This is a genomic window from Pectobacterium cacticida (assembly GCF_036885195.1).
Lineage (GTDB): Bacteria > Pseudomonadota > Gammaproteobacteria > Enterobacterales > Enterobacteriaceae > Pectobacterium > Pectobacterium cacticida.
In genome coordinates this window covers 2,768,233-2,825,903 of record NZ_CP133656.1, presented here as the reverse complement: position 1 = coordinate 2,825,903, position 57,671 = coordinate 2,768,233, and the positions used below count along the sequence as shown (strand labels likewise).

The 57,671-nt window shown below is 51.8% G+C and carries 48 protein-coding genes (2 of these 48 only partly in view); 16 read left to right on the top strand and 32 right to left on the bottom strand.

Translation table 11 applies throughout. From position 1 onward, the window contains the following. The 9 genes from RFN81_RS13045 to RFN81_RS13005 form a co-directional block, all read left to right on the top strand. A protein-coding gene (locus tag RFN81_RS13045) for a bifunctional tRNA (adenosine(37)-C2)-methyltransferase TrmG/ribosomal RNA large subunit methyltransferase RlmN (RefSeq protein ID WP_264496243.1) crosses the window boundary here: on the top strand, nucleotides 1–247 show its 3' end. The gene continues 935 nt to the left of window position 1, outside the view; the window shows 247 of its 1,182 coding nt (coding positions 936–1,182); its start codon lies off the left edge, out of view; its stop codon occupies nucleotides 245–247. A gap of 164 nt (nucleotides 248–411) precedes the next feature. Further along, nucleotides 412–1,170, top strand: coding sequence for a type IV pilus biogenesis/stability protein PilW (gene pilW, locus RFN81_RS13040; RefSeq protein WP_264496242.1), 759 nt, complete (start codon nucleotides 412–414; stop codon nucleotides 1,168–1,170). Next, nucleotides 1,160–2,179: a cytoskeleton protein RodZ gene (gene rodZ, locus RFN81_RS13035; RefSeq protein ID WP_264496241.1), complete on the top strand. Its 1,020-nt coding sequence runs from the start codon at nucleotides 1,160–1,162 to the stop codon at nucleotides 2,177–2,179. Before pilW ends, rodZ begins: the two co-directional genes overlap by 11 nt. Nucleotides 2,180–2,219: 40 nt before the next feature. Further along, nucleotides 2,220–3,341: a flavodoxin-dependent (E)-4-hydroxy-3-methylbut-2-enyl-diphosphate synthase gene (gene ispG, locus RFN81_RS13030; protein ID WP_264496240.1), complete on the top strand. Its 1,122-nt coding sequence runs from the start codon at nucleotides 2,220–2,222 to the stop codon at nucleotides 3,339–3,341. Between the two features lie 144 nt (nucleotides 3,342–3,485). Next, nucleotides 3,486–4,760 (top strand): histidine--tRNA ligase, encoded by a 1,275-nt coding sequence (gene hisS / locus RFN81_RS13025; RefSeq protein WP_264496239.1) that lies wholly within the window; start codon nucleotides 3,486–3,488, stop codon nucleotides 4,758–4,760. Nucleotides 4,761–4,773: 13 nt separating this feature from the next. Further along, nucleotides 4,774–5,394 (top strand): YfgM family protein, encoded by a 621-nt coding sequence (locus tag RFN81_RS13020; protein ID WP_264496238.1) that lies wholly within the window; start codon nucleotides 4,774–4,776, stop codon nucleotides 5,392–5,394. 10 nt (nucleotides 5,395–5,404) lie between these two features. Then, nucleotides 5,405–6,586, top strand: coding sequence for an outer membrane protein assembly factor BamB (gene bamB, locus RFN81_RS13015; protein WP_264496237.1), 1,182 nt, complete (start codon nucleotides 5,405–5,407; stop codon nucleotides 6,584–6,586). 144 nt (nucleotides 6,587–6,730) lie between these two features. After that, nucleotides 6,731–8,218: a ribosome biogenesis GTPase Der gene (gene der / locus RFN81_RS13010; protein ID WP_264496236.1), complete on the top strand. Its 1,488-nt coding sequence runs from the start codon at nucleotides 6,731–6,733 to the stop codon at nucleotides 8,216–8,218. 72 nt (nucleotides 8,219–8,290) lie between these two features. After that, on the top strand, nucleotides 8,291–9,250 hold the full coding sequence (locus RFN81_RS13005) for an AEC family transporter (protein ID WP_264496235.1): 960 nt from the start codon (nucleotides 8,291–8,293) through the stop codon (nucleotides 9,248–9,250). Here the strand turns inward: RFN81_RS13005 and xseA are convergent. Next, complete coding sequence (gene xseA / locus RFN81_RS13000; protein WP_264496234.1) at nucleotides 9,220–10,593, bottom strand: exodeoxyribonuclease VII large subunit; 1,374 nt, start codon at nucleotides 10,591–10,593, stop codon at nucleotides 9,220–9,222. The two genes, RFN81_RS13005 and xseA, sit on opposite strands and share 31 nt — an antisense overlap. A 171-nt stretch (nucleotides 10,594–10,764) precedes the next feature. On the opposite strand from xseA, the gene guaB reads away from it, so the two are divergent. Further along, nucleotides 10,765–12,231, top strand: coding sequence for an IMP dehydrogenase (gene guaB / locus RFN81_RS12995; protein ID WP_264496233.1), 1,467 nt, complete (start codon nucleotides 10,765–10,767; stop codon nucleotides 12,229–12,231). Nucleotides 12,232–12,338: 107 nt separating this feature from the next. Beyond that, nucleotides 12,339–13,916, top strand: coding sequence for a glutamine-hydrolyzing GMP synthase (gene guaA, locus RFN81_RS12990; RefSeq protein ID WP_264496232.1), 1,578 nt, complete (start codon nucleotides 12,339–12,341; stop codon nucleotides 13,914–13,916). A 158-nt stretch (nucleotides 13,917–14,074) separates the two neighbouring features. Here guaA and uxuR read toward each other — a convergent pair whose 3' ends face one another. From uxuR to uxuA, 3 genes are all read right to left on the bottom strand, one after another. Beyond that, a complete protein-coding gene (gene uxuR / locus RFN81_RS12985; protein ID WP_264496231.1) occupies nucleotides 14,075–14,836 on the bottom strand; it encodes a Uxu operon transcriptional regulator in 762 nt (253 codons plus the stop codon). A gap of 120 nt (nucleotides 14,837–14,956) precedes the next feature. Further along, a complete protein-coding gene (locus tag RFN81_RS12980) occupies nucleotides 14,957–16,429 on the bottom strand; it encodes a fructuronate reductase (RefSeq protein WP_264498970.1) in 1,473 nt (490 codons plus the stop codon). Between the two features lie 81 nt (nucleotides 16,430–16,510). After that, nucleotides 16,511–17,695, bottom strand: coding sequence for a mannonate dehydratase (gene uxuA, locus RFN81_RS12975; protein WP_264496230.1), 1,185 nt, complete (start codon nucleotides 17,693–17,695; stop codon nucleotides 16,511–16,513). 283 nt (nucleotides 17,696–17,978) lie between these two features. Here uxuA and RFN81_RS12970 point away from each other — a divergent pair, with 283 nt between their 5' ends. Together RFN81_RS12970 and RFN81_RS12965 are read left to right on the top strand one after the other, a co-directional pair. Next, nucleotides 17,979–19,043, top strand: coding sequence for a putative urea ABC transporter substrate-binding protein (locus tag RFN81_RS12970; protein WP_319800180.1), 1,065 nt, complete (start codon nucleotides 17,979–17,981; stop codon nucleotides 19,041–19,043). 2 nt (nucleotides 19,044–19,045) lie between these two features. Further along, complete coding sequence (locus RFN81_RS12965) at nucleotides 19,046–19,753, top strand: cysteine hydrolase family protein (RefSeq protein WP_264496228.1); 708 nt, start codon at nucleotides 19,046–19,048, stop codon at nucleotides 19,751–19,753. 19 nt (nucleotides 19,754–19,772) lie between these two features. On the opposite strand, the gene RFN81_RS12960 is transcribed toward RFN81_RS12965, so the two are convergent. Together RFN81_RS12960 and RFN81_RS12955 are read right to left on the bottom strand one after the other, a co-directional pair. Next, nucleotides 19,773–20,699 (bottom strand): LysR family transcriptional regulator, encoded by a 927-nt coding sequence (locus RFN81_RS12960; protein ID WP_264496227.1) that lies wholly within the window; start codon nucleotides 20,697–20,699, stop codon nucleotides 19,773–19,775. Nucleotides 20,700–21,074: 375 nt separating this feature from the next. Next, nucleotides 21,075–22,139, bottom strand: a complete 1,065-nt coding sequence (locus tag RFN81_RS12955; RefSeq protein ID WP_264496226.1) for a glycosyltransferase family 52 protein — start codon at nucleotides 22,137–22,139, stop codon at nucleotides 21,075–21,077. Nucleotides 22,140–22,665: 526 nt separating this feature from the next. Between RFN81_RS12955 and RFN81_RS12950 the strand changes: the two genes are divergently transcribed. Continuing rightward, nucleotides 22,666–23,442, top strand: a complete 777-nt coding sequence (locus RFN81_RS12950) for a DUF3750 domain-containing protein (RefSeq protein ID WP_264496225.1) — start codon at nucleotides 22,666–22,668, stop codon at nucleotides 23,440–23,442. 414 nt (nucleotides 23,443–23,856) lie between these two features. Here RFN81_RS12950 and RFN81_RS12945 read toward each other — a convergent pair whose 3' ends face one another. The 14 genes from RFN81_RS12945 to thiM all read right to left on the bottom strand — a co-directional run bounded on the left by RFN81_RS12945 (nucleotide 23,857) and on the right by thiM (nucleotide 37,819). Continuing rightward, the gene (locus tag RFN81_RS12945; RefSeq protein WP_264498969.1) at nucleotides 23,857–25,239 is read right to left on the bottom strand and encodes an EAL domain-containing protein; all 1,383 of its coding nucleotides are present in this window, start codon (nucleotides 25,237–25,239) and stop codon (nucleotides 23,857–23,859) included. Nucleotides 25,240–25,321: 82 nt separating this feature from the next. Continuing rightward, complete coding sequence (locus tag RFN81_RS12940; RefSeq protein WP_264496224.1) at nucleotides 25,322–26,227, bottom strand: fimbrial protein; 906 nt, start codon at nucleotides 26,225–26,227, stop codon at nucleotides 25,322–25,324. A 17-nt stretch (nucleotides 26,228–26,244) separates the two neighbouring features. Next, nucleotides 26,245–26,748, bottom strand: a complete 504-nt coding sequence (locus RFN81_RS12935) for a fimbrial protein (RefSeq protein ID WP_264496223.1) — start codon at nucleotides 26,746–26,748, stop codon at nucleotides 26,245–26,247. 12 nt (nucleotides 26,749–26,760) lie between these two features. Next, nucleotides 26,761–27,288 carry a fimbrial protein gene (locus tag RFN81_RS12930; RefSeq protein ID WP_264498968.1) on the bottom strand — a complete coding sequence of 176 codons (528 nt, stop codon included), beginning with the start codon at nucleotides 27,286–27,288 and terminating at the stop codon, nucleotides 26,761–26,763. A gap of 10 nt (nucleotides 27,289–27,298) precedes the next feature. Continuing rightward, the gene (locus RFN81_RS12925; protein WP_264496222.1) at nucleotides 27,299–29,926 is read right to left on the bottom strand and encodes a fimbrial biogenesis usher protein; all 2,628 of its coding nucleotides are present in this window, start codon (nucleotides 29,924–29,926) and stop codon (nucleotides 27,299–27,301) included. A 76-nt stretch (nucleotides 29,927–30,002) separates the two neighbouring features. Then, nucleotides 30,003–30,728 (bottom strand): fimbria/pilus periplasmic chaperone, encoded by a 726-nt coding sequence (locus tag RFN81_RS12920; protein WP_264496221.1) that lies wholly within the window; start codon nucleotides 30,726–30,728, stop codon nucleotides 30,003–30,005. 22 nt (nucleotides 30,729–30,750) lie between these two features. Next, nucleotides 30,751–31,290: a fimbrial protein gene (locus RFN81_RS12915; protein WP_264496220.1), complete on the bottom strand. Its 540-nt coding sequence runs from the start codon at nucleotides 31,288–31,290 to the stop codon at nucleotides 30,751–30,753. Between the two features lie 71 nt (nucleotides 31,291–31,361). After that, complete coding sequence (gene fimA / locus RFN81_RS12910; protein ID WP_264496219.1) at nucleotides 31,362–31,901, bottom strand: type 1 fimbrial major subunit FimA; 540 nt, start codon at nucleotides 31,899–31,901, stop codon at nucleotides 31,362–31,364. 485 nt (nucleotides 31,902–32,386) lie between these two features. Beyond that, nucleotides 32,387–32,992 carry a tyrosine-type DNA invertase gene (locus tag RFN81_RS12905; RefSeq protein WP_264496218.1) on the bottom strand — a complete coding sequence of 202 codons (606 nt, stop codon included), beginning with the start codon at nucleotides 32,990–32,992 and terminating at the stop codon, nucleotides 32,387–32,389. Nucleotides 32,993–33,519: 527 nt separating this feature from the next. Beyond that, nucleotides 33,520–34,125: a tyrosine-type DNA invertase gene (locus RFN81_RS12900; RefSeq protein ID WP_264496217.1), complete on the bottom strand. Its 606-nt coding sequence runs from the start codon at nucleotides 34,123–34,125 to the stop codon at nucleotides 33,520–33,522. A gap of 473 nt (nucleotides 34,126–34,598) precedes the next feature. Further along, a complete protein-coding gene (locus tag RFN81_RS12895) occupies nucleotides 34,599–35,348 on the bottom strand; it encodes an SDR family NAD(P)-dependent oxidoreductase (protein WP_264496216.1) in 750 nt (249 codons plus the stop codon). 35 nt (nucleotides 35,349–35,383) lie between these two features. Further along, nucleotides 35,384–35,839 (bottom strand): MarR family winged helix-turn-helix transcriptional regulator, encoded by a 456-nt coding sequence (locus RFN81_RS12890; protein ID WP_264496215.1) that lies wholly within the window; start codon nucleotides 35,837–35,839, stop codon nucleotides 35,384–35,386. 385 nt (nucleotides 35,840–36,224) lie between these two features. Continuing rightward, on the bottom strand, nucleotides 36,225–37,028 hold the full coding sequence (thiD, locus tag RFN81_RS12885) for a bifunctional hydroxymethylpyrimidine kinase/phosphomethylpyrimidine kinase (RefSeq protein ID WP_264496214.1): 804 nt from the start codon (nucleotides 37,026–37,028) through the stop codon (nucleotides 36,225–36,227). Beyond that, nucleotides 37,025–37,819 carry a hydroxyethylthiazole kinase gene (gene thiM, locus RFN81_RS12880; RefSeq protein ID WP_264496213.1) on the bottom strand — a complete coding sequence of 265 codons (795 nt, stop codon included), beginning with the start codon at nucleotides 37,817–37,819 and terminating at the stop codon, nucleotides 37,025–37,027. The genes thiD and thiM overlap by 4 nt, the downstream gene beginning before the upstream one ends. A gap of 503 nt (nucleotides 37,820–38,322) precedes the next feature. Between thiM and RFN81_RS12875 the strand changes: the two genes are divergently transcribed. Next, nucleotides 38,323–38,727, top strand: coding sequence for an H-NS family nucleoid-associated regulatory protein (locus RFN81_RS12875; protein ID WP_264496212.1), 405 nt, complete (start codon nucleotides 38,323–38,325; stop codon nucleotides 38,725–38,727). A gap of 473 nt (nucleotides 38,728–39,200) precedes the next feature. Further along, nucleotides 39,201–40,220, top strand: coding sequence for an NADPH-dependent aldehyde reductase Ahr (gene ahr, locus RFN81_RS12870; RefSeq protein ID WP_264496211.1), 1,020 nt, complete (start codon nucleotides 39,201–39,203; stop codon nucleotides 40,218–40,220). Nucleotides 40,221–40,370: 150 nt separating this feature from the next. Here the strand turns inward: ahr and RFN81_RS12865 are convergent, their stop codons facing one another. The 12 genes in view from RFN81_RS12865 to tssG are tightly spaced (at most 49 nt apart) and all read right to left on the bottom strand, a layout consistent with a single transcriptional unit that may run on beyond the window. After that, entirely contained in the window at nucleotides 40,371–41,729 is a 1,359-nt protein-coding gene (locus RFN81_RS12865; RefSeq protein ID WP_378928536.1) for a tetratricopeptide repeat protein, read from the bottom strand. 36 nt (nucleotides 41,730–41,765) lie between these two features. Continuing rightward, entirely contained in the window at nucleotides 41,766–43,202 is a 1,437-nt protein-coding gene (locus RFN81_RS12860; RefSeq protein ID WP_264496210.1) for a VasL domain-containing protein, read from the bottom strand. A gap of 49 nt (nucleotides 43,203–43,251) precedes the next feature. Further along, complete coding sequence (gene tssM / locus RFN81_RS12855; protein ID WP_264496209.1) at nucleotides 43,252–46,749, bottom strand: type VI secretion system membrane subunit TssM; 3,498 nt, start codon at nucleotides 46,747–46,749, stop codon at nucleotides 43,252–43,254. 24 nt (nucleotides 46,750–46,773) lie between these two features. Continuing rightward, nucleotides 46,774–48,198, bottom strand: a complete 1,425-nt coding sequence (gene tssA, locus RFN81_RS12850; protein ID WP_264496208.1) for a type VI secretion system protein TssA — start codon at nucleotides 48,196–48,198, stop codon at nucleotides 46,774–46,776. Between the two features lie 11 nt (nucleotides 48,199–48,209). Next, nucleotides 48,210–48,770 carry a type VI secretion system-associated protein VasI gene (vasI, locus tag RFN81_RS12845; RefSeq protein WP_264496207.1) on the bottom strand — a complete coding sequence of 187 codons (561 nt, stop codon included), beginning with the start codon at nucleotides 48,768–48,770 and terminating at the stop codon, nucleotides 48,210–48,212. Beyond that, a complete protein-coding gene (locus RFN81_RS12840; protein WP_264496206.1) occupies nucleotides 48,770–50,308 on the bottom strand; it encodes a sigma-54 interaction domain-containing protein in 1,539 nt (512 codons plus the stop codon). Before RFN81_RS12840 ends, vasI begins: the two co-directional genes overlap by 1 nt. Nucleotides 50,309–50,310: 2 nt before the next feature. Continuing rightward, nucleotides 50,311–52,908 carry a type VI secretion system ATPase TssH gene (gene tssH, locus RFN81_RS12835; protein WP_264496205.1) on the bottom strand — a complete coding sequence of 866 codons (2,598 nt, stop codon included), beginning with the start codon at nucleotides 52,906–52,908 and terminating at the stop codon, nucleotides 50,311–50,313. A gap of 13 nt (nucleotides 52,909–52,921) precedes the next feature. Continuing rightward, entirely contained in the window at nucleotides 52,922–53,698 is a 777-nt protein-coding gene (gene icmH, locus RFN81_RS12830) for a type IVB secretion system protein IcmH/DotU (protein ID WP_264496204.1), read from the bottom strand. A 15-nt stretch (nucleotides 53,699–53,713) separates the two neighbouring features. Further along, complete coding sequence (gene tssK / locus RFN81_RS12825) at nucleotides 53,714–55,051, bottom strand: type VI secretion system baseplate subunit TssK (RefSeq protein WP_264496203.1); 1,338 nt, start codon at nucleotides 55,049–55,051, stop codon at nucleotides 53,714–53,716. Nucleotides 55,052–55,053: 2 nt separating this feature from the next. Then, nucleotides 55,054–55,575 carry a type VI secretion system lipoprotein TssJ gene (tssJ, locus tag RFN81_RS12820; protein ID WP_264496202.1) on the bottom strand — a complete coding sequence of 174 codons (522 nt, stop codon included), beginning with the start codon at nucleotides 55,573–55,575 and terminating at the stop codon, nucleotides 55,054–55,056. Further along, complete coding sequence (tagH, locus tag RFN81_RS12815; protein ID WP_264496201.1) at nucleotides 55,575–56,798, bottom strand: type VI secretion system-associated FHA domain protein TagH; 1,224 nt, start codon at nucleotides 56,796–56,798, stop codon at nucleotides 55,575–55,577. The genes tssJ and tagH overlap by 1 nt, the downstream gene beginning before the upstream one ends. Before the next feature lie 2 nt (nucleotides 56,799–56,800). Further along, nucleotides 56,801–57,671, bottom strand: the 3' portion of a protein-coding gene (gene tssG, locus RFN81_RS12810) for a type VI secretion system baseplate subunit TssG (RefSeq protein ID WP_264496200.1). 128 nt of this gene lie beyond the right edge of the window; the window shows 871 of its 999 coding nt (coding positions 129–999); its start codon lies beyond the right edge, outside the window; it ends in the stop codon at nucleotides 56,801–56,803.

Genomic DNA, 57,671 nt, shown 5'->3' with positions numbered 1-57,671 from the left:
GTGTAAGATTAACTTGATTCCGTGGAACCCGTTCCCCGGCGCGCCGTATGGCCGCAGTTCAAATAGCCGTGTTGACCGCTTCTCCAAAGTCCTGATGGAGTATGGTTTCACGACAATCGTGCGTAAAACCCGTGGCGATGACATCGATGCCGCCTGTGGACAATTGGCGGGTGAAGTTGTAGACAGAACCAAACGGACGTTGAAGAAGAAGCTGGCAGGTGAACCTATCGCGGTAAAAGCGGTCTAAAAATAATGGCATGGGGCGATAGGGTAACGCTAATCTGATATCGCCTGATGGGGTGAGTCTGCATAAGCAAATTGCGAAGCATGCCGCGTTGTTGGCAAAACCGCCTGTTACTCAGGTTCTGTTCAGGTACTCTCTTTGTCGGGATGACTAAAGAGGGAACTGGAATGGTAAATCCTATATCACAAGGACGGTATTGGCTGAGTAGCTTGTTTGTGTTACTGCTGGTAGGGTGCGTGTCGCCGCCTCGGATAACGGCAGATTCAGCGGTCGTCCAAACGCGTTTGCGGCTTGGGTTGGCATATTTGGCGGATAACCAACTTGATTCGGCCCGGCAGAATCTGATGAAAGCGGTGGCGATGGCGCCACAGGATTATCGGACGCAGTTGGGAATGGCGCTTTACGAGCAGCAAATAGGTGAAGAGCGTCTTGCCGAACAGCGTTATCAGCTTCTGTTGAATAGGGCGCCGGAAAATGGCAGCGTTCTGAATAATTACGGTGCGTTTCTGTGTCGTTTAGGGCAGTATGTAGCGGCGCAGCGACAGTTCAGTGCGGCGGCTAAACTTCCTGATTATCTTCAGGTTGCTGATGCGTTGGAAAATGCAGGATACTGCTTTTTCAAAGCAGGGCAGGCTGATAAGGCGCTCGGTTTACTTAGCCGAGCGCTGAAATATGATCCGACAAAAGGTCGTGTCTTGCTGGCGGAAGCGAGCAAGCAGCTCGATGCCGGAAAGAGCGAACAGGCGCAATTATTACTTGATGTTTATCAAAGCAGCCTTCCGGCTAGTGCCGAAAGCTTATGGTTACAAATTCGTTTCGCCGCGTTGGCGGGTCATGATGGCGATAAAGAACGTTATGGCAATGTGCTGGCGCGAAGTTTTCCACAATCAAAACAGTACCAGCACTTTTTAGCTAATGAATACTGAAGCCCCCCAAGATAAAACTGAAGCAAAACTACCCGGAGAGCGACTACGTGAAGCTCGTGAGCGCCTTGGGTTTACCCAGCAAATCATTGCCGAGCGTTTGTGCCTGAAAATTACCACGGTACGTGATATTGAAGAGGGTACAACACCTGCCGATTTAGCGCCGACATTCCTACGCGGCTATATCCGCTCTTATGCCAAACTGGTGCATTTGCCCGAAGATGAACTGCTCCCTGCCCTAGATAATCAGGCTATTGCTAAGTCGATCTCCGTTTCTCCCATGCAGAGTTTTTCGCTGAAGAAAAGCCGCAAGAAGCGTGATAATTGGCTGATGATGATCACCTGGCTGGTTGTATTGGTGGTTCTAGGTCTAACGGGCGCATGGTGGTGGCAAAACCATCAGGCTCAGCAGGCGGAAATCAGCAACATGGTCGATCACGCCAGCACGCTTCAAGGACAAATGGAAGAACAGCCTATTCCACTAATAAATAATAGCGCGCCCCTGCCACAGGAAGCCGCACCGAATGCCGCTGCGACGTCGGTTGCTGCGCCCGCCGAGCATTCCGAAATTGACGCGGTGTCGCCTCCTGCCGCATCTTCTACTACTACTGTACCGTCCTCATCTGAAGCGCCAATGTTACCGCCTGGCCCGATGACTGCGTCGGAAAGTGCCGTACAGCCACAAAATGAGAGAAATACCTTGTTAGGAGCCGCTGCGGTCGCACCCGCGACGGATGCGGCAGCGAATGAACATCCGGTTTCTGCTGAGCATGCAATAATGATGACGTTTTCGGCCGATTGTTGGTTGGAGGTCACGGATGCCAGCGGTAAGAAATTGTACAGCGGGCTACAGCGCAGTGGCGGCACGTTGAATCTGGACGGTCAGTCACCCTATAAGCTTAAAATTGGTGCACCGTCTGCGGTACAAATTCAATTTCAGGGCAAGCCGGTCAATCTCAGCCGCTTTGTGCGCAGCAGTCAGGTTGCTCGCTTGACGCTGACCGCAGAATAACGAGTTGTTCAGGTAAGACCGCAATGTTGGAGATGAAGTCATGCATAACGCTGCACCCATAACCCGTCGAAAATCAAAACGAATTTACGTCGGCAAGGTGCCTGTAGGTGATGGTGCGCCGATCGCGGTGCAATCCATGACGAATACCCGAACCACAGATGTTGATGCGACTGTCAAACAAATCAAATCGCTGGAGCGTGTGGGCGTCGATATTGTTCGTGTCTCTGTGCCCACCATGGAGGCGGCCGAAGCCTTCAGGCTCATCAAACAGCAAGTGAATGTTCCGCTTGTCGCCGACATCCATTTTGACTACCGCATCGCGTTAAAAGTAGCTGAATACGGTGTTGACTGTTTACGTATTAACCCCGGTAACATCGGTAATGAAGCGCGTATTCGTTCGGTTGTCGACTGCGCCCGTGATAAAAATATTCCTATCCGCATCGGAGTCAACGGCGGCTCATTGGAAAAGGATTTGCAGGAAAAATATGGTGAGCCAACGCCGGAAGCGTTACTTGAATCGGCGATGCGTCATGTCGACATTCTCGACCGCCTGAATTTCGATCAGTTCAAGGTCAGTGTTAAAGCCTCGGATGTTTTTCTTGCTGTGCAATCTTATCGCCTGCTGGCTGCACGCATCGATCAGCCATTGCACCTCGGTATTACTGAGGCAGGAGGCGCTCGTAGTGGTGCGGTAAAATCGGCAATCGGTCTCGGTTTGCTATTGTCTGAGGGCATTGGCGACACGCTGCGTATTTCTCTGGCGGCCGATCCGGTCGAAGAGGTAAAGGTTGGCTTCGATATCCTGAAGTCACTGCGCATTCGTTCACGGGGAATCAATTTCATAGCTTGCCCGACCTGTTCGCGCCAGGAATTCGATGTAATAGGCACGGTGAACGCACTTGAGCAGCGCTTGGAAGACATTATTACGCCGATGGATGTTTCGATTATCGGTTGCGTGGTGAACGGTCCTGGTGAGGCGCTGGTGTCTACGATCGGCGTTACGGGTGGGCACAATAAGAGCGGTTTCTACGAAGATGGTGTGCGGCAGAGAGAACGCTTCGATAATGAGCAAATGATCGATCAATTAGAGGCTAAGATTCGCGCAAAAGCCTCGATGATGGACGGAAATCAACGCATTGCCATCAATCTGGTAGATAAATAATGTTACAAGCGTGACCGTGGGTGGTGTGCCATCACTCGTAGAATTCACGGTTCCTGAACCCGATGAGGATGTCCCGCATTGAAGATACGGCGGCAACCCTTCTATAATCGGGTTTATTTTTTGACAAAGGCATAGAGAACTGACGTGGCAAAAAATATTCAAGCCATTCGCGGTATGAACGATTACCTGCCAGCCGAAACGGCGTTGTGGCAGCGTATTGAAAACAGCCTGAAGAACGTACTCAGTAGCTACGGCTATAGTGAGATCCGTACACCGATTGTTGAGCAGACATCGCTGTTTAAACGTGCGATTGGAGAAGTAACCGATGTGGTTGAAAAGGAAATGTATACCTTTGACGACCGCAATGGCGATAGCCTGACGTTACGTCCTGAGAATACCGCATCTTGTGTTCGTGCCGGCATTGAACACGGTATTCTCTACAATCAGGAGCAGCGGCTATGGTATATCGGGCCGATGTTCCGCCATGAACGCCCACAAAAAGGGCGCTATCGCCAATTTCATCAGTTGGGCTGTGAAGTTTTTGGACTGCAAGGGCCTGATATTGATGCTGAATTGATCCTGATGACGGCTCGCTGGTGGCGCGTCTTGGGTATTGCCGATCACGTAAAGCTGGAACTAAACTCAATTGGTTCGTTAGACGCTCGCGCCCGCTATCGCGAGGCGCTGGTTGCATTCCTTGAGCAGCATAAAGAGCTGCTGGATGAAGACTGCCTACGTCGGATGTATACCAACCCGTTACGCGTTCTGGATACTAAAAATCCGCAGATTCAAAAACTGTTAGATGACGCGCCGGTGTTGACAGATTATCTGGATGATGAATCGCGTGCGCACTTTGAGGCATTAGGTGAACTTTTAACGCAGTGTGGTATCCCATATACCGTTAATCCGCGTTTGGTTCGCGGTTTGGATTATTACAATCGTACGGTATTTGAATGGGTGACCACCAGCCTGGGCGCTCAGGGTACGGTCTGTGCCGGTGGGCGCTATGACGGCATGGTCGAGCAACTGGGGGGACATGCGACACCCGCTGTCGGTTTTGCTATGGGGCTGGAGCGTCTGGTTCTATTAGTTCAATCAGTAAACCCGGATTTCAAGGCGCAGCCAAGCGTAGACGTCTACCTGATTTCTTCCGGTGCGGGGACGCAGGTTGCCGCGATGCAATTGGCAGAGAAATTACGTGATGTTCTGCCGCAGTTGAAGCTGATGATTAATTATGGCGGCGGCAACTTTAAGAAACAGTTTGCCCGCGCTGACAAATGGGGCGCGCGTTTCGCGCTGGTGTTGGGCGAAAATGAAGTAGCGGCGAGTCAAGTGGTGATTAAAAATCTGAGCACTGGCGATCAGGATACATTGGCGCAGGCCGATGTCGCATCTCGACTGGCAACGTTACTGAATTGAGGAGAGGGACACCGTGGAAGTCTATACCACAGAGAATGAACAGGTTGATGCGCTACGACGTTTCCTCGCGGAGAACGGAAAGGCGCTCGTTGTTGGCGTTGTGCTGGGAGTCGGTGCGCTGGTTGGCTGGCGTTTCTGGCAAAGCCATCAAAATGATAACGTGCTAGCCGCTTCTGCGGAATATCAGCAACTGACGGAGCAATTAGTCGACGGCAAAGCTGATGCGATTGCCGCCGCTGAGAAATTCACGGCGGAGAATAAGAACGCCTATGGCGCGTTGGCATCTCTGGAACTGGCTCGTCATTATGTTGATCAAAAAGCGTTTGCTAAAGCAGAGCAACAATTGGTGCACGCGCAATCCCAGACCAAAGATCCAGATCTGCTGGCAGTGATCAATCTGCGTTTGGCGCGGGTGCAGCTACAGGAAAATAAAGCCGATGACGCGCTGAAGACGTTGGATGCCATTAAGCTGGAAGGCTGGGCTTCGCAGGTCGCGGAGGTGCGTGGCGATATTCTGGTGAGTAAGGGCGATAATCAGGCGGCGCGTGAGGCCTATAATAAAGGACTGTCTTCCAATCCATCGCAGGCACAGCAAGCGCTACTGCGTATGAAACTGAACAACCTGTCCAGCTAAGAGGAATTCCATGCAATTGCGTAAAACACTGTTGGTAGGCGTGGTTTCTGTTGCCCTGCTAAGCGGATGTTCGCTGTTTAACAGCGAAGAAGATGTTGTCACGATGTCCCCACTGCCGCAGGTGGAAAATCAGTTTACACCGACCAAAGTGTGGAACAGCGCTGTGGGGAGCGGCATTGGCGAGTTTTATTCTAATCTTCATCCTGCATGGCAAGGCGATCGTGTTTTTGCTGCCGATCGTCGCGGTACGGTAAAGGCGATGGATCTGAATGACGGTAAAGAGATTTGGCGAGTCGATCTTTCCGAGAAAACCAATTTCTTCTCTCGTAACAATCCAGCGCTGCTGTCGGGGGGCGTTACGGTAGCAGGGAATCATGTCTATATCGGCAGTGAAAAGGCACAAGTGTATGCGCTTAACACCGAAGATGGCTCGTCGGTATGGCAGACGAGAGTAGCTGGTGAAGCGCTGTCTCGCCCTGTAGTCAGTGATGGTGTCGTGCTGATACACACGAGTAATGGCATATTGCAGGCATTGAATGAGGCAGATGGCACTATCAAATGGAGCGTCAATCTGGATATGCCAACATTGTCTCTGCGCGGCGAATCGGCGCCCACGACCGCATTTGGTGCGGCGATTGTCGGGGGGGACAATGGCCGGGTGAATGCGGTGCTGATCAACCAAGGTCAATTGATTTGGCAGCAACGTATTTCGCAGCCAAGTGGCGCGACCGAAATCGATCGCCTGAACGATGTCGACACGACGCCTGTAGTGGTGGGTGAAGTGGTCTATGCGCTGGGCTACAATGGCAACATGACCGCGCTGGATCTGCGCTCCGGGCAGATGTTGTGGAAGCGTGAAATCGGTTCAGTACATGATTTCATCATTGACGGCGATCGCATCTATCTGGTCGATCAGGATGACCGGGTAATTGCATTGAGCACTAATGGTGGCGTTAGCCTGTGGCGACAAAGCGATCTGCTCCATCGCGGTTTGACGGCACCGGTATTGTACAATGGTTATTTGGTTGTAGGTGATACCGAAGGTTATCTGCATTGGCTGAATACGGCAGATGGCCGCTTTGTGGCGCAGCAAAAAGTGGATAGCTCTGGTTTCCTGAGTAAACCTGTAGTCGCCAGCGATAAATTATTGATTCAATCAAGAAATGGTGATGTTTACGCGTTCACTCGTTAAATAATGCTGTATGGATTTGGCGCGCCGCACTTTTGGCGGCGTTCCCACAACGGCTCCTGATATTTTCAGGGGCCGTTTCGTCTTTTTATTGTCAGCGAGTAATTCGCTGTAACATACTGAAATATAAGTAATGAGGTTGTAATAATGATACCTGTCGTCGCGCTGGTCGGGCGTCCGAATGTGGGGAAATCCACGCTGTTTAATCGCTTAACACGCACGCGTGATGCACTGGTGGCGGATTTTCCCGGGCTGACACGCGACCGCAAGTATGGGCGTGCAGAAGTAGAGGGCCATGAATTTATCATCGTTGATACCGGTGGCATTGACGGCACGGAGGATGGTGTAGAAATGCGTATGGCTGGACAATCGTTAGTCGCGATTGAGGAAGCCGATATTGTGTTGTTCATGGTGGATGCCCGCGCGGGATTAATGCCAGCGGATGAAGGCATTGCCAAGCATTTGCGCAGTCGCGAAAAGACGACGGTGCTGGTCGCGAATAAAACCGATGGCCTTGATCCAGATACGGTCACGGCAGATTTTTATTCGCTGGGGATGGGGGATGTCTATGCCATCGCCGCATCTCATGGCCGTGGCGTGACATCGCTGCTAGAGACAGTCCTACTGCCGTTTGTACAAGATAAAGTCGAAGAACCCGTTGAGTTAACAGAAGAAGAAGAGAATGCGGCTTACTGGGCTGAGCGCGAAGCGCAAAGCAAGGTCAGCGATGACGCGGTGGAAGATGATTTCAATCCTGAAGATTTGCCGATCAAACTGGCGATTGTCGGTCGACCAAACGTAGGTAAGTCCACGTTGACAAACCGTATTTTAGGTGAAGAGCGCGTGGTGGTATACGACATGCCGGGTACTACGCGCGACAGTGTCTATATCCCCATGGTGCGCGATGGGCGTGAATATATTCTTATTGATACCGCCGGAGTACGTAAGCGCGGAAAAGTGACGGAAACGGTAGAGAAATTTTCTGTTATCAAGACATTGCAAGCAATAGAAGATGCCAATGTTGTCCTGTTGGTTATTGATGCGCGTGAAGGCATTTCCGATCAGGATCTCTCACTGCTGGGCTTTATCCTGAATAGCGGGCGCTCCCTGGTAATTGTGGTAAACAAGTGGGATGGTTTGTCGCAGGATGTGCGTGAGCAGGTGAAAGAGACGCTCGATCTCCGCCTCGGTTTTATTGATTTTGCACGTGTTCACTTCATTTCAGCATTACACGGCAGCGGCGTAGGTAACCTTTTTGAATCGGTAACTGAAGCCTACTCGTGCGCAACGCGTCGCGTTAGTACGGCGATGTTAACGCGCATCATGCAAATGGCGTCAGATGAACATCAACCGCCGATGGTGCGAGGTCGACGAGTGAAGCTCAAGTATGCGCATGCAGGGGGATATAACCCGCCAATTGTGGTGATCCACGGTAACCAGGTGAAAGATCTGCCGGATTCTTACAAACGCTATCTGATGAACTACTACCGCCGTTCGCTAAAAGTAATGGGAACGCCGATTCGGATTCAGTTTAAAGAGGGGGAAAACCCCTTTGCGGATAAGCGCAACACGTTGACGCCAAACCAGCTACGCAAACGTAAGCGTCTAATGTCACACATTAAAAAGGGTAAGTGAGTGATTAACGGGCAACTCGCGGTAGTTGCTCTGTTTTTCCAACGATGAAATGAAGAGTTGGCAAGGAAAATCATGACCTGGGAACATTGGAGTTTTGCGTTCGGCGTTACGATGCCTAACTTACTCATGCTGTTCATCGGTGTGGCGTTGCGTAAGTTAAATTTATTGAACGATAGTTTCTGCGATGCAGCGATGCGGTTAGTCTTTAACCTTTCTCTGCCTTGTTTATTATTTTTTAGCGTTGCAAGCAATCATCAGGCGTTCTCAGAACAATGGCCGCTGATTATATACGGCGTGGTGGGAACATTGGCAACCTTCCTGCTACTGGAGATAGTGGCCACTCGCCTGGTTAAAGAACCGACGGAGAGAGGCATATTCGTTCAGGGGGGGTTCCGTTCTAATACGGGGATTATGGGCATGGCGTTCGCGATGAGCGCTTATGGTGATAAAGGGGTTGCCATTGGATCTATGTATCTGATGGTAACAGTGATTATGTTCAATGCGTTGTCCGTCATCACACTAACGCGCAGCTTACAGCGGCAGTCCGCCAATCAACATATTTCGATGCGTACCCTGTTGCGGAGTATTGTCACCAACCCATTGATTATTGGTTTGCTTTGTGGGGCGGCCTATGCACAGAGCCATTTGCCGCTACCTGCTGTCATTAAGCAAACGGGTAGCCTTATCTCTTCGCTAGCGCTACCGCTAGCGTTACTCTGTGCTGGCGCGAGCCTGGAGTGGCGCAGCATGTTTCGCTCGTCTAACGTCGCGATGTTCTCTTCCGTGGCGAAGTTATTGGTTGTCCCTGGGCTGTTGACTTTAGGTGGGTGGCTCGTGGGTTTTCGTGGTGTTGAACTTGGCATTATCTTTTTGTTTTCCTCAACGCCAACGGCGGCGGGCAGCTATGCAATGACGCGGGCGATGGGGGGGAATGCGACGCTAGCCGCCAATATCATCGGGTTAACGACGGCAGGATCGTTTTTTGTCATCGCATTAGGGCTCTATTTTTTACGCTCGCTAGGTGTCATCTGACGCGGAATCTGCGTCGTGACCTGACTTTCAACCCAACCATCCTGTAAGCGGGTTGTCAATATTTCGCCCGAAGTGACTTGCGCGATATTTTTTAGCACCTGACCGCCCGGCAATGTAGTGACAGTATAGCCGCGCGCCAGTGTCGCCAGTGGGCTAATGCCTTCTAGCCGTGAACAGGCGATACCCAGCTTCTGCTTGTTCTGATTTAACTGGCGTTCCACCGCACTCTGCATCTGATAGCTCAACTGCTGTAAACGCTGTTGCGCACGATGAATACGGGTCTGCGGCTGCTGTTGCATTAGGCGCTGCTGTAAGCGTTCGCTTCGGCGTGAGGTCTGCCGAAGCTGCTGCTGTATGGCGTCATCCAGCCGCTGGCGCAGTTTAACCAACCGTGCCTGCTGACGTGCCAGCCGCAGTTGCGGATGCTGCTGCTGTAAGCGGTGATGCAGACGAGTAAATTCCCGGTTACGCTGGGCAAGGTAATAATCCATCGCCATTTCCAGCCGCTGGCGCTGGGACCGGATCTGGCGCAAGAGCTCCAGTTGGTTACGACTCACTAACTCGGCAGCAGCGGACGGTGTGGGCGCGCGCAGGTCACCGACGAAATCGGCGATGGTGACATCGGTCTCGTGGCCGACGGCGCTGACGATAGGAATGTGGCTGGCGAAGATGGCGCGGGCGACCCGTTCATCATTAAAGCTCCACAGATCTTCCAGCGAGCCGCCGCCGCGCCCGACGATTAACACATCACACTCATCTCTCTGGTTAGCCAGTTCAATAGCGCGCACAATCTGTAGCGGTGCGTCTACACCTTGCACCGACGTGGGATAAACCACCACTGGCAGTGATGGATCGCGGCGCTGCAATACTTGCAAGATGTCATGTAAAGCGGCACCGCTCGTTGACGTAATCACGCCAACCTGTTTGGCTGGGGAGGGGAGCGCTTGTTTAAACTGTTGGTCGAACATCCCCTCAGCGGTTAGCTTTTGTTTGAGTTGTTCAAATTGCTGCTGTAGCAGGCCGTCGCCAGCGGGCTGCATACTTTCCGCAAGCAACTGATAGTCACCACGAGGTTCATAGAGCGTGAGGGTAGCGCGAATGAGCACTTGCTGACCATTTTGCGGACGAAACATGACTTTACGGTTACTGTTGCGAAACATAGCGCAACGCACCTGTGCGCGTTCATCTTTTAACGTGAAATACCAATGACCGGATGACGGCTGTGACAGATTGGATATTTCACCAGAGAGCCAAATCTGGCCCATTTCCATTTCCAACAGTTGTCTAACCGTTTGATTCAGGCGGCTAACGGTAAAAATGGTAGAAGAGGGAAGTTGAGACATTGTGAGCCAGATCAAATTTTAAAACAGTGACTTAATCGATTGATACTACCTACCTGAAACAGGTAATCAAGCACTTTAGTAAAATAATGCTGGAGGCAATCGATTACGCTCTGTATAATGCCACGGCAATATTTTATCTATTCTTACATCCACCTTGGTGAGATATTGCCCATGCTACGTATTGCTAAAGAAGCACTGACGTTTGACGACGTCCTCTTAATTCCCGCCCATTCTACCGTTCTGCCTAACACTGCCGACCTGTCGACGCAGTTAACGAAAAATATTCGCCTGAATATTCCTATGCTCTCTGCGGCGATGGATACCGTGACTGAATCCGCTCTGGCCATCGCGCTGGCACAGGAAGGCGGACTGGGCTTTATTCACAAAAACATGTCCATCGAACGTCAGGCTGAAGAAGTGAGCCGCGTGAAAAAACACGAAAGCGGCGTTGTGGTTGATCCACAAACGGTCACCCCGGAAACCACGCTGCGTGAAGTGAAAGCGCTGACAGAGCGCAACGGCTTTGCCGGGTACCCCGTCGTAGCCAAAGATAACGAACTGGTTGGTATCATTACCGGGCGAGACGTGCGTTTTGTGACTGATTTAGAAAAACCGGTTAGCACGTTTATGACGCCCAAAGAGCGTCTGGTTACCGTTAAAGAAGGTGAAGCGCGCGATGTTGTCCTGCAAAAGATGCATGAAAAGCGCGTCGAAAAAGCGTTGGTAGTAGACGATAAATTTCATCTACTCGGTATGATCACAGTAAAAGATTTCCAGAAAGCAGAACGTAAACCTAACGCGTGTAAAGATGAACATGGTCGCCTGCGCGTTGGTGCGGCTGTTGGCGCGGGCGCCGGTAACGAAGAGCGCATTGATGCGCTGGTTGCTGCTGGCGTTGATGTTTTGCTGATCGATTCTTCGCACGGTCATTCCGAAGGCGTATTACAGCGTATTCGTGAAACACGTGCCAAATATCCTAACCTTGACATTATTGGCGGTAACGTCGCGACCGGCGCAGGCGCAAAGGCGCTTGTCGACGCGGGGGTGAGTGCGGTCAAAGTGGGTATCGGTCCTGGCTCCATCTGTACTACCCGTATCGTGACAGGCGTAGGTGTACCGCAGATTACAGCCATCTCCGATGCGGTTGACGCGTTGGAGGGTACAGGTATTCCTGTCATTGCCGATGGCGGCATCCGTTTCTCTGGCGACATCGCCAAAGCTATCGCAGCAGGGGCGGCTTGCGTTATGGTCGGTTCTATGCTGGCCGGTACGGAAGAATCTCCGGGGGAGATCGAGTTATACCAGGGGCGCGCCTTCAAATCTTATCGGGGCATGGGGTCATTGGGCGCGATGTCAAAAGGTTCTTCCGATCGTTATTTCCAGAGCGACAATGCCGCCGACAAACTGGTGCCGGAAGGTATTGAAGGCCGCGTAGCCTATAAAGGTCGCCTGAAAGAAATCGTCCATCAGCAAATGGGCGGCCTACGTTCCTGTATGGGATTGACCGGTTGCGGCACTATTGATGCCCTGCGCACGCAGGCCGAATTTGTGCGTATCAGCGGTGCTGGCATCCAGGAAAGCCACGTTCATGACGTGACCATTACTAAAGAGTCGCCGAACTACCGTATGGGTTCATAAGGTAATTTGCGGGCTGATTTAACCTGATAAACCCGGTACTATTGCCTGTCTTTTTAGGGCTATTCGCCGGGTTTACTTATTTTTTAGCTTTTTGGAACATGCTCCTCATGACGCAAAACATTCATCAACATCGCATTCTTATTCTGGATTTCGGTTCGCAATATACGCAATTGGTTGCACGACGCGTACGTGAACTTGGCGTTTACTGTGAACTCTGGGCATGGGATGTCACGGAAGAGCAGATTCGCGGCTTTAATCCCAACGGGATCATCCTGTCCGGTGGCCCCGAAAGCACCACCGAATTCGGTAGCCCGCGCGCGCCGGAATACGTTTTCACCGCCGGTGTACCGGTATTGGGCGTATGTTACGGCATGCAGACGATGGCGATGCAATTGGGCGGTCACGTTGAAGGTTCCAACCAGCGTGAGTTTGGTTATGCGCAGGTAGAAGTTAAAACCGAGAGTGCCTTGGTGCGCGGTATTCAGGACGCGCTGAGTGCAACGGGAGCGCCGCTGCTGGATGTCTGGATGAGCCACGGCGACAAAGTGACGGCAATCCCGGACGGGTTTGAGACGGTTGCGAGTACCGATACCTGTCCGTTTGCCATCATGGCGAACGAAGAAAAACGTTTTTACGGCGTGCAATTCCACCCGGAAGTGACGCATACCCGGCAGGGCCAGCGAATTTTGGAACGTTTTGTTCTTGATATCTGCCAGTGTGACGCGCTATGGACGCCAGACAAAATTATCGATGATGCGGTGAAGCGTATCCGCCAGCAGGTTGGCGATGACAAAGTGATTCTCGGCCTGTCAGGCGGTGTTGACTCCTCCGTGACCGCGATGCTGTTGCACCGCGCGATTGGCGATCGTCTGACGTGCGTGTTTGTTGATAACGGTCTGCTACGTTTAAACGAAGCCCAGCAGGTGATGGACATGTTCGGCGACCACTTTGGTCTGAACATCGTTCACGTGGAAGGCGAGCAGCGCTTCCTGGACGCGCTAAAAGGCGAGAACGATCCGGAAGCAAAACGTAAAATCATCGGCCGCGTGTTCGTGGAAGTGTTCGACGAAGAAGCGCTGAAGCTGGAAGACGTGAAGTGGCTGGCGCAGGGTACAATCTATCCTGACGTAATCGAGTCCGCGGCCTCCGCGACCGGTAAAGCACACGTCATCAAATCTCACCACAACGTGGGCGGCCTGCCGAAAGAGATGAAGATGGGTCTGGTCGAACCGCTGCGCGAGTTGTTCAAAGACGAGGTGCGTAAGATCGGTCTGGAGCTGGGGCTGCCGTATGACATGCTCTACCGCCACCCGTTCCCCGGCCCAGGATTGGGCGTGCGCGTGCTGGGCGAAGTAAAGAAAGAGTACTGCGATCTGCTGCGTCGCGCGGACGCGATCTTCATCGAAGAGTTGCACAAAGCCGACCTGTACAACAAGGTAAGCCAGGCGTTCACCGTGTTCCTGCCGGTTCGCTCCGTCGGGGTAATGGGCGATGGCCGTAAGTACGACTGGGTTGTTTCCCTGCGAGCGGTGGAAACCATCGACTTTATGACCGCGCACTGGGCGCATTTGCCATACGATTTCTTAGGCCGCGTCTCCAATCGCATCATCAACGAAGTCGACGGCATCTCCCGCGTCGTTTATGACATATCGGGTAAGCCACCGGCAACGATCGAGTGGGAATAAGCTGTTAGCGTCCACTGACATCCGCTAACGTCTAAAATCGCCAGTAAAATCATAGGATTTACTGGCGATTTTTGTTTTTTGACGACAATCGATTTTTCACCTAATTCCGCCTAAAAGCAGGGGAGACAGTATCGAAACAAATGCCCTGATAAAAACTGTCAGGCGTCAACGTTGTGCAGTGGCCAGGAGTCGAACAGGTAACCATCAAACCAAAGATCATCGACGTTGGAGAACTCCAATAGACGTAGTTTGACGTTTTCCAGATGTTGCCACATTGCCAGCTTTGCGGCGCGAGCATCTTTTTTGATCAGCGCGGCAAGAATTTGCTTATGATCGTCTAACCATTCTTTGCGGTAGTGGGTGTCATGAAGGTGGCGATGTAGTTGGATCCACATCGGATTATTCTCGCGCCATTCCCACGATTGGCGAAACAGTTCCACTATCATGCTGTTGTGGGTCGCTTCAGCAATCGCCAGATGAAACTGCATGTCTCCGCTCTCGGAGTTACTTGAGGCCAGTTCACGCTCTTCGAGCAGCAGGGCTTTACGCATTTTGCTAATGTCCTCACGCGTGGCCTGTAACGCGGCGAATTCAGCGATATTACTTTCCAGTAACTGACGTGCCTGCAATAGCTCGAACGGCCCGGCATCATTGCAGTGGCTGGCGTCGTTCGCCATCTCTGTTTCGCTGGCGTTATCGAGCACATAAATCCCGGCGCCGCGACGCACCTCCACGAGACCTTTAATCTCCAGCATGATTAACGCTTCACGCACCACCGTTCGGGTGACGTTCAGCATCTCTGCAATTTCACGCTCTGGTGGCAGTCGCTCGCCAGGATTATACGGCGTGCTAACGATCAGATCGCGGATCATAGCGCCGACTTCCTGGTAAGGTCTTGGCGAAGAGGTCTCAGATTTCATATTTCATGCCTGTCAGCAAAGATACCGTGGTTAGTGCGGAACTATAACATTTGCGGTGTGCTAAAAACAGAAAATGGGTCGACCACATCACTATTTGATCGACCTACTATCGCGCAGAGATCAGACGCCAGCGCTTAACGCCGCGACACACTCTCGCGCGCCCCGTTCGCACAACGTTTGATAGGCAAGCGTCACTGCCGTAATAAACGGGTGATTATCCGACAGATCGTGACCAAAAATGCTGCTGAGGGCCAGCAGTGCGCCCACGCGTTCATTGCCATGATAACGTTGGTTAATCCGTTGAAATTCCTCGCGAAGCGGATCGATCACTTCAATTTCATTGCCTTTCTCGTCTACGCCTTGGACGTAACGCATCCATCCTGCGACACCGAGCGCCAGATGGTGCCAGGCTCCACCGTTTTGCAGATGCAGACGAATGGGATCCAGCAGACGTTGTGGCAGCTTCTGACTGCCATCCATTGCAATCTGCCAGGTACGGTGACGCAGAGAGGGATTGCTGAATCGCTCGATAAGACGCGCCGCGTAGGCGTTGAGATCGGTTCCTTCCGGCATAGAGAGCGTCGGCGCCTGTTCCTGTACCATGAGCGCGAAAGCCGCTTTGCGGTATGCTGGGTTAGTCATGGTATCGGCAATGGTTTCATACCCGCCGAGATAGCCTAAATACGCAAGGAAAGAATGGCTGCCGTTAAGCATGCGTAGCTTCATCATCTCGAAAGGCACCACGTCAGCCACAAATTGCGCGCCGACTTTATCCCATTGCGGGCGGCCGTTAACAAAGTTGTCTTCAATCACCCACTGACGAAAGGGTTCACAGGCGATAGCACATGGGTCGTACACGCCGAGCTGGTCGGCGATTTCCTGAAGGGTTTCTGGCGTGGCAGCCGGAACAATACGGTCAACCATGGTGCACGGAAAGGTCGTATGAGCCTCAATCCACTCCGCGAGTTGCGGATCGCGCGCCTGCGCCAGTCCCAGCACCGCGACTTTCGCCACATGACCATTTTCACGCACGTTATCGCAAGACATCACCGTAAACGCGGGCAACCCCTGCTCTCGGCGCAGACGTAATGCTTCGACAATGTAACCAATCGCGGATTTCGGCGCTGTCGGATTAGCGATATCATGCTGAATCAATGGGTTATTAATATCCAATTGGCCACTGGCCGCATCAGTACAGTAGCCCTTTTCGGTGATCGTCAATGAAACAATCGCCACCTGGGGGCGTGCCATCGCTTGCAGTATCCTATTACAGCCGTCGATTTCCGGGTGCAGCGCTTCTTTCATTGCGCCGATCACCTTTAGCTCAGTACTGTCCGCGCCCTTTTCCGCGACGGTATAGAGTAACTGCTGTTTTTTTAGATTCTCGATCAATATCCGATCATTGCCTGGCATCAGGTTGACTTCGCAGATCCCCCAGTCGCTGTCGGTGGTTTCCAGTAGATGGTGCGTGTAAAGCGCCTGGTGGGCCCGGTGAAACGCTCCGCAGCCCAGATGCACAATCCGCGCTTCCAGACGAGAACGATCCCAGGCAGGACGAGCAACCGGCAGGCTGCTGTCAGCAATTGTCGTCATCATAACCTCCAGAACCCGCCGGAGAGCGTGGCGGGAAGAAAAATACAAGACCGGCATAGCATTGAGCCTTGCCGACGGGAATTAGCGACAAAAGAAGGCACGCTGGATGGCCATCTCAACACCGCGTACTTCTGCCAGCCCTTTAAGACGACCGATCGCGGAATAACCTGGATTGGTTTTCTTTTTCAGATCGTCAAGCATTTGGTGACCATGATCGGGGCGCATTGGGATCGGATCTTCGTTCCCCTCCGCTTTACGGCGCTGTTCTTCTTCAACGATCGCTTTAACCACTTCATACATGTCCACATCGCCGTTGAGATGCGCCGCTTCGTGAAAGGTTTTCGGATTATCTTCACGTTGCGTGGATCGCAAATGCGTAAAGTAAATGCGTGGGCCAAACCGCTTAATCATGTCGACCAGATCGTTATCGGCGCGTACGCCATAAGATCCCGTACACATAGTGAAACCATTGGCCATGCTGTTAACGGTGTCCACCATCCACTGCATATCTTCAGCCGTAGAAATAATACGCGGTAGGCCGAGGATCGGACGCGGTGGATCGTCAGGATGTACCGCCATACGGACACCCACCTCTTCGGCAACCGGCACGATCGCGTGCAGGAATATGGCAAAATTTTCGCGTAATCTGTCTTTGTCGATATGCTGGTAGCGGGCGAGATGCTGGCGGAACTGGTCGAGTGTATAGCCTTCTTCCGCACCCGGCAGGCCTGCGATAATATTACGGGTCAGGCGCGTTTTTGCTTCTTCGCTCATGGTAGCGAAACGGTCATGAGCCTGAGCGATTTCTTCAGCGGTGTAATCCGCTTCCGCGCCCGGGCGTTTAAGAATATGCAGTTCAAAGACGGCAAACTCGATTTGATCGAAACGCAGCGCTTTTGAACCGTCGGGCAGGACATAGCCCAGATCGGTACGTGTCCAGTCGAGGACAGGCATGAAGTTGTAGCATACGGTACGAATCCCGCACTGCGCCAGGTTACGCAGAGATTGCTGGTAGTTGGCGAGCCATTGAAGATAGTTACCGGAACGGGTTTTGATATCTTCATGAATAGGCACGCTTTCTACCACTGACCACACCAGCCCGGACGCTTCAATCAGGGCTTTACGTTTTTGGATCTCCTCAACCGGCCACACTTCGCCGTTCGGGATGTGATGCAAGGCCGTAACCACCCCCGTGGCACCTGCTTGACGAACGTCAGCTAAGGTGACGGGATCGTTTGGGCCATACCAACGCCATGTCTGTTCCATGTGTTATGTCTCATTCGTGTTGTGGGATTGATGATCTCACGTATAAACTCCTCCTTTTCGCCCCAACATGTCAACCTTAATTGTTATTTGGTTGACCAATAACGGTGGAGTCTCGCCGATGCTTAACCGGGTTGGGTTGGTTAACGCCGATGTGTGAGCATGGGGATGGCCTGCATTCAAGGAATAGTAGTCACAGTACCCAGATTCATGTTTTTCATGCAGGTTAGGCTGCAAAGATTGTCATGTTTTGCCTGAAAACCGGACTCTATACTGACCTTCTAACATGGTTTTGGGGGTAAAACAGATGGCAAAATATCTTTCTTTTCTCGTTTTAATACTTGTGACATGGGGATCGGCTTTAAGCGTTCAGGCTAAGGAGACGTATAAAATAGCCTGGACCCTTTACGCTGGTAGCATGCCCCTGAGCTATGCTCAGGATAATGGCATATTGAAAAAATGGGGGGATAAGTACGGGCTGGCGATTGAGGCCGTACAGATGAACGATTACATTGAGGCGCAGACCCAGTTCAGTCTGGGCGCTTTTGCGGGATCGATCGCCATGTCCCTGGATGCGTTAACTATCATCGCAGCCGGGGGACTGGATACTACCGTTGTGCTGCCGTTAAGTGCGTCGAACGGCAGTGATGGCATCGTGATGCGAGGGAAGAACCGCGATCTCACCGCATTGAAAGGGCAGAGAGTCAACGTGGTGGAATTGTCGGGTTCTCACTACATGCTGGCGCGAGCGCTTGATAGCGTAGGACTGAGCGAGAGCGATATCACGGTCGTTAATACTTCTGACAGCGACATGGGCGCGACCTTTGCCGATGATTCAACCATGGCGGTCGTATCGTGGAAGCCGCAATTGAGCGAGATTCTGCGCCAATTTCCTGATAGCACGGTCGTTTTTGATTCCTCTAAGATTCCCAATGAGCTCGTCGATGTACTGATGGTCAATACCGATTTGCTAAGGAAAGAACCGAACCTTGGCAAGGCGCTGGCGGGGGCATGGTACGAGGCCGCCGCGATGCTCAACCCGGCGCATCCCAAACATGAGGCGTTCGTGAAGTACAGCGCGGGAATATTAGGCACCGACGCCGCCAGTGTGAAAGATCAATTTTCCACCATAAGATTCTTCGAACCACAGACCGCCAGAGATTACGTTATATCTCAGGATTTTAAGTCTAAAATCAGCGAAATGGCGGCATTTTCGTTTAATCATGGACTGTTCGATAGCGCGCGCGATCCCGGTTTTATTGGTATCGAAGCGGGAGACGGCACGATTATCGGTTCCCCCCAGAACATCAAACTACGCTTTCCCACCGTATGGATGGGGGCAGCGAAATAATCATGTACACCTGGAATAGCATTGAGAATTCACAGCCTTATTCATGGCCGCTTGAGGGGACGTGGAGCACCCGTGATACTGCCGTTATCGTGATTGATATGCAGCGAGATTTTATCGATCCAGCGGGATATTTCAGTTCTCTCGGAGAAAGCAACGAACATTTATTGTCGGCAGTCGAACCCTGTAGACAATTTTTATGTTTTGCCAGAGAAAGAGGTTTCTTCATTATTCATACGCGCGAATCACATCGCCCCGAATTAGTCGACCTCAATACGAATAAACGACTGAAAGCCGAACGAAATGGATCACCCATTGGTAGCCAGGGGCCGCTTGGGCGTTTATTGGTACGGGGAGAATTCGGCTGCGATTTTTATACCGGATTTGAGCCGAAAATGGGGGAAATTGTCGTAGATAAGCCAGGCAATAGTGCGTTTTATGCCACGGATTTAGAACACATATTACGGGTTAAACAGATCCGTCATCTCATCATCGTTGGTGTTACCACGGATGTGTGCGTTTCATCCACGCTGCGTGACGGCAACGATCGTGGCTATGATTGCCTGCTGGTGGAAGATTGCTGCGGCGCCGCCACAAAGGCACTCCACCAATCCGTATTTGACACTCTCGGACGCGAGGGCGGTATCTTTGGCGCATATGTCAATAGCCGGACATTCATGGATTTTTTGAATACGGGTGACGCTATAAAATAATCTGAAGCGCAAGGTTGTATCACGCTGTTTTGATACAACCTTGAATAAGATCCAATCCGTGCCTGACTACATTTCTGGCGCCATCGTCCCCTTTGCGGCACACGCATTGTAATAAAGACGTACGCCGAATGCGCTCAGGAAAAATGGCAATAAGTTCCTTTTTGTCCGCTATTTTCTCGGCATAATGACGAGGAAGAAAACCGATGTATTTACCTGACATGATCATCAGCGCAATAGCCTCAATATTTGAGGTATAAGCCACATCTCCGGTCACTTGGAACCCCAGACAATGTAGATCGGATTGATTAAGGAAATTGCGCGCCACAAAATTCTCCAGTGACAACAGCGGCATTAATTTCTCCATGTTGATATTCCCCGATAGCATCTTTTGGCCGACATCGCTTTCGGGAGCGCAATATAAATAGTCTTCTTCCAGATAAAGATCTTGATAATTGAGCGCCTTGTGATGGCGGTCGAAGATACCAATGGCGATATCTACTTCTTGACGGAGTAATTGCCTTTCCAGTTCATACGGCGATTCTACATATACCGTTATCTCAATCTTGTTGTGAAATTTAGCTGAAATATCGTTTATTGCTTTATGGAGAGGGAACAATGTGTCACTGATGATATTATCGATGATACCAATCGCGAGCCGTCCGCCGCCTTCATCTCTCAGATTATTAAGTTTATGTTCGAAGGAATGGAGAGACTGTAGCATCTTGCGCGCTTCTGCCTGCACGGCACGACCAGAATCTGTTAATGAAAATCCCTGTCGACCCCTGGTACAAAGCGTCAGGCCGAGGCGAGTTTCCAGTGTCGCAACGGCTCTGCTGATGGTCGATGCATCTTTATTAAGAATGAATTGCGCATTAGCGAAACCATTGGATTCTGCAACAAGAAGAAAAATCCTTAAGTTTTTTATATCACTGGCGTCGAGTTTCATCGTGGATTGTTTTACCTTGAACGGTTGCTATCTTATAGCATAATGAAAATATAGGCTATAGATCAATTATTATAGCGTATTAGCAATAATAGCTACCCTGTTTTCTATGGCGCATAAATATTTCATATGAAGAACACGATGAATGGCAGTCAAGATGAAAGCAAGATAAGGCGCAACTTTCTTTACCAAAAAGACTGGATATTTTTTAAATATCATTAGCCTACCACCGAGGATAGGTAATGTCTTACTTTAAGAGTTTTCCGCAGTAGCGGTATATTCACTGCATATAGGATAGTTCATACAGTGTGAACATCATTAATTAGTTTAACGGATATAGCATCAGGTGGCGGAATAAGAACGTAGTCATGATATAGTCTAATTTCGCATTTTACTGCGTGTGGTTCTATTAACGAGCGGCTCAGTCCACGGCCGATCAATGTTAATCATCGTTGCGCCATCTTTTATCAGATAGTGACTAGAGAGTTTAATATCATCGCGTAGAAAATGTGAATCTAACACAATACAGTTGATGTTGTTGTTGCCTATTAGATTAAATTGACATGTGCTGGAAAAACCATAAATATTTATTTTGTGATATTTTTCTATGAGGTTAAATATTACCTTCTCAGAGATTTCATTAACCTCTAGTCTATATTCTTTTAGAAAATCTTTGTCACGTTCTCTGGGATGGGGAAGGTAAATGCATTGTTCTAATCTACTTATAAAAAAATTAATGTCATTTTTGAATTTAAAAATAACCATTTCTTTCAATAACGATGATTCATTATCGCCTTTGATTATTTCATTGAATTTAGAACCGATAAATATATTGCACTCTTCTTTTTTATTTGGAGTCTCATGGTGCAGTGTGTCACGCTCCCTCTTACTAAATAGATTAATATAGGTTAAATCACATTTCACATTTATATTATCATTATGCTTTAGTATGGTATAGTGTTTCTCTGCCTTTTCAACAATAGATCGTGCAGTATATTTTTTCTTAAATAACCACTTGGCAATGGCAATACTGGTAGTGTTATCGTCCTGATACTTTTCGATATAAAAGCAAGATGAATTAACATTGATCACTCCGTCGTCAAATGTTCTAATATGATCAAAATGGCAGAAAGATAAAACATAATTAGCTAGCGTAGAATTGGCGTTGGCGAGATAGATATCTCGGTAGTATTTACCGGTAAGAAAAATCTTTAGTTTTATCACTTCCCATAATTTTGCTTTTCGACTGAACCGATGGCTATCTCCACCATGTGCTTGTAATTCGGAAAATGCATGGTCGATTAATGGTGTTTGGTTAGATGAAAAAAATAAAAAATCGATATTTTTTCTAATGAGATTCTCTTCTTCAATGATACGTCCCAGTGTAAAAGCCTGTAATGGCGTAAAGCAAAGCATCAGATCTTTTTTTATATTGTTATTCATTGAGATAGAGAAACCTTTTAAATCATTTTCTGAGATATTGACCTAACCATTATCGGATTATGGAAAACCCAGCGTGTTTTACTGATGTCGTCATACGCTGTTAGGCAAAATGTCAGGCAGCCAACAGAGCCTTCTTCTAGAAGGCATAAAAGCATGAAAAACATTAAGTTACGCTATTATTTCGGAAATATCTTATCCATGATTATTATGAAAAGATAATTGTTATTATCGATCTATTAGATCTTATTGATCGGTAATAACGATCGGTTGTCTCTCTGTTAGATGAGACTATAACTGTATAAAAAACAAACGCCAGACACGGTTACGTATGATATCTCGCCATAACTAATGGCGATGAGTGTTGGATGGTCATCAAGGAACACGGTTTTATCCCGGAATACACTTTGTGACATAAATAATTTTTAAGGTACAATTCCGGGATGTTTTTTAACCGATTCGCGCGGTGGGCGCTTGCTCGGTGTTTATCGAATCCTTTTTATCACTGCTTGAATAGGCCAGTAGATCTATGACGTACCTCAAATTCTTGGGGATCGGGTTGGTTTGTGTGTTGCTATTGTCTTTTTGGCAAAGCTGGGCGCAGTCGACGCGCAATGGCGAAACGTTTCGTGGGCAAAGTTGGTGGTCTGCCAAACGAGATTCTTCCGGCTTAGCGCCCGACCCGGTGCAATTTCGCCAGATGGCGATTGTGCAAGTTTATGTTGCGCCGACTTATGGTTGGCGTGGTCTGGTGGCGGTGCATCCGTGGATTATCTTTAAAAAGGCGGGAGAAACGCAGTATCGTCGCTATGAGGTCGTAAGCTGGGGGAGCGATGATGTTGTCCGTTTAAACCGTTCGGCGGCTGACGCTTACTGGTACGGTGCGAAGCCGAAGTTATTGGTGGAGCACCGTGGCGTGAGTGCGGAGTCCATGATTCCACAAATTGAAGCGGCGATAGCAAGTTATCCGTGGCCGCATACTTATCATGCCTGGCCGGGGCCGAACAGTAATACCTTCCTGGCGCACATTGGTCGTGAAGTCCCTGCGCTCAGGCTGGATATGCCAGCCAATGCTATTGGCAAAGATTATCGTCCGTTAACTCGTCCTATTGGGCTGCCGCCATCAGGGCGCGGTATTCAGATCTCGCTGCTGGGTATACTGGGTATAACGATCGGCCTCGAAGAGGGGATTGAAGCCAATGTCCTGGGGCTGAACATTGGGGTCGACATCAATCCGCCTGCGCTACGATTGCCTTTTGTTGGCCGTTTCGGATATGAAAAAACGGTGAATGAAGAAGTGAATTAGCCGCCACGCCGTGTCGGATCAGGCGACAATGATATTAAGCTGCGGTGGAAAGTTGAGCCGCTTTAACTTGTTGTCCGGGTCGGTGGTAATAAGCCATGAAATCTCTTTCCAACCGGTGACTAGCGCGGTAGCTCGACTATTAAGTTTATATTAATTAAATAATGTGGTCAGGTGATACTTAATTACTGAGATAACCATAATCACAGCATTAAAACCACATATTTACAACATAATTAACCCTGTTAAACCACGCGATAACCACATTTTTCATCGCTCATATTTGCGTTTTATTCTCCTGTTTTAAAAAAAATGGTATTGAAAATAATGGAATACCCGGTCATCGCGCTTGGAAGGAGGGATTGGCTGCTGCCAGGTGTGGTGGCGAATATGTGGGAATGGGTGTGGTTTTCTTGACTATCCGACGATACGGGTCATGCCGTGACGCGATGAAAGCCGTACAATAAGGTTTCCTAGGTTCTCCCGCCTTACGGGCTGAGAAATCAGCCCCCCCTGAAAACGTTCGATCCCTAGCGCTCTCAGCCTGTTGAATTTTTCCAGGCTATCAACACCCTTGGCAATACAGTCGCTATCGGTCAGTTGGCAGTAGTAACACAGGCTTTTAATCAGCGCCTGCGCATGCGGGTCGTTGTGCATATCGTTGACGATGCCTATATCCAGTTTGTAGGCGTTAAACCTGACGGTTCGCACCGGAAACATCACGCTCGTCTGTGAAAAGCAATCATCGAGAATGAGGCGAAAGCCCCGCTGGCGCAGTCGGGCAATGTTATCTGCGACTTTACTATGCTGATTCCTATCCGTCGTTTCAGAAAACGCCAGCACCAGTCTTTCCGACATCGTGGAGCGGTGTAGCTGTCGACGCGCGGTTTCCATCATCCGGTTCAGATTTTCATTACGGGCGGTTACCGCGGGAATGTTGAAAGAAAAATAGAATTCTCCCGGATGCTGGTTAATGCTCTGCACGGCTTCCTGGATTACAAAGGCGGTCAGAACCAGCCATGCATATTCGGAATGTATCTGCGCTAAAAAGTCGCCTGGCAGTAAAATGTTGCCGTTGCGCCGCCAGCGATAGAGGATTTCGAATCCCCGAATCTGCAAATTTTCATCGGTAATAGGTTGAAACAGAGGGTAAATTTGTTGGCTATGTATGGCATGTACGAATTCGCGCTCAAAAGCGGAAAGCGTAATACTCGTCTGGTTTTTTTCCTCTTTTAGCTGGCTACCGGGGAAATGTGCCGCCAACTGAGGGTGGTGTTCCATCATCTTTTTCAATCCTGAGGCCCGCTGGTTATAAAGCGTTTTGTGGCTAATACCGCGATCTTTCGCCTGGGCGCTGGCGCGATATCCATTGAGTAAACCGAGAATGGCGTATAGCTCTGGTCTGGTGAGTCCAATGGGCGACTTGCCGCAGAGTCGCGACGCTTCACCTGACAGTCGTTCAAGCGACGGGTATCTCTCCTGAGTGTCGTCCTGGAGCAGCATGCGCAGGCTGAAGACGGGCAGGTCGGAGGCTGCCGCCCGAACCTTATCGAGCAGGCGGCGGTCTGCCACCTGATGCAAAAGCGTGTGCCAGAGCCAGGGGAGTGGGCTACGACTGAGGAGCAGCATGGGCAACGGCGTGCTGGATTGCGCCAACAGCCTGGAAGCCAGCAGGATCATGGTGAGCATCCTGTCCGGCGCATCGGGTAAAAAGACCACGATGCGGCGAACGGGGAGATCGGTCGGCATTGCCTGAATATCAGGCGGCAGAACAACGGGATGCATCCCATTGTCGACCATCAACTCGGCCAGCCCGTAGGCGAAAAACGAACAAGGCGAAAGAATATAGTCGCCGGTTGGGCCGCTATCCGTGCCGGGTTCGCTACAGGTAAACAAAAGTCACCCCGATAATCGACTGCACGTCACCCGCCGTGACCTGCCCATCGGTGCGAGCGTAGTCGGCGGTCAACCCCAGACTTACCGCCGAGGGGCCGACGGTACCGAGTGATACCGTCCGGTTAGCGGGGAGGACCGTGCCGTTATGTTTTAGCTGGACACCGATCCCCTTGGCGCCAGACTCTCCTGAGGCGGTATTGATAAAGACCGAGTTGTCGCTGCTTGCCGTATTCCCTGAGAGGTAGTAACCCAGATTTTGATTTTGTGCGCAGCGAACTGTCAACGGGATCGCGGCAGAACCGGGATAATCCGGCAGCGTTATCGTCACATCACGCGCGGAAACATCGCAGCCACCCGTAGGCACAACAACACGGTTGTTAGCATAAATATTCCAGGTAAAATCTCTCGGGTTACCGTCGCTGGCGACTTTATGCATATTGAGCCGCGCAATTAACTCGCCATCATTGATGACCACGCCGCCTGCCGCACCGGTCGCCGTGAGATACAACCGCAGCGGCAGCCCGCGATAGTCTGTATGGGTGATCGTATACACCGATGAATCGCTGTTTAACGGGAGCGGGTAGGTGCTTCCATTCCAATAAATACTCCCTGAAAAGGCCGCCAGCGCTCCGCCAAACGTAGAGCCATTCCTTAAATTAATATAATCAATAATAATGGGACTACCGACTGAATCATTTTTACAGACAATCGCATTAGATAAATCGACGACCAGGTTTTGCCCTACGCCAATGGATGGAACCAGATTCACATAAACTTCTGCCGCACCTGAGTACACATTCTGCCCGGTGGCAGGGACGCGACAACTGAACGACCAGGCATTATACGACCACCCCGCCAACAGCATTATCATTACGGTGATTAGCTTCTTCATTACTCGGTTCTCCTGCGTCAGGCGTAGGTGTAGGTGACGTTAATCACCGCCTGAATGGTTCCCTGGGTGGCGCCGCCGTTGACGGTTAAGGCTCTGACACGTAGCGGGAAGTGGGCGGACTGCGTTGAATCATCGACCTGTACCGATTTGCTCGTTCCCGTGTTCAACGTCGTTCCGTCGCTATCCTGAAGTTCTAACTGGATATTTCCGGCTGTCCCTTGGTTTTGGTAGTAGCCGGTCGCGTCCGCCGTACCGCTGAAGCTGGCATTGATCTGTGTGGTGCCGACCGGGCAGTTGCGGAGATCGAGCGCCACGTTGTGCCAGGACGAAGCGGATCCGGCGGATACCAGACTAAAGGTATTCAGATTGCCAAGATTCACGGTGGCGTTGGTGGTGGAAATCGTGCACGGCTTCGCCACGACTTTGCCGAGTACGGTGATAGTGACATCTGCGGCTTGCAACGTCGTCGAGGACGCGGCGAAGGTTAATGCCAGAAGCCACCCGATAGGGGTCCATTTCATCACAGCCTCCGGTTACTGAAACTCAAGAGTGAATGTTGCGGTTGCGTTAACCTGTCCCGCGGTGACCGGTATTTGGGTCGCCATCAGGCGGGCATAGAAATTTAGCGTGTTAGTCTGGCCTGGCATCAGCGTGGTCCACGAGATTGCAGAGGCGGGGGCGTTAAGGGGTAGCATCGCCTGCTGGGCATCCAGGATTTGCACGCCCATTCCCGACGCCGTTAACGCGCCAGCGTCGAGTTTTAACAGGCTGCTATTGATGCTGTCAGCTACGCCAATAAAGCCTACCTTCACGGCCGTGGCCGAGGTGCCGCACGGTGACAACACGATGCGAAAAGGCACGGCGGGCGTAGTAGCCCCAATCGCATGGAACTGCCTGGCGGCATTTTTCATCAGGTCAACGGTAAAGTCTTTCGACTCGCCCGCGACAGCGCAGGCGTTATCTCGGACGTAGCCGCTAATGGTGATAGTACTGTCTGCGGCGTTGGCAGCGCTGGCAACGGGCAACGTTAACGCGCTCAGTAGACAAAGGGTTTTTCTCATCATGGCTTCCTTAGCGGCACGCTGCCGACAACTGGCTCAGTGCCTGGTTCTGGCTTTCTGGAGGAAGACGATAATCCGCCACGCAGTTGGCGTTCGGCCCCTCTCCCCACTTCACCCGGACCTTGCCTGCCAATGGCATTCCGCTTAGATAGACCTGTCCGTTATCGGCGACAATACTGCCAGTCTGGCCGTCAGCCGAGCTAGCCGTCGCGCCGAAGGGAACCGGTTTACCGTTGTGGGTGAGCGTCATGAGTAGCTTGAGTCCGACGCGCGCCTTAAATTCTGCCCGGACAATCGCGCCGTGGGTCGGGACGACGGTGGCGACGGTATCATCCAGATCGACATTGTCGGCAAGGCTGTTGGTATCAAGCGCAACGCGGTTTTCCCGATACTCGGTAGCGAAGGGCAGTACGGCGTAGCCACGCCAGTCGGTACGAACGCCCGTCTGGTTTTCTACTTTTACATTCTCAGCCCCAGGGGCTTTGATCAGTACCACGGTGTCATTCAGCGGCTGGCTGAGCGTGATGCCGTCGGCGTGGGCCAGCACGCCGCCGCTTAGGCCGTAGTACAATTGCTTAATGCCATCGCTACGGCTGTAGCCCACGTTGGCATTGCCGTAGCCGCCGCGATAGTTCAGTGCGGTATAGCCGGTGCCGCCGCTGGAGCCCGTTCCGCCGCCGGCATAGCCGGATTGCACGCTATAGCTGAGGTTGTTGTCCTCCAGCAGCGTTCCGTACAGGCCTGCCAGGTTGCTCATGCGCCCATTCAGATCGTTCGACATACTGTAGCTGGCGCTGGCGTGTCGCCAGGCCGATTTACTGTCGGAACGCATCCAATGGCTAAAGGGGATATTGACGTTAATTGCCAGCATCTGATCGCGCCCCTGTTGCCAGGCGTTTTTAGTCAGGCTGTAGCTCAGCGTCCAGTTAATGTCGTCAATGGCGGTATTCAGCCCGGCCTGTAACTGCTGGTCTGATTTACTGGTGTCCCAGTAGGTTTGGTGGCTGCCGCTCAGATAGAACGTGGCGGTACGTCCGAGCTGTTGAGTTACGCTAAGCTGTACTTTGCCACGTTTGTTGTAGGCGAGATTGTAGTAGTCGGTGAACTTCGGCTTCACTTCTATTATGCCGTCCTGGGTTTCGACGTGGTAGCCGCTCATCCGGTTATAGGCCGTATCGGCGAAGCTAAAATAGCCGCGAGTGGAGTAGCGATATCCCACCAGTTGGATATTGGTGCCAGTCTCATTAAGCGATTTGTTATACAGAAAACGGATCGATTGCCCCTGGTGTTCACTGTCGTCGGGCAGTTTGGCGTTGGCCTGCGTCACGTCCAGTGACAGTGCGCCCAACTCACCCATGTTTTTCCCGATACCGAAATTAAACGCGCGGTAACGGTTCGCCAGTTGGGTGCCGCCGTAGAGTGTCCAACCCGCCGGAAGCCCATGCAGCAGCGTGCTTTGGAAGAACCTCGGATTTTGCTGCTGATGACTACCGCTGCGATATTCCCCCGCCGTGACGGCATAGCGGGTATGGCCTTCGCGTTGTAGTACCGGGACGGATGAATAAGGGACGGTGAACACCTGGCTGCTGCCGTCAGCCTCTCTGATGGTCACTTGAAGATCCCCGCCGTTACCGGCGGCATAAAGATCGTTGATCGTAAAAGGGCCGGGCGGCACTGTACTGTGGTAGATCTCATAGCCATTCTGTTTGACGGAGACCTGAGCGGTGCCGCGAGCGATGCCGTTAATCACCGGGGCAAAACCCTTCTGGCTATCCGGTAGCATATTGTCATCGGAAGCTAATTGCGCGCCGCGAAAGTTAATGCCGTCGAAAACATCACCGTTGGTATAGCTGTCACCGAGCGTCAAACGCGAGCGGAGCGGTGTGATATCGCGTTCCAGCCAAGTGTTAATGTGTTGCCATTTATTTTCGTTGTTCGAGGCGCGACCATTACTGCTGTAGCTCCAGGTCGTATTATCACGCAGACGCCATGCGCCAAGGTTTAGCCCGCTTTGCAGGTTTAGGTAGGCGTAGTTGCTGCTGCCGCCGATGTTGTTATGCACATTGTTGCCGGTAAAGTTGTAATTCAGTAGCGCGGCATTAATACCGCGGTCCCAGCGCTCAGGCGGAATATAACCGCGCGCCGTGTTTCCCATAAACGCCTGGGGCACGGTGAGATAGAGCCGCTGCTGTCCCACATCGAAGCGTACGGTCGCGTCTGTGATCATCTCGGTTAACGGTACGCAGGCTTCAGCCGCCAGCGTATTCATTCCGGCGATGACGGGCGTGTTAACCCCCATGCTGGCGAGCTGAGCGCGTGTCAGGCAGGGGGTCAAGCCGCGGCCATCTTCACCGGCATTAAACGTGATATCGCGTGTGGTTATGTAACCGTTATTAAGATAAATATCCGCGCGATAGGTGCCCGGCGGTAACTCCAGACCTTTTTCAAAACTAGACAGATCCGCAACGGCGTTGGGGTCATCGGCCAGAAAGCGCGGGTTAAAATAGAGTTCCGCCTGCGCGGAAAAGACCGATGAAGCAAATAAAAAAGCCAATGGGGTTAGGGCGATAATGCGCGCCGATCGTAAATCGGTACGCTGAAAGCCCAAACGGCCGAGTCCATATTTCAGGTGTGACATAGTCCCTCCGGTCCGAAGTTGCCCGGCTGTCGATTCTCAATTATTTCAGGGGAGTACATGGACTCCCCCTAGGTCATTATTGGGTTGCACCCTTCATGCGTGGGGTGAGTGCGCCGTAGTCGTTAATCGTCCGGTACGTAATCTCGTTTCCGGCATCGGACGGCAACGTGACAGTGGTTTCACCCATTGGGGGAACCAACGCATTGTCTAGCACCCTGGTACCGGCGTTAAGTTCAGTAACGGTTAAGTAATACGGTGTGGGGTTAATCAGGGTAAGTGCGCCCGCGCTGCGACGAAACTTCAGTTTTTCTGCTGCCTGGTCTGGCGGCAGCGCCAGTTTGGCTGGGCGATAATAGAGCTTGATACGACTGATAATCGCCAGTTGCAGCGTGTTGTCGCTGAGTTTCGCTTTATCCATCGACGGTATCGCTTTCACGTTCATCCAGAACAGGGTTTCCCGATCCTGCGGTAGCTGATTATTGCTGGCGTCGAGAATACGCAACGTACTCTCTTTTTTTCCCTGCATAGCAAACAGCGGCGGCGTGATAACGAAACGTCCGTCTTTTACGCCATCGGCATTTTCTACCCATGATTGGATCAGGAAGGTGCTATTGTCATCGTTGTTGGTGACCGCCAACTGAACTTGCTTCTGTCCGGCAGGATAGATGACGCGGGTGGCGCCTAGCGCTACGCCTGCGTCGGCGCGAGCGGTAAATCCGATAGCGGCTATCATGCAGGCTGCGGTTAGTATTCCGCGTGTTATCGCCAGTGCTTTTCTCACGTTTACCCCTTTTATGCTCACCGTCTTTTCCTGTATTCACTCATTACTGGTAGGTCAGGGAGAACCAGGCTTGCGCGTTGGCTGCTCCTCCAGTGACCGGATACCCCGTCGCCCGGTATTTCGCCACAAAGTGCAGCGTGGTTGGCCCGGTATATAACCTTGTCCAAGCGGTGGGTGGGCTGTTTAGTGGGATTAGGCGATCTTCTTTATCAAACAACGCCACGCCAACGCCGGTAGCGATCCCTGGCCCCTCGCCAACGGAGAGCACGTCCGGGTTTTTACCGTCGGCGACGCCGTGAAACGTCACGCCTACCCGCTGACTGACTGCGGTGCTGCACTCCTGCAGGTGAATATCGAAAGGCACCGGGTGGATATCTTCCCCAGCTGAATGAAACCGATTGCTGCTGATTTGCCCCATACGGACGGTCATCTGACGATCTCCTGCTTCAACCCGGCAGGACTCGGCAATAATGACGCCTTGAAAGCGCATATTTCCGCCGGGTAGCGTGCTATTCCACCGATTACCGGCGAATACCAGCGACGGTAGCAAAAACATCAACAGACCTGACTTCATCCTTTTCATTGTCATCACCCCAGTCCGATTCGAATAACGGGCTATCCCTGCCCGATGAGCCTCCGTGCCTGATGAAGGTATTATTCGTATTGCACTTTAAAGGTGGCGTCGGCGTTGGCCGTACCGGCTGTCGCCGCGCCGATGGCATAGTAACGAGCCTGGAATGGGATAGTGTTAGTGCCATCGTTCAGGGTGGCTGCCGTGCTGAAGGTTGCGCCGTCCAGCACCAGCGGCGTGCCTGTGCTGTCAAGGATTTGCACGCCTACGTTAGTCGCACCGCCCGCCGCTGAGCTTTGCAGCGCCAATACCGAGGTATTGGTGGCATCAATCGAGGTGCCGGAGAAAGCCACAGAAGCTTTAGTGGCAACGGTGGTATCGCAATCATTCAGTTGAATATTGAAACCGACGGCAGTGCTGGTGCTACCCGCAGTAGCCAGTTTTGCCGAACGAACCTGACCTAACTGAACGGTTTGGTCGACAGAACCGGCATCTACTGCACATGCGGCGTTGACGATTTCTCCTTTAAAGTGCACCGTACCGCCATTAACCGTCTCGGCCAGCGCGGCAGAGCTCAGGGATAGGGCTGACAGAACAACGATTGCCAGTGTTTTGATTTTCATGTCGTTTTCCTTTAAACATTGTCGATATTACGAACCGTAATTGGCAGTCGTTGTGCCTTAAGGCATTCCGTATTTCTGCCGAATAGTTCGACTGCCGGTTCTGCACAGTTTTTGCCCAACAAATGAAACAATTGGGGCCATTTTGACTCATTGGTGGTTTGTGCTTATATTTTGATTATTTGTTTTATTTTTGGTTTTTTATTCTTTAAATGTGATTTTTTTGTTGTTTAAGTTCTGATGTTTTTCGGTGAAAAGAGTATGAAACCAGTTATTAAGCGTGTTACGGGAGAGTCATAAGCTGGCAGTGATGTTGAGATGAAAGAGACGGGAGTTAAGGATAATTAATTGATTATAAACAGGTAATCATGTTTTTTTACAAAAAATGAAGTTATGAGTTGCAAAAGATTACAAAAAATTTTTATGATGTAGACAGTTTGGCCCCAATTGACCCATTTTTTCAAAAAAAACTGTTTAATATCAGATAGTTATTTATTTCGACTTTTTGAGCTTTGTAACGTTTCATCCAATAGATTATTTCTTTCCCATAACCCGGCAAAACGTGCGGCATTACTGGCGGTGTAACGCACCGTGTGGCGAATATTGCGGTGGCCAAGATAGTCTTGAATCAACCGTGTATCGGTGCCCCTTTCCGCAAGTTCATAGCCGCATGCATGGCGCAACATATGCGGATGCGTATGCGTGACGGTTCCTGCGTCCTTACCCGCGGTACAGATAATTCGCCAGGCTTGCTGACGAGAAAGTGACGTACCACGACGAGAGATAAAAACCGCATCCGTTTTTTCTGCGGCTTTCCAGCTTGCACGTTCCTGGCTCCAGCGCTCGATCGCTTCTCGTTCATCAAAGCGCAACGGATGGATCGTAGAAAAACCGTTTTTTAAGCGCCGAACATGGATTCGTCCCTCGTTGAGGTCCAGGTCCCGATAGTGCAGATCAAGAAGTTCACTGATGCGCATACCGTGGCGAAACGCCAGTAAGATAAGGCAATAGTCCCGCTCCCCGGTTGCCCCATGGCGTGCGGCCAACATCATGGCCTGAACCTCTTTAGCAGTAAGAAAACGACGTCGACTCACAATATGCTCCTGAAATACGTTTGATGGCAGCAAACCCCAGAAAGAAAACTTCAGGGTTCTTAAAAATAATCTTCCGCGATAAGGCGGATTATAGATAGGGGGAATCACCCTAATATAATTATATTACTGTTACATATAGTAAAAATATTTCTATGCCATAAATCTTATTTTTATCGGTTTTATTCAATATCACAATAGAATATCGCAGACATTCACGTTAGGTATATAGAATTAAAAGAAAAATTAATCATGATTAGATTTTAATCGAGGAATATAGCGCTGAATAGGTTAACGAGACTATTAAGAAATCAATTGCCTTATTATTTATGCGGTTTTTTGGGGTGTTACGAAGGAAATGATTACTTGCAGGAACAATAGACGCAGAACCGATTCCGACGTTATTTGTATAACTTTCAATCAAAGTGGGATCTAAACTGACAATAGGTGCATTTAGAGAATGGTTAATATTTATTAATGTACCAGGACGAGGCGAGTCTACGGATACGCCATCCGTGGCGTGGTGTAATTCATGAAAAAATATCGTTACGCTGCATATCTCTTGTGTTATTCCAAATACCATAAAAGCGGCCAGCATTGCTCGCCGTGTACCAGACGGTATGACGGATATTGCGGTGTCCGAGATAATCCTGAATAAGCCGGGTATCAATGCCCATATTGGCTAAGGCGAATCCACAGGAGTGGCGTAGCATATGCGGATGGATCTCAAGCGATAATTTGGCAATTCCGCCGGAAGCGGAAATGATGTGATAAAACTGCTGACGCGAAAGTGGGTTGCCTTTTTGCGATAAAAAAAGCCATTCACTCGTGGAATGAGGGTAGGATATGCGAATTTTCAGCCAACGCTTTAAAGCGCGGATCTCTTTATTCAACAGCGGATGGGTCGTTGAGAATCCCTTTTTGAGACGATGAATATAAATACACCTTGACTCAAGGTCGATATCTGAAATTCGTAAGCGGCATATTTCACTGGCCCGTAATCCGTGAATAAAGCATACCAATATCAGGCAATAATTACGCGCAGCGTGTGGCCCAACATTTGCAGCCTTTAGCAGTGACTCAATTTCACTTTGGGTCATGAACTTCCTTTTCTTCGCAGCAGTATTAATTTTCATTATTTTCCTTTTTAAAATATAAATTATGGTTTATTTGGTGTTATTATATCAGTCGATTTTTCAATGCTTGTTATACATTATACGATGTGTCTTATCGTGGGGTTAATCCTTACTCTGGCTACGCTAAGAATACAGAAATGTTGCCGATTGCAAAAACCGATTTATAGGAATACCTTCCCATAAGTTATGAGATTGTTAATAAATATAATGTTGGTTGTGTGGCTTTCAGGGAAGGTGTAGATAGTAGATAAATGCAGCAAGCGTTAGCAGACAAAAAAGAACGCGAGACAAGCGGGTTAACTATAAAAAATACTTATCTCGATAAGTAAGGAAAGAACTGAGAACCTATCCCATTATGGCCCTGGGCAGTGCTCGAAATCCTCACGGACTCCGTGTACGCTCCGGTTTCTGCGCGCTGTCCGTGACCAAACTGACTGCGCTAATGACACCTACTGGGATAGGCTCTTATTGTATTACTGCGCCAAATAACCACCATCGATAGGGTATACGCTACCGGTACAAAAGCTCGCCATATCTGACAATAAGAAAGAAACGAAATTTGCCACCTCACGTCTTGTGGCTAGACGCTTCATGGGATGACTATGGCTAAATTGGTTATATACGTTTTCAGGTATTTCTCTCATCCTTGGCGTATCAACATACCCTGGGGCAATAGCATTTACGCGTATTCCTTTATCAGCAAATTCGAGAGCGGCTGATTGCGTTAATCCTATTACACCATGCTTGGCAACGGTATAGGGGGCAAGGCCGGCGATACCCACCAATCCATTAACCGCGGAAAGATTAACTATCGAGCCGCCGCCGCTTTGTAACATTGCAGGTATCTCATATTTTAAGCAATAGAATACACTACTCAAGCTGGTGTTGATCACCCTGTTCCAGTCATCAATGCATTGATCCGGTATATTTTTATTATGTGCGCCAGTGATCCCTGCATTGTTAACGGCGAAATGTAATACGCCGAATTTTTTCATTACGCATTCAATCATGCGTTCTACCGATAGAGGATCAGACACATCACATTCGATGCCCAGCGTTTTTTGCCCTGTTTTATCTAATTGGTAAGCCTTTCTTTCTGATAGTTCTTTATTTCTTGATGCAATGATCACACTCGCCCCTTTTTCATATAGGACTTCAGCGATAGTTTCACCAATACCATGGGTGCTGCCCGTTATTATTGCTACTTTTTTTTCGAAGTTCATTATTCGTTTCCTTAGATAGAAGAATATCACTCGGTTTATTCTTTGCTTTTACCGTAGGGATAAGCTTCTCGAAGAGAAAGAGCACGAGCGACTTTATGACACAATTCGGTATAAATGGCTTGTTCCCCTGGCGTTAATGTTTCCATAACGAGTTTTGCCATATCATGATGCCCGGTAGTCGCGCGCGATAAGAAGTCCTTGCCAGACGCAGAAATCGTCGTTCTCTGTTCCCGGCGATCTACGCCATCTTGATCTTGCGTGATGAAACTCAGATCTTTCAGCATTCTCAACGATTTTGACATGCTTGTCCGAGTGACACCCAAACATTCGCTCATAACGGAAGGGGTCATTGGGCCGTTTAACCGCAACATATCAAGAATGTCATATTGCAGCCATGATACCTTCTCTGGTGTGTAGTAAGCCCTACGAGCTACCAGCACACACTGTAATCTGGATAACGCGGTTTCTAATGAATCAATGCGTTCAGACATACCGATGTCCTTCTTACTGTAAAGTCGGATCATAACAACATTTGGTTTCCAAATGGAAATCAAATTGCAGAGTTATTCTCGTTTCTTAAGGATTATAGCTGCTGAATGGAAATTATATGCAGAGTGGGCGTTCATCAACTCTTCTGGTTGTTAGCTTTATCGCGTGGGTTTGGTCTTGCTGGAATGTGATTAACTGGAATGTGATTAAATAGTGTTATTGCTATTCACTGGGTTTGAGGATCAATAAAACTCAGATCGATGCGATCGGATAAGACGCACTTTTCCGATAAAAGGGCGGGATCCCGCCCGATCGCGGACCCGCGCTGTGCTATTTGAAACACAAGTGTTTTGCCGTGCGGCACGAATGATGCAAGATTGGCAACATTTACCACCAGTGATGGAAATGATGAACAGGCCCGATACCCCGCCCGACCTCCAGCGTGTCGGCCTGTAATAATGCCTGCTGCAAATAGGCTTTCGCCGCCTTAACCGTCTCGCTCAGGCTATCATTGCGCGGTCGCAGCGCCGCCAATGCGGCAGACAGTGTGCAGCCCGTTCCGTGTGTATGACGCGTATTCACACGCGGGGAACTAAAACGCTGCGGTTCATCTTCTCGGCTGAAGAGCCAGTCCGGGCTTTCTGCATCGCCTAGATGCCCTCCCTTCATTAATACCGCCTGACAACCCATCGCCAGTAACGCTTCCCCTTGTTCGCACATTTCCTTCTCGCTGAGGGCGGGTGAGCAATCCAACAGTGCAGCGGCCTCCGGCAGGTTAGGCGTGATCAGAGACACGAGCGGTAGTAGCTCACGACGAATCGACTTTACCGCGGCGGGCGTAAGTAGCGGATCGCCACTCTTTGCCAGCATGACGGTGTCTAAGACAACAAAAGGAACGGCGTAATGGCGTAGGCGATCGGCAACCGCCTCGACAATATCCGTCTGCGCCAACATTCCAATCTTGGCGCTATCGATACGCACATCGCTCAGAACCGAATCCAATTGCGCCGCGACAAAATCCGGCGCGATCCGGTAGACAGATTGCACACCGCATGTATTTTGCGCCACCAGCGCGGTAATCACCGATGTACCGTAAGCGCCCAGTGCGGAAAACGTTTTTAAATCCGCCTGAATCCCCGCGCCACCGCTTGGGTCGGTACCCGCAATGGTCAATGCATTAATACGCTTCATGCTAGGTCCTCCACACGCAGGGTATAAAGCCTGTCAAGAAAATGAGGAATAAAGCTCCCCGTGCCTGATGACGCCCTCGCTGCTTGCTGCCCGGCGAACGCCATAATGTAGCATGCTGCTGCGACGAGAAATAAACGATCGCCGTTCAGAGAACAAAAGCCCGCCACCACTGCCGACAACGCGCACCCGGTTCCTACCACACGCGTCATCATAGGGTCGCCGCCGGTGACCGCAATATCGCGCTCGCCATCCGTCACATAATCTACGACACCGGTCACTGCCACCACTCCCCCGATCTGCCGCGCCAGTTTACGGGCGGCAGGGAGCGCAGCGAGGGAATCATCGGCACTGTCCACTCCTCGCCCTTGCGAGGCTAACCCTGCCAGCGCCATGATTTCAGAAGCATTACCGCGAATAGCCGCAGGTTTTTTTGCCAGCAATTCCCGGCAAAAATCAGTACGAAAGTGCAACCCCCCCACGGCAACGGGATCGAGCACCCAGGGCGTTCCTGCCTGATTAACGCTGTTTACAGCCGCTCGCATCGCCTCGGCGCGCGAGCGTTCCAATGTCCCGACATTAATCAGCAGTGCATTAGCCACATGACCAAACTGGGCGGCTTCGTCGGGATCGATCACCATCGCTGGTGATGCATTCAACGCCAGTAGCACATTCGCAGTAAAAGATTGCACGACCTCGTTGGTCAGGCAATGGACTAACGGTGAGGCGGAACGAAATTGAGTCAATGCGTGCGCAGCCTGAGCGGCAGAAAAATCAATGAAAGGTGTGTTCATAATGCTCCTAACCGGCGTGAAAGAAAGCGATAAGCCATTGAGCCTACCGTGGCTTCCTTTCCTATGCTGGCATTATCCAGATCAGAAAACACAGTATCGCATGACGTTCAATAAAGTCGATAAATCAAAACAATAAGATATAGGCGCACTGGTTTTCATGATATTGCTATTTTTCTTCATGTTGGCCCGCTGAGCACGACCCCGCTAAGAACCACATAGCTTCGTACATTAATATCTGAATGTCTCACTTCGCATCGTGCGAGGCCGGCATCGATGGAGATCAACTCTCACAAGTGTAACAGTGTATTATTCATCACAGTTTAGTGATGTGGAAAAAAGATTATTCCCCATTGGGACGATTCTTTTTTATTGTTATCACTTCCATCGATTTTTCCTTTTCTATTATTTCCTCTGTGTCTATACTGCTATATAATTGCATACCGGAGAGTGTCAGATTTCAATATATTTCATTAATGTTCCGTACCACTATTAGGAAAAACTCCATGAGTGAAGCACTTAAATTATTAAACAATATTCGTTCCCTTCGCGCTCAGGCCCGGGAAACCGATCTGGCAACACTGGAAGAAATGCTGGAAAAACTCACCGTTATCGTTGAAGAACGCCGTGAAGAAGAAACAAAAATTCAACAAGAACAGGCTGAACGTCTGGCAAAAATTGAAGCTTTACGCGCCAAACTGTTAGAAGATGGTATCGATCCGGCTGAACTACTCGGGCCTGTTTCCGCAACTAAATCAGCAAAATCTAAACGTGCGCCTCGTCCGGCCAAATACAAATATATTGACGAAAACGGCAATGAAAAGTTATGGACGGGCCAGGGCCGGACGCCAAAAGCCATCGCGCTGGCGCTTGAAGGTGGTAAAACCTTGGCCGATTTCGAGATCAAATAACGCGGAACGTGGCCAGAGTGAAATAACATAGCGGATGAGCGGTGAAGTATATTCGCGCATAATCCAGCGAATACACGTTGATATAGGCCATTTATTATAGTGGAACCGGTTACTGAATAATCATCAGTAGCGGTTCCTCGTCTTTCCCCAATACTCGCAAGACAAGATGTTCGCCGGATATCCAACGTGGCTAAAAAATCTAAAAGATTCCCTTAAAGGGATTTTGACTTCTCCGTTCCCGCTAAAATTACCTACAGCCAGCGAGTTCAATAAATTTACTCTCCCCAAATGTGGTTTCTGAATAGCCAAAAGTGGCTGATATGCCATCTTTAGCGAGAATTATGATTGATTGTTTTCTGATCAAGTCGAAATCCATCCTGACACAAAATGAAAACTTAAACATACGGAGTAATATAGAGAACGATGGCACAACCCTTTAGACTGTTAATCAAATCCAAACAGAGGACATGGTAATGACGATAATCAAGAGTTATGCCGCGCCGGAAGCAGGAGCAGCGCTGGAACTATATGAGTTTGATGCGGGTGAATTGCAGGCGGAGGATGTTGAAGTCGTGGTTGATTACTGCGGCATATGCCATTCCGATATTTCGATGATCGACAACGAGTGGGGCAGATCAAGCTATCCATTGGTTGCCGGGCATGAAGTGGTTGGTCATGTGCACGCATTGGGTAACGCGGCGAAAAACAAAGGGTTAAAAATTGGTCAACGTGTCGGTATCGGCTGGATAGCGCATAGTTGCGGGCATTGCGATGCCTGTATCAGCGGTAACCAAATCAATTGTCAGGAAGACAAAGTGCCAACAATTTTGAATAAAGGCGGTTTTGCCAATAAAATCCGCGCAAACTGGCAATGGGTTATCCCACTTCCTGATGCGATTGATATCGAATCCGCGGGCCCGTTACTATGTGGTGGTATTACCGTTTTCAAACCGTTGTTAATGCACCACATCACGGCGACCAGCCGTGTCGGCGTGATTGGTATTGGCGGTCTGGGTCATATCGCGATTAAGCTTCTGCACGCAATGGGCTGTGAGGTTACGGCGTTCAGCTCTAACCCGTCTAAAGAACAGGAAGTGCTAGCGATGGGGGCTGATAAGGTCGTCAACAGTCGCGATCCTCAGGCGCTCAGCGCGCTGGCAGGGCAGTTCGATCTCATCATCAATACCGTGAATGTCGATCTGGAATGGCAACCCTACTTCAATGCGCTCGCCTATAACGGGAAGTTCCACACGGTCGGTGCGGTGATGAAACCATTCAACGTGCAAGCCTTTACGCTTATCTCTGGCAACCGTAGCGTTGCGGGTTCCTCGACCGGCTCGCCACATGAGCTTCGTTCCCTGATGAAGCTCGCTGCACGCGCCAGCGTGAAGCCGCAGATAGAGCTGTTCCCGATGTCGAAAATTAACGAAGCCCTCCAGCACGTGCGTGACGGCAAGTCCCGCTACCGCGTCGTCTTGAAAGCCGATTTTTAATTGATAAAACGCCTGAGCGATCGGGCGTTTCTAAGCCTTGGCAATCCTACGTCGAGAAGGATGATTGTGCCCTGAGGTATACGTTATTTTGTCGCGAATTTTCTCTTTGTGCGCCGATACTCGCTGCCATTTTCCATTGGTACGCTAGCGTCACAGTTTATTTAATTTTCCCGTTGACCAATGCTGTGCCAGCCGCTGCCCTGCCTTGATTTCATCCGGTTGCATCACCGCTTCCAGATCGTTACGCGCCTGAATGGCTTCAGGCATCCCTTCCGTTGCGGCTATGGCATACCAGGCGTAGGCATGAATACGATTGCGGGAGGCTCCCAGCCCGTCCTGACGCATCATGCCCATCCGATATTGCGCCATGCGGTTACCGTCATGCGCTGCCTGACGATATTGTTTCATGGCTGCGACATAATCTGCTTTTCCGCCTTGTCCCAATCTCAGCATCTCACCGTAGACGAGTTGAGATTCGCTGTCTCCTGCGGCGGCAGCTTTGGCATATTCTTCACGCGCCCGAGCGAATTCGTTTGCTTTTATTAACTGCTCACCCAATTCGCGTTGTGCTCGGATATACCCGGCAGACGATGCCTGAATCAGATATTGTTCGCGTTTTTCATGAGTAGCCTGACTCATACTGAGTAAATAGGCCGCCTCGCCCGATCCACCGGATGTGGCACGCTCCAGCCAGTAACGCGCCTTTTGTTCATCCCAAGGTAAGCGTTTACCTTCGCGATATGCTTTGCCGAGCCAAAGCTGTGCGTCTGCATCACCCGAAGAGGCGGATTTTTGATACCAGTTCAGCGCATTTTCCCCGTCTTCATGCCGCGCCATCCAGAACTGTGCTTGAGCCTGCCCCAGCGTCGCAGCCCGGAAATACCAGCGTTCAGCCAGATCGCGACGAATAACCACACCGTTGCCCTGCTCATAGCGCCGCGCCAGTTGGTACTGTGCGTCTCGATTGCCGAGTTCAGCCGCTTTTTGCAACCATGCCACGGCTTCTTTTTCACCGCCTGCATGTGCCGCGTACCATTGGGCGACAATCAACTGCGCGGGGGAATAGCCGTTTGCCGCCGCCGACTCAAAGGCGTGTAGACAGGCTGCGACCAGCTTCCCCTGATGCTGAGACTGGCAGTCCATGCCAAGCCGGTGTCCTGCTTCACCATTGCCCAGGCGAGACGATATTGCCCACCAACGGCGCGCAGTCGGGCTGTTCTTGGGCGCGCCCAGACCGGACTGATACCAATCGCCGACCTGCAAAGCGGCGGCACCCCGCACATCCTGATTGCCCGACAGCCCGGAGCGCTCAGTCGCCTTCTTCATCCACTGCATCGCTTCGGTATAGCGGGCGCGCTCGGCCAGCGTTTTGGCTAAATAATATTGTGCTTCGCCATTCCCCCGGTTCGCCAACGTTATTAATTCTGTTTCAGGCAGCGATGTGACTGGCGCCTGGCAAGACGTTAGCCAATAGGCTGAGAGAACGATCATTAATTTGGGGTATTTCATTATGTGCACAGCATTTTTCTCTTTACGATAATCTAATCAACCAGCGGAATGACCTTGCTGTAAACGGTATAAGCGAATGGTAAAGGCGCGCAGTTCATCTTCCATTGCCCGCAGTTCTGCTGGCGTCAGCGATTGGTTCTTGATTTTACGCGCCTCAAATTCACGTAATCGAACCCCAAAGGGAACCTCGGATATCAGATCTTTTTGCATATCGTAGAGTTTTGATTTCAAGTAGGAAATCGTCACCGTACGGCGCTGTCGTTCCAGATCCAGCAACTGTTGTAAGGTCTCGTTGACTTTGGCGCGCGCTTGTTCGTAACCTTGCGTTTTGGGTTCATCCCCTTGCTGGCGATCAAGCGCGATCTGCCATTGGCGCTCCATCTCCTTCACCGCCAGCGAGTCGGGATAAAGCTGCCGCATCACGTTTTTCAACCCATTACCGTATTGGTACAGGTAGAACGGCGACGCATTTTTTACCTGTTCTAACTGGGCCTGATAGCGGTTGATTAGCTCACCTTCCATGCCTTGCAATTTTTGTTCACCCAACACAATGCGCGCGCGGCGAATATCATCATGATCGGGGGCGGCGGGCAGGGCATAGGTAGGCTGTTGCAAAAGCGCGAGCGCGTCGGTTTTTTGCCCCTGCCAATAATACCAGCCCGTGATGGCCGCCACCGGTAATGCGCAGGTCAGTAGCCCGGAAACAAACCAAAACCAGGCCGGTTTCTGCTTTTTATGCGCCTCGATTTTCAATACCGTAGGTTTCATCTGCCCCTTCTCCCGCCCAATGAGGATGCTGCCCGCTGGCAGTGTTGCCTGGCCAGAACCCGATGCGTTGCTGGTTTGGCCCGCTACGCCAGACTCCATATCTGAATGAAAAAACACCATCGGCGGAACCTGCATATCCTGCTTTTTCAGTTCCTGATCGTCCGACACAATGACGATCTCGGTTTCATCGAACAAATGGGTATAGCCTTCGACAAAATGCAGCAGATTCTCGACACGGGGAATGCGGCTTAGTCCTGCGTTGTGCAGCTTTTCGCTCATCAGTTGTAGCGCGCGTTCACAACGGTAAACCAGTCGCTTATGTTCATGGCTGATAGCGTATTGCCGCACGACTTCGCTGATGCGGGCGATAAACCAGTCCATCATCTCGATTCGCGCCCGTTCCTGATGCACTGGGGGCCAGAAATTCTCCCACTGCGTCACGATTAGGTTTGCCAAGAACTCACAGCTTTCCGTGAATCCTGTTAACCCCGCCAGCCGTGAACGGGCAAGCGCAAAATAGATGGCGGTCTGGAGATCCACGCCCTGTTTTTCAAAAATGGCGGTGGCCATATCGTGCACCAGCATCCAATCGACCTCGGGACGAGAGGCGTGGCTCAACTTATTAATTTCCGCCCGGAGTGCGTCAAACTCCGGCAACATCCGTGGGTCGCGGCCCACTTTCAGGGCCTGTTGTGCATCTTGCATATCACATCATCCAGCAATAGGGAGCCTGAACAGGCTCCCAAGAGTTAAATTAATAAAGCGAGTCAGGCAGCGTAAACTGGCTGAACAGACCACCGGCAAAGGGGTTATGGCTGGCATCGGTATAGACGCGATATGACATCGCACCGTTCTCCAGCGAGAAACGCACATCAAAGGTATTGTCATTCACCTGCGTCAGTTGATCGCTATTGATTAATCGGAACATCGCCCACGGCCCGCTAAAACTCAGGCTGCGTGGAGAGCGCTCACGATCGTCCGGCACCAGTGTCAGCTTGCTCTCTGCGCCATCGCGCATACTGTTTGGCCACACCAGCGGGGTTTTCTGGCGTCTGCCGTGGCTGTATTCCAACAGTTGTCCATCCAGATTGAGCACGCTACGGCGCTTGTTCGCGGTGAGCTCCAACGGTTCCAGAACAAAATGCACTTCCAGGCTACCCTGAGCATTGAACAGGGTCTGACGGATGCGGTTAGCACGTTCAAGCTGTTTCACGAGTTCGGACTGCAAGGGGGAGGACATGCCTTCTTCCAGCATGCCGCTTTCCATCATGGCCTTGAGATGCGTTTGGTAGAAGCTGTCCAGCGTCCCGCCGGTCATGAAGAACATTTCCATTTCCGACAAGGGCACATCCTTGTCTGAGGACGGATCAAACGGATAACGATCGGCTAGCTTTTCATTAAACGGCGTTACGACCTGATCCAGCCACGCCTGGTTCAACGATGACATTGCCAACCCGGTTACCAGACTGGCGCTCTCTCCGGCCAATTGCCCGACCCAACGATCAAGTGGCGCAGGCAGACTACGGGCATACTGCTGTAAGGCAAATACCGGATCGGCGAATTTGTTGCCCTGCCGTACCTGCACCGCTTTTAACGCGGCCTGCCCCGGATTGGTTGCGTTGACGATCTGATCGAGGTAGTGATAGAGATCGGTCAGTTTTTGGTTGACCTCCTGCACCAGCGGCCCTTGCTCGCCGCGCCCGCTTAGCGCCGCATTGATCGTCATAAACGGACGACTAATGCGCGTGTTGATAGCCTGTGCGGTAGTGTTGTCCTCATCGGCCATCTTACGGATGCGGGTGTTATCGCTGACCGTCGTTAATACGCGCTGGAAGGGCTGATCGTTACCGGTAATCTCCGTGAGAATATCGAGCGCCTGCTCAGGTGTATCGAGCGTCTGCACATCGATGTTCGCCAACACTTTCTGCCACTGGTTGATGTAATCCGTAATGTAGCGATCGTTCACCTGACGCAGAATCTCACGCCGATCGGCCTCACTGAACTGCACACGCTCGCGCTGCCCCAATACCCAGGCATCCAGTGCCGTCAGTGCTAACAGCGCTTTGTCTTGTTTAAGGTAGTAATCATTAAAACCGGGATACGTCAGCAAGCGCGGCACGCTTCCCGCCTGGTCATTACGCAGAGAAAATACGGGATCAAAGGTCGGCCCGACTTCGTCACGGATGGCTAAATTGGGCGACAAGTCCTGCGTCGCTTTCATTACCAGACTCTGATAGACGCGTTGATACATTGGCAGTTTGCTCAATTCCTGCTGGGCCTGTGTAATCGGCTGACTAAAGGGGGCAAAGGTACTGATGGCGCTAGCCTCCTTCTGCTCACGCGCCTTGTGCCAGTCGGTATGCTCAAGAGCATAATCCAGGTGTTGCATTAACTGCTCCTGCACATTGCCCTGACCGGGAAATGCTTTCTGCCAACGCTGGGCCATATACTGTTCGACCAGCGTTTTATTGCGCCCGGAGGCATCATCCAGCATGCGCATCACGCGCAGAACCGTCAGTTTTTGCTCACTGTTGGCCGGCGCCTGGTGCAAATCTTCTAGCAACCCTTGCATCACCGCCGGGAGAAAACGTTGATTCAGCATTTGCAGATAGGTGCCTTCGACGTAAGGCCCAATCTTATTGCCCTGATATAATCCCAGATCGGCCAGTAGCGGTGTACGCTCGTGATAATTACCAAAGGATAATGTTGCATCACGAATCAGATTGAGGCGTGGTAATTGCTGATAGCCGTAGCCCTGTTGCCCTTCTAACTCATTGGTGCCAATAAACGCCTGAGCCTTCGTCAGAACGTTACGGCCAGCTTCTTCATTGACGCGATAGAAATGGTGCCAGCCGCCAATCAGCGCCAGACTGGCGAGTAACATGCAACCGACGCCAATACTCAGCCGCCGCCGCCGATAGAGGCTATGCAGCCGGTTTTCTCCCGCCAGACTAGCTTCGGGGAAAATGACGTCAGGAAAGAGACGATGCACAAAGAATGTATTCGATTCACCGCGTAACGCCGTGCTAATGGGCTCCGGTAGTTGGTAGCGTCGCGATGCCGATTGTGCAAAGGCGTCGAACGGGACGCCTTGCTGATAAACGGAACTGGCATAGACACCGCGGATCAGGAATGCGCGATCTTCGCCGGTCGCCAACGTTTCCGTCAGCACCTCCATCACATAATCTTTCAAGCCGGCCAACTGACGAACAAACGAGAATAGCCCATGGCGCACGCTGCTATCGGATTGTGCCATCAGCATATCCGGCAAATTATCGTTCAGGTGCGTGACCCATTCGTCCCAGAAGCGTTCCAGTTCTTCCAGCCACGCTTTTCCGCTGCTCGCCTGTGGCGTAAACGTTACCCCTAATATGGCCTGACGCGCGTCGCGATTTAGCTGACGATAGATCTTGTCGAATCCGCTTAGCAGATCCAGACGAGTCAGCGTGATATAGAGCGGTAAGCGCGTATTGATGTTCACCGAGATCTCTTGCAAACGTGTGCGCATGACCTGCGCGTAGGCCTTGCGATCGGCGACGCTGGCCTGTGCCAGCCAGGAGATATCCAACGTAAGAACCAGACCATTGAGCGGCTGGCGGCGACGGTTTTCACTAAACCACTGAAGCATATGCTGCCACAGGCGCGCATGGCGTTGTCCGAGCGGGTCATCTTCCTGTGCGGGCTGTGAGAGCAATTGCCCGCTAGGATCCCAGATGACGGCGGATTCACCCACCCAGCAACTGACCTGTTGATCAGATGCGACGTCGCGCAGCGCTACATCCAGCTTCGGGTTCATTCTGTTTGCCGGGTTAGCGCGATGGATCAAGCTGCTTTTCCCACTACCGACGAGCCCAATCGTGAGGTACCAGGGCATCGCATACAGCGCTTTTTTACCCAGTTGAGTCTGAAACGCGTCCAGCCAGCGATCGAGAAACGTCTGCTGGCTGTCGACGAACTTCTGAAAAGGATCTTGTTTGACGACCTGCGCTTCATGGCGTTCCGCCCGCATCTGCTGCATGCGACGCCAGACCAGCCAGGCGCTATAGGAAAACGCCAGCCACAGCCAGACTAGCGTGAATACCACACGCCCCCAAATTCCCTGTAACGGGCGCGAGTCACCCACCGTCAAACGCGGCCCCAGCCACCAGGCTAGCACCAACACGATGCCCCACAGTAGCACGCCCAAAAGCGCCCAAGAGGGTTTCAGTTTAGGTAACTGATTACGTAAAAAGGTGATAATTGTTTTAAACATACGTGGCCATTCACTCCGAATGTCTTATTTTTTGCGGGATGCCGCCAACCGCTCAACGCGGCTGACCATACCCGGTTCCCAATGCATCAAGCCCAACTGCTGACTTTCCTGCCACATGTGCTGATAGTGTTGTGCCGCCAGAGATTTCATGCCTTCTTCGGCGAGGAGATCGGCCAGGACCAGCTCGGCATAAAAGCGATCGCGTGGCTCCTTCAAGCGGCGCATGCGTTCATCCAGTAGCTGCATCGCTGGCCCGATACCTTTTTCATCGCGACAGGCGGCTGCCTCCGTCGCCAGATCGTCTTGTCGCGTTCCGCCACCGCCGCGAACGAGCTGGCTGGATTGTAGCCATTGGCTACACTTGCCGGTTAGAAAGGGCGCGCCATCGCTGAATGCCAATTCACGTAGCTCAGGCAAACGCTGAATAAACGCGGAAAGCTCTTCGGCAATCGCTGCCGCAACAGCGGTATGCCCCAACCGTGAGGCCACCGATGCGGACAGCATGTGGCCATCAAACCAGTAAGGAGCCAGCACCAGACTTTGTTCTATGCGTTCCCACAGCGCTAAATCCGCCTGTGCCAGCGCACTTTGGTATTCATCGACACGGTCTGCCGCAACGGAGGCAAGCTGGGTTTTATTCCCTCTGGGGGCGAGTGGCGGGGTGGTAATACCAGACCAGATGGCGTGACGGCGCAGACGATAGCCAATCGGTAAGCCGGGATGGCGTTCGACCAGCAATGCTGCAACGCTCAGTTGAGTTTGCCGCCAGCCGCGCTCGTCGGCGGAATTAATCTCTACCGAACTGACTGGCGTCGAGGCAACACTGGCTTTGGTTTCACTTTCGCCTATTGTTCCATCGCCGCTGGCCGTCGGCGTCGGTTTCGCTATCTGATTTGCCTGTTCCTGCGTCTGCTGGCGTTGACTGGCACGTTTAAAACCCAGCACTAATTCATCCATTAGCGTCGCTTTATCGCTGGCAAGTTTGCGCCAGCGGTCAGCCACTTGCCCGGCCAATTGCTGTAACGTCGCCAATTCGCTGCTGGAAGCCCCCTCAGTGAGGCGGGGGAGGGCGCTCTCAAAGCGGCGAACGATTTGGATCATCAGTTTGTGTTTTTGCGCCAGGCTGGCAGGCCAGGCTATTGCCCAGTAACATTCTAGCCAGCTATCCAGCAGCATTAGTGCGGTCGCACACGGTGTCGCTTTAGCCGGGTGCTGTAAGCAGCGTAATAGCTGTACCAGTACCCGCATGTCTTTGGTTTTGCTTTCCAATAAGGTAAGGCAGTGACCCGCCACCGCGTTAAGATCGACCTGGCTATGCGCCAGCGATCCTAGTTTGACCAGTTCGGTCTCAATTTTTTCCCAGAGTGGATCGTCAGCCAGTATTGCTGTACGTAACTTCTCATCCGGTAACGGCGTTTGCAGACGTTGACACCAGGGATGTGCATGCATAAACCTCTCCTTTACCAGCGACACTGCTGGCGCAGCGGTGCTAATGCTTCAGCCAATCCGGTAAGGTCGATACGCATGACGTGACCTTTTTCCCCGTTAAGCACCAGTTCGCGATGCCCAATCCAGCGTTTTAGTGTCTCAATCGCGGGCAGGCCACGGCCCGATTCCAGCAACAGCCCTCGGTTGCGAATAAACCAGCCATCGGATACCGTTACGCCATCAAGCTGTGATGTGACGGTGGCCTCTTCCCAGGGGGTGCGGAGGATAAGGCGCAGGTGCGTAATCTCGCTGGCGCAGCTAATCACCAGCATGTTGCCATCGGCTAACTCGCGGGTGAGTGTCACATCGCCACTTTTCGCCTCACGCCCCAACGTAAACGTATCGTGCCTGGGTGATTTGTCATGTGGTTGCGATAGCGTTCCGTTGCGTTCGGCCTCCCGACCCAGCGCGTCATAGCACGCTAGCCGAAGTTCCGCAGCCGTTTCATTGCGGCACTGTTCCCATAATGCCTGCCAGGCAGGCGCGGGCGGTGCGGCGGTCGCCAACAGTAGGGGTGCGATCGTCAGAAACATCAATTTACCTCCAGCTTCTGGCATTTGTGGTCGAGAGTCCGTTTCGGGATATTGAGGCTTGCGGCCACCAGCAGGCGGTTCCCCTGAAATTGGCGCAGACGCGCCTCAATCACCGCCGCTTCATAGCGCTGTGTGGCGATACGTAAATCGTGAATGTGCTGGTAACCATCGGGTTCCTCTGCCGAGCTACTCATGAGACGGTCACGCAGTTCCGGAGGCAACGCGGACAGCGACAGCGCCTCATCGTCGGGAGTATGGGCATAGGCGACTTCCAACAGATTACGGAGTTCGCGCACGTTGCCAGGAAAGTCATACGCGACCAGCCGACGCAGGAAAGCCCGATTCAACGATCCGACGCGTTTTTGGTGTTGGGCCGCAAACTGGCTGAGGAAATGTTCGCACAAGAGGCGAATATCATCAGGCCGCTCGCGTAACGGCGCGACCTGCAACAGGCATTGACAGAGGCGATGGTAGAGATCCTGGCGGAACACGCCATCCGCCACCCGTTGTTCCAAAGGCTGATGCGTCGCGGCAATCAGGCGAAAATCAGAATGAATTTCTTTCTCCGCGCCGAGAGGGCGAAAGCGATGCGTCTCCAGCACGCGCAATAGTTTGGCTTGCATGGACTGCGGCATATCGCCGACTTCATCCAGAAACAGCGTGCCGCCGTTAGCCTGCTCGACCAGCCCGACTTTGTTGCTTTGTGCCCCGGAGAACGCGCCTTTCTGATAGCCAAACAGTTCACTTTCAATCAGATTTTCGGGAATGGCGGCACAGTTAATGGCGATAAAGGGGTTATCAGCACGTTCGGAACATTCATGTAGCAAACGTGCTACGACCTCTTTTCCCGAGCCGGTTTCGCCCAGAATCAGCACAGAGAGGCGGTGTTTCGCCGCCTGATAAATCTGCTGATGCAATGCTTTAATGACGACTGACTGCCCTACCAGCGTCGTCTGCACGTGCTTTTCCTGCGCATGACGGCTTTGCCCTTCATCCTTGATCTGGCGGAGCGAATCCCTGAGGGCAGCCTGCTCGCGTCGCGTGTGCGCCAGTTCACGTAGCAGCATAAGCTGGCGGCAAAATACTTGCGCCAGCCGTTCACATTCCCCGCGTTGATGTAGCGTATGCAGGCGTAAGGGCGTATCCAACAGTGCCAGCACTGCCAGTGGCTTACCGCCGTCCGAGCGCAATGGCAGCGCGTAAAGCCCGCAATATGTCCCGGCAGCGATCAAAATCTGACGAAACTCGCGGTGTTCTATCCGCGCTCCGCCGTTGAGCGAATCCCAGATACGCGCCTGATTCTTATGCAGCACATAAGCCAATGGATGACTAAAGTCATCTACCCCCAGACTCAACGCGACGGGCGTTTCATGTACCCCTCCCTGACAGGTCAGTTGCCTGCCGCTGACATCGATCATACCGAGTAACAAACCTTGCGGCTGCCAGGCGACTTGCATCGTTTCCAGCAGCCAGCCGCATAGACCGGCCTCGTCATGCTGTCGCGTAAGGGACTGCGTCAATTCAAGGGCATACTGCATATTCAGCCCTCTACCTCAGTATGGAACTGATTGCCATCGACGCGGAAATGAATACGGCTGACGGGGTCACCCGCCGAAAGGCGTTGTAACAACTGAAGCGACACCGGGGGCAGCAACGCGCCGTCAATCACTGACTCCAGCATGCGTGCTCCATTTTCGCTACGGTTCGCTAGCCGCAGGATTTCTTCTGACACCTCATCTTCAATAATCACTTCCGCGCCAAAACGCTGTTGCAGTAACGAAACCAGACGCGATAATTTGCCCTGAACAATCTCCACCAGCGTGTCATGCGCCAATGGCAGATAAGGAATGACTTCCATTCGTGCTAACAGCGCGGGTTTGAAAAACGCCACCAGTTCGGGATAAAGCGCATCCAGCAACACATCTGGCTGTCCGGCATAATTCACTATCGTCTGGAATCCGAGGTTGGACGTCAGGAAGAACACCACATTACGACAGTCGATCACCCGGCCTTCGCCGTCGGCCAGTTCGCCTTTATCAAAGGCTTGATAAAACAGGTTCAGAACATCAGGATGCGCCTTTTCTACTTCATCCAGCAGCACCACGGAATAGGGTTTCTGACGAATGGCTTCAGTCAATATGCCGCCTTCGCCAAACCCAATGTAGCCCGGCGGTGAACCGATCAGGCGTGAAACCGTGTGTTTTTCCTGATACTCGGACATGTTGATGGGGGTCAGATAGTGACGCCCGCCAAACAGCAGGTCGGCAATCTGAACGACGGTTTCCGTTTTACCCACGCCGCTTGGCCCAACCAGCAGGAAAGCGCCCAGCGGCCGTCCCGGACGGCGCAGATCGGCACGGGCCGTCAGCAGGTGTTTATGCAGGTGGGCTATCGCCAACTGCTGGCCTTTAATCGACTCGCCCAGGAATTCGGGCAGACGTGTTACGACGTCCATTTCTCCCTGTGAGATACGGTTCAGCGGCACGCCTGTCCACTCGGCAATCACCGCTGCAATCTGCGTTTTATCAACGTGGGGCGAGACCAGTACGGCGTCATGTTGCAGTGTTTCCAGCGCTTGTTCACAGGCAGCCAGTTCCGCCGTCGCCGCTGCGGCATCAAAATCGACAGCCTGCTCGTCATCCAGCAGCGCCGTACGCAGTTCAATCACGCGCTGAACCTGCGCTTTCTGCTGCTGCCAATCCGTTTCCAACTGCGCCAGTTGCGAGGCTCCCGCTGCGTTGGCATCGCGTAGTTCGGCCAATCGCGCTGCGGTGTCGCCCAGACCGATACGCGCCTGACGCTCAAGCTGAGCGATTTCCATTTCTTGCTGGCGCAGGCGAGTTTGTAATTGGCTGACCGCACGTGGCGGCGTCGTCAGGTTAATGGCGACGCGCGCGCTGGCGGTATCCAGCACGTCGATCGCCTTATCCGGCAGTTGGCGGCCGGAGATATAACGCGCCGACAGGTGGGCCGCCGCCTGAAGCGCATCTTCATCAATCAGAACGCCGTGGGCTTTTTCATAGATGCCGCGCAGCCCACGTAAGATGACGGTGGCCTCCTGCGCATTCGGTTCACCGACCTTAACGAGCTGGAATCGGCGAGAAAGCGCCGCATCCTTCTCGATGTATTTTTTGTATTCGCTCCAGGTTGTCGCTGCGATCGTGCGTAATTCGCCACGTGCCAGCGCCGGTTTGAGTAGATTAGACACATCTAACCCGCCGGCCTGATTACCGGCGCCAATGAGCGTATGGGCTTCATCGATAAACAGAATGATCGGATGTGGCGCCGTTTTCACATCCTGCATCACGCCTTTGAAACGTTTTTCAAATTCGCCTTTCACTGAAGCACCGGCCTGCATCGCGCCCAAATCGAGCGTGAGCAGTTCCACATTCCGTAATCGTTCTGGCACGGCACCCGCCACGATACGTAACGCCAGTCCTTCGATCAGTGCGCTTTTACCGACGCCCGCTTCGCCCACCACGATCGGGTTGTTCTTACGACGGCGTGAGAGAATATCGATCATCAGATCGATTTCATGGTCGCGGCACAGCACCGGATCCAACTGCCCCTGTCGGGCGGATTCCGTAACGTTTTGCGTATAGCGGGACAATAGCGAGGTTGCCGTATTCGCTTGTTCGTGTATGGCGGAAGGCACCGCGATCTCCGTTTCAACCGAATCTTTTACCCACTCATCAAACTGCTGGCGTAAAAGCTCGCGGTTAATCTGCGCCAGCGGGCGGGATATCGCGCCTGCCACGTAGCGATTGGGCGTCAGCAGTAACACTAACAGTAAGATGCCGCTACGGAGATGTACGTGTTGGAATTCAGCCGAGGCCAGTAGCCAGCTATCCTGCAACCATTCCACTAGCAAAGGAGAGAACGAGGGATAACCCGCGTCAAATTCTTTATCTACGGAGGAGGGTAACAGCAGAGAAGCGAGTTCATCGGCATCGACGCCAGCCCGCTTAAGAATCTGGCGAACATCACATAGCGGTGTTTCCAGCATTTTCATCAACAGGTGCTCGATGCGGATTTCCGCGCCCTGATGCTGAATACAGAGCGCCGCCGCTTCTTCCAGCATGTGGCGGCACACGGGATTAAGTCGTTCAACCAATGTTGGCAATTCAATACGGATCACGGTATAGCTCCTGTTATTGTAATAATTCTCCCAGTTGACGCAGTACGTCCTGGGTTTGATGCGTTAGCTGGTAACGGTACAGCCCGAATGCGGCCACCAGAATCACGCATACGCCGGCAAACAGCGTGCGTAATGACACCTGCTTACGCAGGTGGTAGCGCGAAGCCTGCTGCCCCAAATTCAAGTGGAAGGCTAACGGTGATTCAGTCGGTTCAGGGCGCAGCGTGTCATGCAACTGGCGCATAATGCGGTGCAATTCTTCATGCCCCTGCGCCATTACCCGATAGCGTCCCTCAAAGCCCAGACAGAGGCAGAGGTAGATGAATTCCAGAATGTCCCGATAGCGAGTGGGGTCGTCCAACAGTTTCTCCAGCAGGACAAACACCTTTTCGCCTCCCCAAGTCTCATTGTGAAAACGGGTCAGTAAGGAATGGGCCGACCACATACTCTGCCCACCCCATTCGCGCGCCATCACGGCTTCATCAATAAAAGTGCAAAGAATGTAACGGAAGGACAAAATCACACTGTTTTCATAATGATGAGAATGCAACTCCTGCTCGATGGCCTGAATTTCAGATACTACGCGCTGATAGAGATCTTCGACGCTGCCATAGGTAGAAAGCTGACGTACCCGTTCCACCATACCCAAGAGCGGTGTGACGGCATCAATCATCGGATTGATGCTTTGTCCACGCAGGCGAAACCAGTAGTCAGAATCCATATCCAGTTGGCGGGCGTGGTCAAAAAGCATGTCATCCAACCGATCGTTGTTAATCACTTCAGTGCTCATCTTTTCCTCTCCTGACTACTGACCGCGAATGGCCCAAAGCTGTATATCCAGCTCTGGGAACTCACCTGCAATATGAAATGCCAGCGTGTTGCCAGACACCAGCACCTGCCACGCTGGACTCTGTCTGTCCAGTTGGAAGTAACTGTACCCGGCGTGATAGGGCAACTGGCGCGGCGCTACCGGTAGCGGCAGCAGCGGAATACCCGGCAATTGCAGGCTGATTAATTCGCGGATCTTCTCGCTAGAGGCGATCTTCGTTTGTTGCAGCAGTTGTTTACGTAGATGTTCCTGCGGCATACGCGCGCGCACCGCCAGGACAAACTCGGCGCTGGTCATCAATTCTGCATCGCCGACCATCGCCACCATGACGCCATACGGCTGTTTCTTCAGTTGGATGGATACGGCGCGCGGCGACAGCACGGTACTCAGCGCCTGGCGCAGCGCCATCATCAGCGGCTCAAAGCTAGCCTGTTGATGTTCGTGACGGTAGGCGGGAAATTCCGGCGGCAGGCGCGATTCATCGGTAAATGTCATGAGTTCGCCGCATAGCTCGACTAATGTTTCGTGCAGGCGTTCAGGATGTAATGTTCCAAGTCGGGCCAGATGCGACAACTTAGGCTGCGCGCGGTTAAGCAATTGCAGCATCATAAATTCAGCCACGTCCGCCACGCCCTGTTGGCCCGGAGCGGCGATACGCTGCGCCAGACTGCGCGCTCGTTCAGCCACCAAACCCGCGGATTCCCCCAAAAAACGTTTCAACGCGGGGATTGCCGTGACGCTGATACTGCATGGCATAAAGTTTGGATCCAGAATCAGGCCGCCGTCAGGGCGTTTATCCAGAATATTGGCAATGGCCAGCGAGGCATAGGCGCTGCGATCGTCACGATCGAGCATCAGGCGCAGACTGACCTTGCCAACTTCCAGCGACACGACATCGCCGCCATCGCTGTGAAGATCGCGCACGTCATGCCGGTATGATTGCAAACGACTGGCGATCCCTTGGCCCGGTTGACCGACTTCACTCACGCCGTTTACCGCCAGCGGCAGCGCCAGGTACACTTTTTGGTTTGCCAGCGCGACGTCAGTGATCTCCAGCGGCGGTGGCAGGGCATCATCACCCGGAATGTTGAAGACGGTGCCGTCCGGCATCACGCCGCTGGCATTCACCAGTGCGATGCGACCAAAATTGAGGTATTCCTCATTAATCGTCAGCGATTGCAAACCATAAAAATAATCACTCAGCGCGCTGAGGCGTGCGTGCAGAACGTAATCGGTGTGTCGTTGCTGTTGTTGAAAATGCTGCGGTTTAATAAACAGCCCTTCCCGCCAGATAATACGATTGCGACTCGACATGGTTATTCTTCTTCTTGGTCTTTTTGGATTTCGACTTCATCCCGGCGCAGGTGCACGAGGATCTGATAGGTCTGCCCGGTGTTCTTTAATTTGATGACTTTGCGCCATTCCGTACTTTCCGGGTCTGCGTAGCGCGCGACTACGCCGAGGTAGTGCACTTTCTCATCCAGCGCTTCAGGGGGGAGATATTTAAATTGCCCGGGTAATAACGTGTAGTCCTGATGATCGAGGTAATTTTTACCTAATGCCTTTTCGATATCCGTCGTTACCTGGTCATAATCGGTCGCTAACAGGCGCGAGTCTTCCGCCAGCAGAATCAGTTGGAATTCGATCGGCGCCGCTTCACCACTTTCATTCGGATTCACGTCCGGTTCTGCCAGCAGGCTGAAACCCACGGTAGAGGGCTGATGACTGTTGCTACCGACCTGGATATCGGGATTTGCCGCGACCTGCGCCATTTTGCCCAGCGTCGTACAGCCTGACAGTAGGAACAGCAGGAAACAGAAGCACAGTGCCCGCCGCATTATTTTTGCTCCTGCTGCTGGCGCACGGCACGGTCATACGCCTGCGCATACACCTGGTGAAACAGTTTCTGGAAACCTTGTTGGCGTGGCGACGTCAATTCACGGTAGTAGTGCTGGTACATCTGCCATGCCCAGCCGTCATCCGCCGCCAAGGGTTCACCGCTGCGCCGATAGTGGTCAAAACGGTTGAGTAGGGCGTCTGGAGAAAAGGCGTGAAGGATATTTTCTAACGCCACGGCGATCGCTTGCTGATTTGCGATGTGGTGCACGCGCACATTATTGAGCACTTCTTCCACGGCGGCGGGCGCAGACAGATGCACCGGGCTTTTCCCGTCGGCAAACAGCACCGACAGTGTATCCGCGTAGCTGAGACCTAAACGCAGTGGGTTATCTTCAATGGGGCGTAAATGCGTATCTGCCAGCGCCGCCTGTTCTGTCTGCAATGCCAGCAGACCTTCCACCATGGCGCGCAGGCTTTTTCCCATCTCTTCCAACATTTCTCGTAGATGTGCCTCATCGCCTGGCTGAAGCGATAACCCTAAACCACGCATCAGCGGCGTTAATGAGAGAGCATCGCGGTATTCGTCCGCGCCTTCGCCTGAATAGGGCGTATTGATGGTCGGTAATTCGACAAACTTCTGATCCATGGTGTCCTCAGCAACAGAAGAAAAAGGAGATAGAGAAGCCGAGAGTGCGTCTCTGGCCGTCTCATTGTCTGATGGTAAAAGCGGCTGGTTTTGTTCCTTCTGAAGCGCCCAGAGTGGATCAGTTAACTCGACCATGGGATCGGTAGGGGCAGCAGCGCGCGTTGTTTTATCTTCACTAAGCCAGCCACCCAGTACGTTGTTGGTATGTTGCCCCAGCACCTGATCGATATTCTGCTCCGTGGTGGGATCGCCGATATACACTCCGATACGAAAAGTGCCGATCGTCAGTTCATCGCCGTGCGATAGAATGACGGATCGCTCTCGGCCGATGGGGGACAGCGATCCGTTAATAAAAGACTGGCCACTTAGATCGCACAGGGTATAGCGTCCGTCGGTCATATCGATACGGGCGTGGGCGGGAAGTACGGTACTCAGCCGATCCCAGAGCCGCCACTGGTCATTTTCCGAAGACCCCAGCGTGCCGCCACGGTGATCGAATTGGTGCTGCACCTGAGAATTGATATCGAGTTGTTCACTGTTGAGTACGACCAACGTGAGTGGATGGGTTACGTTCACATTTACTCCTGCACACAAATCGTCACATAGGGGTCCGCGGGCGGCTGCCCGAGAAAGCTGCTCCATCCCAATCGACTGCTTTGTTCACTGCCCAGCGCCAGGCCTTTGGCTTCACCGGGTGCAAAACCAAGCCGTAGATCCCAGGCCAGCTGATCGCGCAGAATGAAAGAGACGAAACGCACCAGCGGCTGAAAATGTTCGCCGTTGGGCAAAAAACTGAGAAAACGGTTAAAGCTGAGATTGCCGACTTTGAGCAGAAACTTGCCGGCGCAGTCACTCACCTTGTCACCGATAACGAAATCTCCCCCCAGCTGCATGTTGGCTTTCCCCAGACGATTCTGCTGGCCTTCGTGGATGGGGACTCGGCGGTGTTGCCAGGCCATGACATCCACGTCTTCCAGATCAAAACAGTGGATAACCAGACCGGCAACCACCTCCGGTGAACGGCTGGGGCTGGCCAGTACGCCGGCATAGGACAGCATTTTGGCGCGGTTTACCGGCAGGCTGTCGCGTACCGCGTCATTCCCTAATCCGACAAGCGCAAACATCAGCCGGGAGAATCCATCCTCTCCTTCGTTCTGAAAGCGAACGTGATAACGGTATTTCCGCCAGGCGCGGTGTAACAGCGTAAGTAAGCGGTGGTGAAAGAAATCGAGGAATACGCCAAGCTTCTGTTCACCTTGCGCATATTCCCAGGCCAGTTCCTCCAGATAATAGCCGGGCATCGGCGACTGGCTGCCGTGTAGACCCAGAAACGCGACCTCCAGCTCCTGGCGACCTGCATCGTCGTACCCCACCTGCACGATATCGCTGGGATGAAAACCAATAGATGCTGTAGAACGAAAGCGCAGGCGTTCTTGCTCGGGGCGAAAG

What these genes read in the sequence shown, in the direction of transcription:
- pilW (WP_264496242.1), top strand. Translation starts at nt 412, where the DNA reads ATGGTAAATCCTATATCACAAGGACGGTATTGGCTGAGTAGCTTGTTT.
- rodZ (WP_264496241.1), top strand. Translation starts at nt 1,160, where the DNA reads ATGAATACTGAAGCCCCCCAAGATAAAACTGAAGCAAAACTACCCGGA.
- ispG (WP_264496240.1), top strand. Translation starts at nt 2,220, where the DNA reads ATGCATAACGCTGCACCCATAACCCGTCGAAAATCAAAACGAATTTAC.
- bamB (WP_264496237.1), top strand. Translation starts at nt 5,405, where the DNA reads ATGCAATTGCGTAAAACACTGTTGGTAGGCGTGGTTTCTGTTGCCCTG.
- der (WP_264496236.1), top strand. Translation starts at nt 6,731, where the DNA reads ATGATACCTGTCGTCGCGCTGGTCGGGCGTCCGAATGTGGGGAAATCC.
- RFN81_RS13005 (WP_264496235.1), top strand. Translation starts at nt 8,291, where the DNA reads ATGACCTGGGAACATTGGAGTTTTGCGTTCGGCGTTACGATGCCTAAC.
- xseA (WP_264496234.1), bottom strand. Translation starts at nt 10,593, where the DNA reads ATGTCTCAACTTCCCTCTTCTACCATTTTTACCGTTAGCCGCCTGAAT.
- guaB (WP_264496233.1), top strand. Translation starts at nt 10,765, where the DNA reads ATGCTACGTATTGCTAAAGAAGCACTGACGTTTGACGACGTCCTCTTA.
- guaA (WP_264496232.1), top strand. Translation starts at nt 12,339, where the DNA reads ATGACGCAAAACATTCATCAACATCGCATTCTTATTCTGGATTTCGGT.
- uxuR (WP_264496231.1), bottom strand. Translation starts at nt 14,836, where the DNA reads ATGAAATCTGAGACCTCTTCGCCAAGACCTTACCAGGAAGTCGGCGCT.
- RFN81_RS12980 (WP_264498970.1), bottom strand. Translation starts at nt 16,429, where the DNA reads ATGACGACAATTGCTGACAGCAGCCTGCCGGTTGCTCGTCCTGCCTGG.
- uxuA (WP_264496230.1), bottom strand. Translation starts at nt 17,695, where the DNA reads ATGGAACAGACATGGCGTTGGTATGGCCCAAACGATCCCGTCACCTTA.
- RFN81_RS12970 (WP_319800180.1), top strand. Translation starts at nt 17,979, where the DNA reads ATGGTTTTGGGGGTAAAACAGATGGCAAAATATCTTTCTTTTCTCGTT.
- RFN81_RS12965 (WP_264496228.1), top strand. Translation starts at nt 19,046, where the DNA reads ATGTACACCTGGAATAGCATTGAGAATTCACAGCCTTATTCATGGCCG.
- RFN81_RS12960 (WP_264496227.1), bottom strand. Translation starts at nt 20,699, where the DNA reads ATGAAACTCGACGCCAGTGATATAAAAAACTTAAGGATTTTTCTTCTT.
- RFN81_RS12955 (WP_264496226.1), bottom strand. Translation starts at nt 22,139, where the DNA reads ATGAATAACAATATAAAAAAAGATCTGATGCTTTGCTTTACGCCATTA.
- RFN81_RS12950 (WP_264496225.1), top strand. Translation starts at nt 22,666, where the DNA reads ATGACGTACCTCAAATTCTTGGGGATCGGGTTGGTTTGTGTGTTGCTA.
- RFN81_RS12945 (WP_264498969.1), bottom strand. Translation starts at nt 25,239, where the DNA reads ATGGTCGACAATGGGATGCATCCCGTTGTTCTGCCGCCTGATATTCAG.
- RFN81_RS12940 (WP_264496224.1), bottom strand. Translation starts at nt 26,227, where the DNA reads ATGAAGAAGCTAATCACCGTAATGATAATGCTGTTGGCGGGGTGGTCG.
- RFN81_RS12935 (WP_264496223.1), bottom strand. Translation starts at nt 26,748, where the DNA reads ATGAAATGGACCCCTATCGGGTGGCTTCTGGCATTAACCTTCGCCGCG.
- RFN81_RS12930 (WP_264498968.1), bottom strand. Translation starts at nt 27,288, where the DNA reads ATGAGAAAAACCCTTTGTCTACTGAGCGCGTTAACGTTGCCCGTTGCC.
- RFN81_RS12925 (WP_264496222.1), bottom strand. Translation starts at nt 29,926, where the DNA reads ATGTCACACCTGAAATATGGACTCGGCCGTTTGGGCTTTCAGCGTACC.
- RFN81_RS12915 (WP_264496220.1), bottom strand. Translation starts at nt 31,290, where the DNA reads ATGAAAAGGATGAAGTCAGGTCTGTTGATGTTTTTGCTACCGTCGCTG.
- fimA (WP_264496219.1), bottom strand. Translation starts at nt 31,901, where the DNA reads ATGAAAATCAAAACACTGGCAATCGTTGTTCTGTCAGCCCTATCCCTG.
- RFN81_RS12900 (WP_264496217.1), bottom strand. Translation starts at nt 34,125, where the DNA reads ATGAAAATTAATACTGCTGCGAAGAAAAGGAAGTTCATGACCCAAAGT.
- RFN81_RS12895 (WP_264496216.1), bottom strand. Translation starts at nt 35,348, where the DNA reads ATGAACTTCGAAAAAAAAGTAGCAATAATAACGGGCAGCACCCATGGT.
- RFN81_RS12890 (WP_264496215.1), bottom strand. Translation starts at nt 35,839, where the DNA reads ATGTCTGAACGCATTGATTCATTAGAAACCGCGTTATCCAGATTACAG.
- thiD (WP_264496214.1), bottom strand. Translation starts at nt 37,028, where the DNA reads ATGAAGCGTATTAATGCATTGACCATTGCGGGTACCGACCCAAGCGGT.
- thiM (WP_264496213.1), bottom strand. Translation starts at nt 37,819, where the DNA reads ATGAACACACCTTTCATTGATTTTTCTGCCGCTCAGGCTGCGCACGCA.
- RFN81_RS12875 (WP_264496212.1), top strand. Translation starts at nt 38,323, where the DNA reads ATGAGTGAAGCACTTAAATTATTAAACAATATTCGTTCCCTTCGCGCT.
- ahr (WP_264496211.1), top strand. Translation starts at nt 39,201, where the DNA reads ATGACGATAATCAAGAGTTATGCCGCGCCGGAAGCAGGAGCAGCGCTG.
- RFN81_RS12865 (WP_378928536.1), bottom strand. Translation starts at nt 41,729, where the DNA reads ATGAAATACCCCAAATTAATGATCGTTCTCTCAGCCTATTGGCTAACG.
- RFN81_RS12860 (WP_264496210.1), bottom strand. Translation starts at nt 43,202, where the DNA reads ATGCAAGATGCACAACAGGCCCTGAAAGTGGGCCGCGACCCACGGATG.
- tssM (WP_264496209.1), bottom strand. Translation starts at nt 46,749, where the DNA reads ATGTTTAAAACAATTATCACCTTTTTACGTAATCAGTTACCTAAACTG.
- tssA (WP_264496208.1), bottom strand. Translation starts at nt 48,198, where the DNA reads ATGCATGCACATCCCTGGTGTCAACGTCTGCAAACGCCGTTACCGGAT.
- vasI (WP_264496207.1), bottom strand. Translation starts at nt 48,770, where the DNA reads ATGTTTCTGACGATCGCACCCCTACTGTTGGCGACCGCCGCACCGCCC.
- RFN81_RS12840 (WP_264496206.1), bottom strand. Translation starts at nt 50,308, where the DNA reads ATGCAGTATGCCCTTGAATTGACGCAGTCCCTTACGCGACAGCATGAC.
- icmH (WP_264496204.1), bottom strand. Translation starts at nt 53,698, where the DNA reads ATGAGCACTGAAGTGATTAACAACGATCGGTTGGATGACATGCTTTTT.
- tssK (WP_264496203.1), bottom strand. Translation starts at nt 55,051, where the DNA reads ATGTCGAGTCGCAATCGTATTATCTGGCGGGAAGGGCTGTTTATTAAA.
- tssJ (WP_264496202.1), bottom strand. Translation starts at nt 55,575, where the DNA reads ATGCGGCGGGCACTGTGCTTCTGTTTCCTGCTGTTCCTACTGTCAGGC.